This window comes from Priestia sp. TRN 1309, from assembly GCF_050846875.1.
Taxonomy (GTDB): Bacteria; Bacillota; Bacilli; order Bacillales; family Bacillaceae_H; genus Priestia; species Priestia zanthoxyli.
Map to the genome: position 1 here is coordinate 1,242,230 of NZ_JBOZGM010000001.1, position 54,592 is coordinate 1,296,821.

Genomic DNA, 54,592 nt, shown 5'->3' on the forward strand with positions numbered 1-54,592 from the left:
GATTTGGCTTAGTATTTGAATGGATTCCAATGGCAATCGTTGGATTAGCAGGTATTTTTGCTTGTATGCTTGCTCGTTCATTTGATTATGATCCGGGCTTCTATGTAAAAGTAGATGAAATCAAGAAGGTTGAAGGAATTACAGGGGGTGACAAATAATGGCAGGACATTTAGATAAATCATTGCCGTTAGAATACCAAGAAGAACAAAGTCGCCTAAATATCCTTGGATTCTGGATTTTCTTAGGTGCCGAGATCGCGTTGTTCTCTACGCTGTTCGTAACGTACTTAACGTACCATACACGTACAGCGGGTGGCCCTACTGCAGAAGAACTGTTCGTTGTTAAAGATTTTATGATCGAAACGCTGTTACTACTATTCAGTAGTTTCACGATGGGAATTGCCATCTTTAAAATGCGTAATAATGATTTAAAAGGACTTTTAGTTTGGTTTGTTATTACACTTGTTCTTGGTGGAGGATTCCTTTTCTACGAAATTCGTGAGTTTTACATGTACGCAGTTCACGAAGGTGCAACAATGCAAACAAGTGCCTTCTTATCAGGGTTCTTTACACTACTTGGAACGCACGGTCTTCACGTAACAGTCGGTGTATTCTGGGCAATCAGTATTATTATTCAATTAGTAAGACGAGGATTAACACCAGTTACTGCTCGTAAAGTATTTATTATCGGTTTATACTGGCATTTCCTTGATGTTGTATGGATCTTCATCTTCACGCTTGTATACTTGAACGGATTGGTGGGATAAGACATGGAAAATAAACAAGGCCAAAAAGCAGGTTTTCCGCTTAGTCATGTATTTGGGCTTATCCTTTCACTAGCCTTAACATTCGCAGCGCTTGGTTTAGTAGTGCTAGCTGATCTATCAAGAAGCATTACGATGACTCTTATCATGATCCTAGCGTTATTACAAGCAGCAATGCAGCTAGTAATGTTCATGCACATGACTGAAAGTGAAAATGGTAAAGTACAGGTTGCAAATATTCTTTACAGTTTCTTTATTGCACTTTGTATCGTTGTTGGTACACTGTGGATTCTTGCAGCTCACTTTAACCATTAAAAATAAAACCACTTACTTCGGTAAGTGGTTTATTTTTTTTCATTCAGTTTATATTTCAACGTTTGATATTCTCCCGTAGCCACTTTTTTTACTACTTTTCCTTTATCATCTCTATAAACATTTACTTGTTCGTATACTTCAATTCGGTATCCGCCTCTTTTTTCTGTTTTAACATGAACTTCTTTGACCGACATATTTAATTGTTCCGCAGCGTCTTCATCAGCAGAAGTTTCAACAGCTCCTCCATCAAGTGAAAGGTGAGATAAGCTGTCAAACGACTGCTGGGAATTGTTATCAACATAGCTTGTCACGACTAAAATGCCGGCAAAAAACAATACTAAAAAAAGCGTCCGGACTTTTATCTTCATCTTAAAACACCCCCGTAAACTGACAAACAAGCACGACTGCACCTAATATCCAAACGTAAATCGCAAACGTTTTTAACGAATGATGCTTTAAATAATTGATCATCCATTTTACCGCTACATAACCGAATAAAGCAGATGAAAGGGTAGCGACGAATAAAAAGAAAACGGAGAGCTGCTCGACTTCACCTGTGACTACATCTTTTAACTGAAGTAACACTGCTCCGCAAATGGCCGGAGTCGACAATAAAAAGGAAAAATAAGCGGCTGTTTCACGGTCTAATTTTCGCATTAACGCAGCTACCATCGTTAAGCCAGACCTGGATACAGCAGGGAATATCGCAGCTGCTTGAAACGAGCCGATAAAAAAAGCATCTCCGTATGAAATATGATCCATTTTTTTATAGCTATTTTTTACGGAATCACCAAACCATAACAGCAGTCCCGTCGCAAGAAATTCCCAGCCGATCGTTAAGCCTGATTTAGAAATGCTGTCAAAATAGTCTTTAAACAAAAGACCAATCGCAACTGCAGGGATCGTTCCTATCACTAAAAGCCCTGTAAGCTTGCTAAACGGATGCCGAATAATATGCCATAGCTCACGCTTATAAAAGACAAACACAGCAAGCAGAGTGCCCATGTGCAGCATCGTATCTAAATACAATCCTGCATCGTCTAAGCCAAATAAGTGGCGCCCTAAATACAAATGCCCCGTGCTGCTTATCGGTAAAAACTCTGTAAGCCCCTGAATGATTCCCAAAATAAATGCTTCAAACCACGACATCTTATCACCTCATACAGCGTGTCCTTATTAGTAGTGTATAGAGGAAGTTCTGAGAACATGACAAAAACATGGAAGTATAGGCATTCATTTAGTGAAATAAATACGTAAAAATAGGTCATAGTATAAGAAGAGACGACCATTCTTATCTCCATCTCATCCACTATGGAAAGAGGTGCTTAAAATGATACGAAAATGGGTTGCTGTATGCGTCGTATTCGCTGCTTTTATTTTTCCACAAGCAGTAAGTGCTGAACAGCCAAAAGTAGAGGTGTTTCAAATTGAAACGGGCAGAGTCGTTCGTTCAACGCCCAAACCTCCAAATGTTCAAAAAGAAGCCGAAAAAAGTATTGCGTCCATTACTGGTTTATATAAAAAGGCAAGTCCGCTTCCTAAAAAAGGCTATCTTGTTAAAGTACCTCTTGATCCAGCCGTGAAAATTGAAAATAGTGCGGTCAACACGCTGGCAAGTGAAGTTATTTTTGTTCTTGAACCGAACCAAAAACCAATCATGATGGTATTTGACAATGAAAATAGAACCTATTTTTTTGAATTTACTCATGATTTAACTCTTCTCAGAAAAGCATTACAGCTATAAGTCATCGAAATGATGGCTTTTTTTTACATAGACAGTTGACAGTTTATTATGATAAATGTAATATATTTAGAAAAGTCAGAAATAATAAGGGGGAGAATTATGTGATAGCTCTACGACCGTTCTCCAAAAAAGACTTTAAACAGCTAATGGATTGGATTCCCTCCGAGTCATTTATGGTGCAATGGAGCGGCTCTAGCTTTTCTTTTCCGCTTACTCCTAGACAGTTAAAACACTACATTCGATATGCAAATGAAGATGGTGCCTCTACCTATGCTTTTTCTGTCATAGATGACAATGAACAGCTTATTGGGCATATTTCCCTGGCTCATATTGATTATTATCATAAAACAGGAAGAATTGGCCGAGTGCTGCTTGGTGAAAAGTATAGAGGAAAAGGGTTTTGCGCGCACATGTTTGAAAAAGTGTTAGCTTTCGGTTTTGAAGAACTGGGCCTTCACCGAATTTCGCTCGGCGTCTTTGATTTTAACGAGCGGGCGATTCAGTCTTATGAACGAATTGGCTTTACACGCGAAGGCCTTCTTCGAGATGTCCGGCTTGTAGATGGACAGTACTGGAGCTTAATTGAAATGAGTATGCTAGAAAGTGAATGGGCACAGCGTGATGTGCATCAAAAATCAAGCTAACATCTACTAGTGAAAAGCCAGCTTCCCAACAAGCGGGCTTTTTTGACGTGTGCTTAAATTTCCTCAAGAAGGTATAAATTTTCATTCATTAAGGCATATAGAGAGTAAGTGATGTGTAAAGGAGGCCGTATGAATGAAAAAATACAAAGTAGGCGTCTTAGCGGCATGTATGTTGCTTTTAGGAACCGCTGGGTTTGGAATTGTCTATCAGCATCAAACATCTGCTAAAGAGCAGCCTCATTCGTTTAATGTACTCGTTATGGGCGTAGATGAAAGGCCAGGCGATACGGGCCGCTCAGATGTATTAATGGTGGTCAATTTAGATAAAAGCCATAATAAAGCAAAGGTTATGCCGATCCCTAGAGATACGCGCGTGCACATTGATGGAAAAGGGACGGATGAGAAAATTAACCATGCTTATCGATACGGAGGCATTCCTTTAACCGTGCGCACGGTTGAGAATTTTTTAAATATTGACGTTGACTACTATGTGAAAGTAAATATGGAGGGGTTCAAAGATGTAGTCGATGAACTTGGCGGCGTGAACGTGAATAACCCGTTTCCTTTTGTCTTTGATTCATTTATCTTTCCTGAAGGAGAAAATGCGTTGAACGGTGAAAAAGCTCTTGCCTATGTACGGATGAGACATGAAGACCCAAAAGGTGATTTAGGAAGAAACAATCGCCAGCGTCAAGTGGTGGAAGCTCTATTAGATAAAGGAATGAACATGTCAACGGTGAAAAATATCCCAAGTCTTCTCACGCTCGCAAAAAAGCATATCCAAACGAATATTGATGTCAGCGATGCATTTACGATGTATAACGTCATTAAGAATGGACGGCCTGATTTCGAAACGGTAACGGTAAAAGGAGAAGGACAAATGGTAGATGGTACATGGTATTATGTTGTAAAACCATCTGAAAAAAAGCAGCTGAGCGCTATGTTTCAACAAACCCATTAATAAAAAAGAGGGCTGAATTTTTTCAGCCCTCTTTTTATTCACCAATTTCTTCTTGACGCTGCAAGCAGGAAATTTGTTTTTTCTCTGGATGGACACCAAATGTATAGCCCCACGTTTGCAATTTATCTAGAATGATTTCGTCTTTTTTAAAGCCAAAGATCATCACTACATCTTGGTTTTCATCTAAAAGCAAATACTTTTCATCTTTGCGCCACATCGTTAAGTTTGACGCATAGAAAAGATTCCAGCCGTTATTCATGCGATGGCCGGTTGCTTGGTTTTTATAGTTGACAATCATATTTCTTCCTCCATTAGTGAATCTTTCTAAAAGTAAAACTTCAAAGAATATTATAAACGTTCTCTTCCTAGAAATCTATTATTTATCCTATTGAGGGGACCTCGCCGTGATGTTTATAAAATACATGTGATAAAAGATTTAGTATATAAGGATATATCTGTATAAAACAACAGTCAATAAGTAAGAAAACGGAGAAAAAAAAGGGTCTAAAAGCGTATATAATTGAAAAAAATATAAGTTATCTAGCTTTAAAGACTTAAAAACACGCTTTTCAGACCATGGACATGCTTTTTCGAATTTCTACCTACAAGAAAGAAGGCAGAGGTGCGAAATGTGTAGGTGAATCTAAATGAATTTACGGTAAACATGGAGCCCCAAAACGTGGTACACGCTAGAAAAGGGGGAAATTCAACGATGTCCAAAAAAGCGCTATGGATTAAAAATGCTTCGCAAGTTGTAACGGCCAAAGAAAATAAAGGTCCTTTAGCTGGAAAAGAAATGAGAAACTTGACGGTGATTGAAAATGGCTCAGTCTGGATAGAAGGAGATCAAATTGTGACCGTAGGTACAACAAAAGAGCTAGAACAAAAATATGAAAGGGAAAGGAATGACGCAACCATTATTGATGCTTCTCATAAAATTGTGACTCCGGGTCTGATTGATCCTCATACACACGCTGTGTACGCTGGCTCTCGTGAAGAAGAATTTTATAGGCGATTTGAAAGACCAACTTCTTACTTGGATTTATTAGAAGAAGGTGGAGGTATTCACTCCACTGTCGTTCAAACACAGGAAGAATATGCGTACCGGATTTATCAGCAGAGCTATGAGCGTCTTACGTCTTTTCTAGCTCACGGAGTCACGACTGTAGAAGTCAAAAGCGGGTACGGCTTAGAACTAGAAACAGAACTGAAGCAGCTGCAAATCGCTAAAATGCTGAATGATACACACCCAGTTGATGTCATAAGCACCTTCTTAGGAGCACACGTCGTACCTTTAGCATATAAAAGAGATACGCAGAAATACGTCAATTTACTTATTCACGAAATGATTCCTCAAATTTCTTCTTATAAGCTCGCAGCATTTAATGATGCTGTATGTCTTCCAAATGCTTTTTCATTCCAACAATGTCAAGAAATACTCGAAGCCGGGAAAAGCCATGGCATGCTTCCTAAAATACATGCCGACCCCTTTGAATACTGCAGAGGAGCAGAGCTCGCAGCAGAGGTAGGAGCGATATCAGCAGATTATCTTTTGTATGCTTCTGATGAAGGGTTAAAGAAACTGGCTGAAAAACGGATCGTAGCCACACTTTTACCGGGGAATTCCTTATTTGTTGGAATGAAATGGCCAGATGCTAGAAAAATGATCGATTTAGGCGTTCCGGTTACTCTTTCTACAGACTGCAATCCAGGTTCATCTCCAACGACTTCACAGCAATTTGTGATGAACCTGGCATGTATGAATATGAACATGAGTCCTGAAGAAGTGCTTGTAGCCACAACTATTAACGCAGCTCACGCTATTAATCAAGGAGATAAGATTGGGAGTATTGAAGCCGGAAAACAAGCTGACTTAGCGATTTTTAATGTCTCTAGTTATCGAACCCTTCAATATCAGTATGGTTTGAATCATATTGATAGCGTAGTGAAAAAAGGAGAAGTAGTTGTAGAAAACGGTAAAGTTTTGTAAAACAAGTTTATAGAAAAAGAGAAAAGGGTAAAGAATAGAGAATTTGTCACACATGCAAAGGCAGGGAATTTAGATATGATTACAAAACAAAATGTTATTCCATTACTAAAAGAAGCTTGCCCATCTTTTGAGCCAAGCGAAGAAATCAACTTCAACGATAAAGAAGAGCTGCAGCATGAATTAAGCCGAGTAGCGGGTCATTTGATCTCTCTTGAATATAACGGCCAGCTCGAACGTGAACCGGATGTGTTTGAAGCGATTGAACAGCTGTATATAGAAGGTGAATCTGATGTGAAAGAAGCTGTTACAACGGGACTCTTTCAAGCAATGCATGAAATGATTATAGATCAGCAAATTAGTCCAGAAGAAATTGGAATGCTATTAAAACCTCACTCACTGAAGTGGTGGAAAACGATTGACCACTTTAGCGAAAATAGTGCGGAACAGTAAGGAAAAAGAACGTCATGGAAACATGATGTCCGTGACGTTCTTTTCTTTTACTGTTCTTTTTTCAGCTGGCGCTCTAAAATAAAAGGACCAAACGGAATAACCGACATAAGAAATGCAAATAAAGAGCGGCCGATTGACCATTTATGAGCGAATTTTACATGAACGACTGCAAGAGCATACAGCACAAAAAGTGCACCGTGTGCTGCGCCTACAACTGATACAGCTTCGGGTATGCCTGCTGCATATTTTAGCGGCATAGCAATGCCCAGCAGCAGTAAAAATGAAATTCCTTCTAAAATTCCTACTAAGCGCAGGCGACCGATTGGTGATGTAAGAACCATGTTTTCTCCTCCCGTAACGACGGAATAAATTTCTGTATCGATGACAAAAATGTACCATAGCAAGCTCTTCATATACAAGCATCATTTGTATCTGTCACAAAAAAGTCGAAAACGCTTTAATTTGCGCTATAGAAGTGTTGTGTTTAAAAAACTGACATACTCTTGTGATGCAATGTATAAAGAAGCACACTACGTGTTGACAAGTTATTTTAATTATTTTATATGTATAGTATCGAAAACGTATGAGAGGATTTTTATCATGACAAACCGAAAACAGCAGCGGGAGAAAATTTTAGATGCTGCTTTTGAAGTGTTCGGATCCAAAGGTTACTATGAAGCAAAAATGATTGATATTGCTAAACTAGCGGGTGTATCTAAAGGAACGCTTTACTTGTACTTTTCGTCTAAAGAGTCGCTTTATATCGCTGTTAATAATCGTTCGTTTGATGAGTTTTTGTATCATGCAAAGCGAAGAACAGATAAATGCCAAACGTTTCACGAAAAGCTCTATTCAGTTGCGAAACATCACCTGCTCTTTTTTTACGAAACTAAAAAATATCCGGACTCTTTTTGGCAAGCCCCTCACCAAATGCCAGAAATGATGGGTCGTCTTCATCAATTTTTTGAGGATTATCACGGGCTTGTTGCTAAATTGATTGAAGATCAAAAAATAAAAAACGCTTTTTTACACTCAAAAGCGTTTTGCAGCATGTTAAATGGGTATAGGATGGATATCGTTTCCGATGATGATATAACAGAAGAAGATATCATGAACTATGCGGAGTTCATTGTGAACTTATACATTGAAGGTTGCTATTTTGAGACCCAAAAATGACTCGTCGGTACTGGTTGATAATGGAGGGATATGATGAATAACAGCAGCACAGTAATTAATTTTTCATATTTTCAAGAACAAACCGTTACCAAGGTAAACACAGACAACACCCTGCCGTTTTCTCTTGGATTTAGTAAAGGCGGACTTGTGGCAGAATGTCCATGGAGACTAAAAAACAAACGCAGCATCTTGCTTGGTCAAGCAGACTGGAAATCGCTACATTCCGCTGAGCAGCGTCAGCAAGTCGAAGCGCTGCTGCTTGGCCAGCGCATTCTCTCTATACAGTGGTATGAAGATATCGGTATACTTCGAATTGCGTTTTCTAACGGGTATGCGCTAGATATGTTTCATGACAGCTCGTTTTTTGAAGGCTGGGATTTATATGGTCAAGACGGCTTTTCCTTTATCTCGCTTCCAGGGGGAGCGTGCGACCATCAAATTTCAGTTTGTATAGACAGTTCATCAGCACATGAAAGGAGGTGAGTTTTTTTTACGAAAAACTGACCCATGGGTACTCTAAAATTGTTTAAAAAAATAAAACGGGTCTGCAGCTATTAAAGGATGAAGGCTTCTCAAATAACTTAGTTACGTAACGGAGGAAAAAGATGAATTTTTTGACGAGATTTAGTTTAAAAAATGCGGTAGCTGTGTTTATCGTTTCATTTTTACTTATTTTAGCGGGGCTATATTCATTTTCAAAACTAAAAATTGATTTACTGCCGAATATCGAATTTCCGCAGCTGTCCATTGAAGCAACGTATCCTGGGGCTTCTCCTGATGACGTAAATGAAAGTGTCACGTCGAAAATCGAAGACCAAGTAAAAGGAATTGAAGGCGTTAAAAGCGTACAAAGCGTATCATATGAAAACGTCGGTATTATTAATTTAGAATTCCCGTTTAATACGGATTTAGATAAAGTTGAACAACAAATTAACTCGTCGATAAAAGAATTAGATTTGCCAGAGTCATCAAATGTAGACGTAAACCGTTTTTCATTTGGTTCCTTCCCTATTTTCAACATTTCACTGTTTGCAAAAGATGATGCAAATCTTGAAAAAGTATTAAACGATGAAGTGATTCCTGAATTGAATAAAATTCAAGGTATTAACTCCGTCTCAGTTGGCGGTGTGAAAGAGGACCTTTTACAAATTACGGTCGATAAAGAAAAAGCAGCTCAAGCTGGTTTAACGCTTGATGGGATGAAAGAACAAATTAATCAAAAAGCCGTTTCCTTCCCAGCAGGAACATTAAACGGAAAAGAGCTTCAAATTCCAGTGCGAGTAGAAGAAAAAGTTGCCACGATCGATGCATTAAAGAAAATCCAGCTGAAATCCACGATGAACCCTGAAGCACAGCCTGTGAAACTTGGCGATATTGCCAAAGTCGAAGCCGTAACAGAACAAGGCGAATATACACGCTATGACGGCAAAGATGCGCTGTCGATGGCCATCACAAAAAAGCAAGACGCTAATACGGTTGAAGTGGCCAACGAAACGATGAAGATTTTGAAAAAATATGACGATCAGTTAGACTACGCAATTGGCTTTGACTCAGCTGATGGCATTGAAAAGTCTGTTGAAACATTAGTACGCGAAGGATTGCTCGGGGCATTATTTGCGTCACTCGCCGTGCTGATTTTCTTGCGTAACTTCCGTGCGACAATCATTGCGATTATATCGATTCCATTATCGCTGTTAGTATCAGCTATTTTCTTAAACCAGCTTGATATTTCGCTTAATATTATGACACTAGGTGGAATGGCTGTAGCCGTTGGGCGCGTAGTAGATGACAGTATTGTTGTGATTGAGAACATTTTCAGACGCGTTCGCCGTTCAGAAGAAGGCATGAGCAATGAGCTTGTCGAATCGTCCACAAAAGAGATTTTAAAAGCGATTACCTCGTCTACGATTACAACGGTTGTCGTATTCTTGCCAATCGGCTTTGTAGGAGGAATTACAGGAGAGTTCTTCTTGCCGTTTGCCTTAACAGTTGTTTTTTCACTGTTAGCATCTCTTCTTGTAGCGATTACAATCGTGCCGATTCTCGCAAAGTTTGCATTTAAAAAAGTACCGCCTGAAGAAAAAGAAGGAAAGCTGCAGCGCGGGTATGCAAAAGCAATTGCATGGTCGCTTAATCATAAAATCAAAATTTTGATTTTATCCTTTATTTTACTGTTTGGATCATTTGCGCTTGTTCCTTCACTTGGCTTTACGTTTATTCCAAATGAAGAACAAAAAATGCTTCAAGCCAACGTTCAATTACCGGCATCTACGTCCCTTGAAAAAACAAACGATGTATCCTTAAAAATTGAAAAGATGTTTGCGGACCAAAACGAAATTTCAGACGTGACAACGGAAGTTGGATCACGTGACTTTTCAACAGGTGTAAAACGTCCGAACCAAGTTGGCTATTTCTTGAATGTAAAAGAAGGCGTGAATGTCGATACGTTTATTGATAAAGTTCAAAAGAAAATGGAAAGCATCACGAAAGAAGAATCACCGAAAGCAACAGTTAATGTGCAAGAAGCATCAACAGGAGGGCCGCCTACAAATAATAACGTGACGGTTGATTTATATTCTTCTAATTTAGATGACTTGCAAAAGGCAGCTAAGCAAGTGGAAAACCACTTAAACAAAGACAAACGTCTTAAATATGTAACAAATAACTTCTCAGATAAGCAAAAGCAGCTTGTAGTAGAAGTAGATCCTGATAAAGCCGCAGAGTACGGGGTATCTGGATTTCAGCTGCTCGGTACAATCTCTGATCAAACCAAACCGGTATCGGTTGGAGACTTAAAATTGGATAATACAAAACGAGCGGTTCAGCTTTCGTACGATAAAGACCTTGCCTCAGTAAAAGAAATTAAAGACCTGCAAGTGTTTACAGAGAGAGGGCCTGTGTTAGTAAAAGATATCGCTGACGTTCGTACAATTGATACGTTCACTTCTATTCAAAAGCTCGACGGTAAAGTATTTGCGCGAGTAGAAGCAGACATCAAAGGCGATGATGTTCAAGCTGTGACCAAAGATGTTGTAGATGGAGTGAAAAAGCTAGACTTGCCGAAAGATGTGAGCTTGGATGGAGGAGGCGGAAGCGACGAGACAGTAGAAGTCTTCCAATCTCTAGGTCTAGCCATTTTAACAGCAATCGGCCTTGTGTATTTAACAATGCTCGTTACGTTTGGAAAAGCGCGTATTCCATTTATCATTTTATCGTCACTCATTTTTGTGCCAATCGGTTCGTTAGTTGGTCTTGTCATTGCAAAAGAACCGCTGTCTGTCAGCGTCATGATTGGATTCTTAATGCTGATTGGAATCGTTACAACAAACGCGATTGTGCTTGTAGATCGAATTACCCAAAATCGTGAACAAAAAGGCATGACAATCCGCGAAGCCCTTATTGAAGCTGGGAAAACGCGATTGCGTCCAATTTTAATGACGGCGTTTGCTACCATTGCTGCTTTAATCCCGCTGGCGCTTACTACGTCAAGCGGAACGCTGATTTCAAAAGGCTTAGCCATCACGGTAATTGGAGGACTTACGTCATCTACTCTTCTTACTTTAATTATTATTCCAGTTGTATACGAACTCTTCTTCGCAAGGCAAGTAAAAAGAGAAAAACAGCTGGAAAAAGAAACGACATAAGAACTATTTTCTAATAGAGGAAAATATGACCATAGACTATATGTTATAATAAAAGTACGTTTTAACCCCTTATATTATAGAAAAAGAAGCGGCGCTTTCGAGCGCCGCTTCTTTTTTATGTAAAATCATTATTTACAAAAAATGATTAAATGTCTTGTATGGAGGGAAAGAGTGTTAACAGGAAGCTTTACTATATCATCGTAGAGTTATCTAAAAACCATACAAAGTACAGGAGTGTCGTTTTCGTGAGTTCAACAAAGAAAGTTGTATTTATCAGTTCCATTATTTTAAATGTCCTTTTCATAGGTGTTTTTGCTTTTTATGCAACAAGCAGCAGCGCGATGAAAAATCCGCTGTCATCTAAGGGTTCGTCTAAGCAAAGCTATAGAGACAATCCTTATTACATTGAACGGACTACTTTGTTCAAGCAATTAAGTATTCCTAAAGAGTCCATCGTATTTCTCGGTGATAGCATTACCCAGCGCTCTGAGTGGAGCGAACTTTTTCATAATAAGCAGATTGTCAATCGAGGCGTAGCCGATGATACAACTGAAGGGGTATTGCATCGTTTAAAAAGCATTACAGATGCTAAACCAAAAAAGATTTTCTTAATGATTGGCATTAACGATTTAAATGAGCAAAAATCTGTAAAAAAAACCAAAGCCAATTACGCTGAAATTCTTGAGCGTATTCATAAAGAATCACCGGATACAAAAGTCTATATTCAAAGTGTACTGCCCGTCAACAATAAAAAATGCGGCGACGCAGTGGACAATAAAGATGTTATCGCATTAAACAACTATTTAGAGCGTCTCGCTAAGAAACATAATGATTCTTACATTGACCTGTATTCGAAAGTATCCAAAAACAATCAGTTAAAAAGTAGTTTCACGGTGGATGGTCTTCATTTAAAAGGCCAAGGCTATGCTGTTTGGAAACAAGAAGTTCAGTCATACGTTAATGAATAAAAAAGAGGTTGAGACGTAGCGTAACGAAACAGATGAAACTACATTCACCATAACAAAAAAACGAACCACTGATTAAACATGCTGATCAGTGGTTCGTTTTTCATTTGAGCTAAAATATTTTTGTTTCAGCTTTTTTTAGATAAGCTCTGGTAAATGTTTTTTAGCATCGTATTCGACAAGAGCATCATCGTTTTTAATACGCTGTAAATAATCAGGATTTGAAATTAGCGGGCGGCCAATAGCAGCTACGTCGATCCAGCCGGCTTGAAGCGCTTTTTCAGCTGATTCAGGCGTTAAATCACCCACGCCGATAATTGGTCCATCCCAGTACTTACGCGTGATTTCATAAAGGTTTTGGCCGTTTTGGACATCTTCGTAAAAATCAAGCATAGACGGGTGAATAATCTCAATGCCTGTTTCTTTAAAAGCTTCTGTATACGTTTGAATGGCTTTTTCGGTATCATCCCAGCGATAGTCTGGTTTATCAAGCTTATGAGGAGAGAAGCGAATCACAACGCGTTCTTTTCCGATAGCGTCAATAACAGCAGAAATCACTTCTTTCATAAACGTTAATCGCTGTGCAAGGTCGCCTCCGTATTCATCCGTGCGTTTGTTAGACCAGTCTGAATTAAATTGATCAATTAAATAGCCGTGAGCACCGTGAATTTCAACGCCGTCAAAGCCTGCTTCAATGGCATTTTTAGCTGCTTGAGCGTACTGTCCTACAACTTCTTTAATATCTTCTTTTGACATTTCTTCAGGCTCTTCGTACGGCTTGCGGAAACGAGGCACTTGACCTTGTGCTGCAATAGCAGAAGGTGCCTGAGGTTTATGTCCATTGATTAACTCAGGATGACTCAAGCGGCCAACGTGCCAAATTTGAGCAATAATCGTGCCGCCTTCTTCATGAACAGCTTCTGTTACAGGCTTCCATGAATCAATTTGTTCCTGTGTATAGATACCGGGAACGCCAGGATTTCCTTTTGCGCGTTCGCTGATAACAATTCCTTCACTAATAATTAAGCCAATACCATCCTTTGCGCGGCGGCGGTAGTAGTCTACAACGTCTTGACCGACTACGCCTGTCTCTGGATCAGCAAAGCATCGTGTCATCGGTGCCATTGCTGTACGAGTGTGTAAATCAAATGCTTCAATGTTTGTTGGTTGGAATAATTTTTCAAATTTACTCATTTTATATTCAGCTCCTTAAGAGGAAAGTATAGCTGCGAACGTTTTTGCAGCGGGTTCAGTTTATTGTAACAGGGGATTTGTTTTATCTTCAAACATTTCGACTTCCGAAAAATGATCACAAAAAAAGCCGGCTGTTTTGACAGCCAGCTTTTACAATATTAATGCTGTTTGTTAGGAAGTTTTTTCTCCGGGTGGCCAGTAGCTTGACCCTGCTTATTTTTACGCTGCTTTTCTTGATTGTCGTTCAGCTTTTGAACAAATTGATTTGTGTTTTCCATTATCCATACCTCCTTTATGAGCTTTCCCTGTTACTATAACCCATTGCACTCAAAAACATGACGCCAATCCGCTAAAAGCAGCTCCGTATATACACCGGTATATAGAAATTAACAGGAAAATCGTGTATACTGTTGTAAAAATAACGTTAATGTTTCGTGAGTTTATAATTTCTTATTCATTCATGAACAAGAAAAGGTGTTACGCAATGAGTGATTTTTTTAGCGGGAAAGAAATGTCGTTTATTTTAATTTTGACATTCAGCGTGTACATATTTGTCTGGAATGTGCCCCTTCAGGCGACCAATGCCATGATGATTTACTTTATCCTGCTGTTTTTGTATACAGTCAGTAAGCTGCTTTTTTCTCCTCAGTTCCGACAATTTCCGCTTGTTAAGGTGCTATTGGCCATTTTATTTGTTCTTATGCTGGCTGAAATAATCGTTGCTTACAGCACTCATAGCATAAAGATTACAGATTTACATCATATTTTCGATTATTTCAGTCATATGGATTTGTATTCATAGTATGTACAGCCAAAAAATGATTTACGACGAAATCTTCTCTGAGTTCTGGCTGTGCTTTTTTATATTTTTTACACACTGCTTGCACAAGGAAAGAGAAAGAGTACGTTCTTTGACCAAAAGATCAGGGGAATGCCAAATTTCTTTGAATAGCTCTGTTAAGATGCTTTCGCAAGCATGTGGATCTTTTACTGCTGAATAGACAAGACGATACAAAAGCGTTTCATATCGATTGTAAAGCTGATGAAGTGCTTCTTTCTTTCGGTTTTTTATCTCTTGAATGAGTAAAAGATCATTGTTCATAAACGAGCCCCTTCGAAAATCAATTATAGTTCATTGTACCCTTGTTAAAATGAGCATAAACACCTAAAAAGGAGAGGCTTATGAGCTATGTAGTATCAAAAAAACAAGGCAAAATACTCAACGAGATATCAAAGAAGAGAACTTGGGGAAGTGAGAGACAACCTGCACGCTTTGCTCGTTACGTATCCAAATGAGCTGATAAACTTATTGTAGCTGGATGTGCATTGATTTTCCTTACAGTCGTCAGTTTACTAATCATCGGCATATATACAGTTTGTACATGGCTGTTTTTATAAAGAAAAGGTGCACATCAGTGCACCTTTTCTTTATGAATGTTGCTTCACTACGTAATTGACAATTTGTTTGGCTGCAGCGGCAGGGCCAGATGCCTGCTGGAAACTTGCGTTGATTTCTTTAATTCCTTTTTTATAGGAATCGTCGCGGACAACTTCGTCAACGGCACTTCTTAAAAGAGAGGCATTTACCGTTTCTTTTGCTAAGCGATAACCAGCGTTTAGTTCCACGAGCCTTTGAGCAACGATCGGCTGATCTTTGCCATGAGGTAAAACGACTAACGGTACGTTAAAATGAATAGCTTCGTTTACGCTGTTCATGCCTCCGTGCGTGATAAAAACGTCCGCTTCTTTTAACACGTCAAGCTGAGGAACATAGGGCAAAATAATAAAATGCTCTGGCGCTTTTTTAATTCTTTTAAAATCGGCCCGGTCTCCTGCTGCAATCACAACTTTTCCATCAAAATCGCTAAATGCGTCGATGCAAAGGTTGAAAAAGCCTTCTACGTCATGAAGTACCGTTCCCATTGAAATATAAAGAACTTTTTCGTCTTTCAGCTTTTCTAACGGAAAATCATGAGAGCGGTGACGCTTTGGAAAGCTTGGCCCAATAAATAAACACGAGTCATCAAAATGTTCATGAAGCGGCTGGAAAAAGCGGCTTGTGTACACGACCGTTAATTCGCCTTCATTGTTCATAAATTGAAGCAGATTTTTAGGCTCTATGCCAAACTGATTTTTAAGCAGGCTGAGCCCGTACTGAGCTTGTTCATCCGGCTGAAATGGAACGTCTGAATCAGGATGAAGAGGCATCATTGCTAAGCGGTCTTTCGGCATTAAAAAAGAAGCAGATGATACAATGCCAGGGATCCGCAAATAATCACGCACTAATTCGCCTGCTCCAAACTTGTCGTAAAACACAAAATCAAATTCAATTTTTTTTGATAATATATGAACAAGCTTCAGCGTATCTAAAGACGTTTGGATGTGGATGTTTAAAAAAGCGTTGATTCCTTGAGGAGTTTCAGGCTTGATGGATACACCGCTTAATAAGTCTGGGTGAATGTGTACGATAGCCCCGGCGTTTTCAAGGCGCTCTTTAAAACGCTCGGCCGTAATGTAATGAACTGTATCACCTCGGTCTGAAAAAGCTTTTACCATTCCAAGCGTTGGGTTTACGTGACCTTCAGCGGGAAAGTTGATCATTAAAATGTTTGCCATTTTTTCACTTCACTTTCGGTAAGATTTCTTCAAGCGTAATCAAATATAAGGAAGTTGACAACTAATTTGGTTAGCGCATTTATTTTTTGAAGCCCTGCCTTTGTGTATAAAATGTGAAAAAATATAACTTTTTTCCTAAAAAATAACATAATTAAACTGAGTTTATGATAGAATTTTGAGAGCACTAGAGAGAAAGAATCATTTTTGGAGGTTGCTATTTTGAGTACGTTATCAACAAATTCAGAACCGGTTTTAAAGCCTAAAAAGAAAAAAGAGTTTACTTACTTCACATTGCTTCTATTTATCGTGTTGGGCTTTGGACTGCAAATCCTAGCCGGAATTGGAGTAGCTATTTACGATGAAGTTATGGGTTCAAATATGACAGGAATTTTATTAGAAGGCCCATATGCTCTGCTTGTAGACGCGGCATTTTTTCTAGGGGTTGCGGTGCTTTATAGACCTGTGCGCAGATTTTTAAAACCTATGTGGAACGTCTCGGTATTAAAAGAAGGGAAAACGTATGTATATATTGTGGTAGGCTTTTTAATTGTAGCCGCGGTGCAGTACGTGATGCTTTCATTTTTAAACGTAGAAAGCGCAGATCAGCAGCAAAAAGATTTAAATCAAGGCAGTTTTAATCAAACGCTGCTTTCAAGCTGGATATTTTTTATAAGTGTAGCAGTTATCACGCCTATTAAAGAAGAACTGCTTTATAGAGGTGTTTTATGTGGTTTCTTAACCAAACGCCATCACGTGCTTGTGGGCATTTTCGTTTCCGCTCTTGTATTCGGTCTTTTACATATTGGCTTTCCGATTACAGCTACCGTCATGGGACTTGTTTTCGCCATTATTTATTATCGAACAAAATCTATTTTCCCATCTATGATTTTACATATGCTGTGGAATGGATTAGTGAGTATAACCGTGTTCTTTTAAAAGAGGGTAAAACAAAGTAGTTTCGTTGAGGGAAAATCCGAACAATTCATCGTTCGGATTTTTTTATTGGTAGGATGAATCTAAGTTCCATGCATGTAGCTTCCTTCTAGCTGTTGATTGGATGGATTTCGTTATGTCTCAATTTCTTTTTATTTCGATAAAGACGCCGAATGCTTTACGCGAATTTTCCCAACTATTAATAACCCAAGAGGGTAAAATAGTCCAAATAACAGACTGTACGGAATCCACGTATCTCTGTCCCACGTTTGTTCATAGGGAATGCTTGGATACACGATAAGTGAAAATGTAACGGCAATAATGCCTAGCGGAAGAGTTAAAATTCGATAGTTTTTTAATTCAAGAATTTGAGCGAGTCCGGAAACGGTCGCATAATAGTAGAGAGACGTTTTGAAATAAAGAGATAAAAACCACATAATGGCCATGATTACTTCAATATTTTTCAGAAAATCGGCAACTTCGATACGCCTTGCAAGCTCATAGCTTGGATATAAAGCGATACGTGTATACGTATTTCCAAGTACAAGAATGCCAAGTAATAAAATAATAATCATAATGCCTCCGCCGATTAAGCTTCCTGTAAAAAAAGCGCGGTTTCGCTGATCAGGTTCCCCTACGTGAGCAGGGAAAACGGTCAGCAATACAATAAAAGTGAGAGACGTAATACTTGTAAAGACCAGAATAGATCTAATAATAGGCTTAACGCCTACCTCTAACAAAGGCTGCAAATTCTCATAATGAATTTGAGGGAAGATCGAAAAAACTAAGATTAAAAACGGAATAACAAACCAAGGAAAGAGAATTTCAGCACAGCGGGCAATCGTTTCAATGCCAAGACGAACGCCGACAATCACAATTCCCATAAACAAAATATGAACAGCAAGCATAGGCGTTTGAATAATAATGCGAGTTGTTAGAAATGAGCCCACGTAAAACAAAACTTGACTGCAAAAAAGAAGAGTAGAAGCGACAAATAAAAGAGAGACAAACTTTCCTAGCCACTTGCCTAAAATGGCTTCGTTTAGTTCTACAAGGGTTTTATTCGGATAAAGGCTAGAAAGTTTGATATACATCCATACAAGAAAAACGCCTACACCTACGCCTAAAATGGCTGGAATCCATGCCTCTTGTTTAGAATCAGCCGTTAAGCTTCCAGGTACGACTAAAATAGTGTCGCCTAAACTATAAAAAATTACGAGTATTCGAAACTGTGCTGCGGATAATTTTATCTGACTATGCACGTTGTTCACTTCCTTTTACTTCAACAGACTGAACAAAAAATCACTAAAAGGTTTTAATAAAAAAGCAATGCCGTCTCCAGGGTTAGGGATTTCCACACCGCCATATTTTAAACTAACAATTAAAATACTTACTGTGAACAAACTCCAAAAAATTCGCTTTTCTCTTTGACTGTTCACTTTTTTTAAATAAGGTATTTCCACTAAACAAACAGCTGCACAAAGTAAAAAAATCCCTAAAAATATAAGCATGTATCAACCTCAATTAGTAACCCTTCAAAAATAATGAAGGGATGTTAAAGACGCCTGTGTTTCAAAAATAGTATCACCCAAAATGGCTTCATTTATGAAAAGTAAGACTAAAGGCAGTGCAAAACCGTGTTATAATGACCAAGTTGAGCGTTATAATAGAGAAAAAACAGCATGATTACAAACAAGTAGATACATAACAAGGTAAGGATGGGAGAGAGATAGATGGCAGACGAATTCAAAAAAATGCTAGATGACAAAGAAAAGGTACAGCTTACGATCGCCGCCGTTGTCATGCTCGGAGGCCTGGTCGTTTTGTTAAAAAGCGTTGCAACGGGTCAGGCAATGGGCCAAAAATGGCTAGAAAGTAAAGGGAATGTAGACACAGATCTGTATGTTGAAACGGTAAAAAGCTACATACACCTGTATCAAATTGTGGGTGGCGTCATGTTTGGAGGAGGCCTTCTCACGTTACTGCGTGCTAAGCTAAAGAAATAAAGCGGCAGCAAAATAAAAGATCATAGTCCAAAAGAAGTGTCATATCTTTTTAATAACTTAAAAAATAGTGAAAAGGAGTTATGTATGAATAATGAAGAAAATACACCGGCTTATCATCTGTTTATGATGATAGGAGCGCTTGCTATGCTGATTTTTGGTGTTGTCGGTTTCTTTATTCAGTATCCTGCTACGTTAAGTTTTGTGATGTGCATTGGCGGAAGCATCATATTTTTGCTGCATTTATTTGAATATATGAAACCTAAAAATGAACTATAGCATCTTCAAACGAGGAAATCTAGAAGCAAAGGAAGATGAGAAATGCAGAAACATCGTACGTACGAAACACTAGTTGATCTTTATCAAAAAAGCGCAAAAATTCATTATGAAATCGATTATCGAGATAAAAAATCTGTAAAAAAAGGAAACCGAGCTGCAGAAGATATGAAAAAAATTGCGCAGCTCATTCATTTATACTATCCAGGCATGCTCTTTGAATTTTCAACACTGCTGACGAATCCTACTTATCGAATTGACCTATGGGCTGCACATCATATTTTAGAAATTATGAGCTATTCACCAATGCTTGAGGACAACGCGCTTTCCGTCATTGAACGCTACGCCGACGAAAATGATTTTACGGCTTTAGGAAATCGCATGTGGTTAGGTCAGTGGAGAGAAAAACAGCGCTAAAACCCATATAGGCAAACAAGAATAACTAAAAGGAAGATAGATATATGAGTTTACGTACATTAAAGAATGGTATAGGCGTCACCATTCGAGAAGCAGAATCAAAAGACGCAGAGAAAATGATTGCTTTTTACAATCGAGTGGGAGGAGAAAGTGATTTTCTTTCATTTGGAGAAGGGGAGTTTCTTAGACCAGTTTCAGAGTATGAAGTGTTTTTAGCTTCTGTAAAACAAGAGCAAAACTCTCTTATAGTCGTGACTGAAAAAGAAGAGAAAATCATTAGTATTGCATCCATCACCTCGTCTCAAAACCCGCGTAATAAGCATGTGGGTACCCTTGGTATCGTGGTAGAGAATGCTTATAGCGGGCTAGGGCTAGGAAGACAGCTAATGATTGAGCTGATTGAATGGGCACGTATGAATAAACAAACAAAAAAAATCGAACTTGTAACGCGAGAAGATAATCAAAGAGCTATTTCTTTATACAAACAGCTAGGGTTTCAAACAGAAGGATTAAAAGAAAAAGACACCTATATAAATGGCGTCTACTACAATACAATGCTTATGGGTCTTCACTTATAAAAAGAGGCTGAGACAAAAGTATGTTAAGTGAATGAAAATCCGAACGATTCATCGTTCGGATTTTTCCATTGTGGTGATGAACGTAGGCTTCATATAATTGATGTAGTTATATCTCACTCTCTTTTGATTTATTGTTTTTTAGCATCAGCAAATGTACTCATCGCCTCGTTCATGAATTTCGCTAATCCTTTTCCGTAGCGATCGATGTTGGTTGTAAACCGCTCATCTTGTACATACATCTCTCCAAGACCTTTAAAGGCTTCTAACGAATACGTTCCAAAGTTCTCATTTAAAAATTGATACCATTGCTCAATGGCTTTTTGAGCTTCTGTAGAGGATGGTGACAGATCACGCAGAGAAGCTAAGTGAGTGTAGATACTTTCCCATTCGTTTGACATGCGCTGCTGTTCTTCATGTGAAAAGCTTTGTACTTTTTCATTCGCTTCATCTACGCGCTGATTTCCCCAGCGCTTCCGGGCTTCTTCTTCGTATGGGTTATGCGAAAAATCCAGCCCTTTAAACCGCTCTTTTTCGTTCATTTCAATCGCTCCTTTTTCATATTGAATCGTTTTATTAATGGTTGCAATTATTTGATCGAGCCGACTGCGTTTTTCAATCAGCATGTTTTTTTGCAGTATCAACGCTTCTGTGCGATTAAATGTTGGGTCTGTTATAATCTCGTGAATTTGTTTTAAAGGGAAGCCAAGTTCTTTAAAAAATAATATTTGCTGAAGCATATCAAGATTGGCCGGTGAATAAAGCCGGTAGCCGGATTCACTGACAGCATCAGGTTTTAATAGCCCGATTTCATCATAGTGATGCAGCGTGCGGACGCTGATTCCTACTAAGTCAGCCACTTCTTTTACTTTTCTGTTCATTCTTTCATCTCCCTTCTGAAATCTACTATAAAATATAACGCAGCGTAAGGGTCAATACTAAAAAAGAAATAATTGACTTTTAGTTTATATGCATTTATAGTTAATTAGCATTAACTATTTATAATATGAAATAAATAAGCAAGCCTGGAGGAATAGATGTGACAAAAAGCAATCAGTATCTTGGGGAGATTCGTTCATCGCTTCAAGTGCTATTTGAAAAAATGCAGCCCGAAATGATGGAGAGCCTAAATGAGCATGAGATGACTCCTACGCAATTATTTGTTCTTTCTTATTTAAAGAAAGTAGGGAGCAGTAAGGTTTCTCAAATTGCAGAGCTAATGGATGTAAAACCGAGCGCCGTGACTCTTTTAGTGGATCGTCTTGAACAGCACAATTTTGTGGTAAGAGAACACAATAAAGAAGACAGAAGAGTTGTTGACATTACCTTAACGGAGTTTGGGCATCGCAAACTTGAAGACGTGCTAAATGGTCGAAAAGCCATTATGGACCGCTACCTTTTGCATCTAACAGAAGAAGAGCTTTCCATGATGGCTTCTATTACGAAAAAGCTTGCAACATCAGCTGCTTCTTATAAAGATAAGCAGCAGTAACAAAAAAGAGGAGAGACACACGATGGAAAATCAAAAAAATTCAAAGCGCACGCTTTTATTAATTGGGTTAATTATTGCGATGTTCTTTTCTGCACTTGATGGAACCATTGTCGGAACAGCTATGCCAAGAATCGTAGGAGATCTTGGTGGTTTAAGCATGATGACATGGCTGACAACAGCCTATTTATTAACGTCAACAACGGTTGTTCCGATTGCAGGAAAGCTCGCTGATTTAGTAGGACGCAGAGTAATTTATGTTACAGGACTTATTATTTTTATGGTGGCTTCTGCTTTATGCGGGATGGCAAATAATATGACAGAGCTTATTTTATTCCGTGCATTACAAGGAATTGGCGGCGGCGTTATGATGCCGATGGCAATGATTGTAATCGGCGATTTATTTACAGGAAAAGCACGAGCAAAGTTTCAAGGAGTATTCGGAGGAATTTACGGTCTTGCTTCTGTCATCGGTCCGCAAATTGGCGGATGGATTGTTGATTCACTGAACTGGAAATGGGTGTTTTACATTAACTTGCCGGTAGGGATACTCGCTACCGTTTTTATTGCGCTCGGACTTCAAGGAAAAAAACATACAGGACCTGTTAAATTCGATGTAGCTGGTATGTTCACAATGGTTATCGGAGTAGTAAGCTTGCTTCTTGCCCTGAGTTTTGGAGGAAAAGACTACGACTGGAACTCTTGGCAGATTATTAGTTTGTTTGCACTTGCTATTGCTGGGATTATAAGCTTTATTATTGTGGAAACCAAAGCTAAAGAACCAATTCTTCCGATGTATTTATTTAAGAACCGAACGTTTACGCTTTTAAACATCATTGGCTTTTTTATGAGCATTGGCATGTTCGGAGCTATTACATTTGTTCCGTTCTTTATGCAAGGAATCGTTGGAGTAAGTGCCTCAGAATCAGGTACCATTATGACACCGATGATGATTTCAATGATTGTAACGAGTATTATTGGAGGTCAGCTTGTTTATAAAGTTGGTATCAAGCCTCAAATCGTTACGGGTATGCTCATTATGGCAGGAGGGTTCTTCTTGTTAACAACATTAGACCTTCATACTAGCAAGCTTGTTGCCACTTCTTATATGGCCATAATCGGTTTAGGAATGGGGCTTGTGATGCCAATTTTAACGCTTGCTCTTCAAGAAAGCTTTTCAAAAGAAGAGCTCGGTGTTGTTACATCATCAAGTCAATTTTTCCGTTCAATTGGAGGAACGTTCGGTATTACCATTTTAGGAGCGATAATGAACGCCAAATCAGGTACGCTTCTTACTGACAAACTCGTTCCATATTTAAACTCATTGCCTGCTCAAGCAAGCGCTTTTGCCGACGGGTTCAAAAAAGCGATTGATACGAATCCTGAAAGTGTGCTGCAGATGCTGTTTAGTCCTGAGGCGCTAAAGAGTATTCCAGCTGCGCTTTCAGACAGCATTGTGCCTATTTTGAAGACCTCGCTAATGAGCGCATTGCACAGCGTCTTTTTCATGGGCTTAGCTTTTATTATTTTAGGAGCGGTATGCACATTGTTCTTAAGACAGATCAAGCTTTCAAATAAAAAAGCCGAAGAAAAACCAGAAGAAGGCATTGCTGAAGTAGAGCCATCACATTAAAAAAAGCGCACAAATTTGTGCGCTTTTTTTCTATATTATTAGCTAGTTGTTTCATTAGGCTTGCGAAGAAAAGGGGATTGTTTAGACGTGTCATACGAAATTTGATCAAGCAAATACGATAAATATAAGTTCAGTTCAAACCGATCTTCCGACACAAAATCTGTAAGCGCTTGCTTATTATCTTTCCACATAGTAATTCCTCCTTAATTTTACATACTAATGAATGGATTTAATATCAGAAAGCAAAAGGGAAACAACGGCTTCATTTTCGTCTTTTACGGATAGAATTTGCTGATGGAGATTTAAGTTGTGCACGCGGCCTTTGCACGTTTGCAACGTTCCATCTTTATAGTAAGAAACAGTTATCGTCCCACTTTTCGTTAATTCTCGTAAAAACATTCAAGAAGCCTCCTTAAAAAAGATTACCTGATTTAAAAGCCAGTCCTTTCATTTGAGATGAGCAAAAGGGAACGGTATGTACTGCAGGCTTCCCTTTATATTCTTCAATGTGTATGAATAGATCGAATAAAAGGTTGCTAGCTTACCTATAAACTGTCCTAAATTTCAGAATATACTGTCTTTTACGTATAGTGTTTTTTAAAAGGATTAATGTTACATTTATTATGTAACATTCTGATGAGAAAGAAAACCTTTTCTACAAAACTTCTCTAAAAATTACAAAATATTCATATTCGTGTGAAGGATGTAGAATGAGCAGATATGGAAGTAACTGCATTTACAAAAAGACGTAACGACAGCTTCAATTATTAATGATCTTAATACTAGCTATCAATTATATGTATTTTACTAATTTATTCTTCTCCGATAAAATGCAGGTAGACGAATTTGATAAGAATTTTCTAATGATTTATATAATTAAATTTGATATAATCTATAGGAATAATAATGTATGAAGGGAAACATCATTGATTAATTAGACACAGGTATTACATGTTGTTGAAGATGATTCGTAAAAGCATACATATTTAAATTATATATTTTTGTGAGGTGGACAGTGTTGCAACTTAAGGTAGTAAACAGCCCTTTTAATCAAGAACAAGCAGATTTGCTTAATCGCCTTCTGCCGACATTAACAGAAGCACAAAAAATGTGGTTGAGTGGTTATTTAACAGCATCTCAATCTACGTCTGCCGAAGGAACGCCAGACGTTTCTACAGCAGCGCCTGCTCAAGCGGAGCAGACGATTTCAAAAGACGTAACGATTCTTTACGGATCACAGACAGGAAATGCTCAAGGACTTGCTGAAAATACAGGCAAAACGCTTGAAGCAAAAGGTTTTAATGTAACTGTATCTTCTATGAATGATTTCAAACCAAATAATTTAAAGAAACTTGAAAATTTATTAATTGTTGTAAGTACACATGGGGAAGGAGAGCCGCCTGATAACGCGCTATCTTTCCACGAATTTCTTCACGGCCGTCGAGCGCCAAAGCTTGAGAATTTCCGTTTTTCTGTCTTGTCGCTTGGAGACAGCTCATACGAATTTTTCTGTCAAACAGGGAAAGAATTTGATGTGCGCTTAGCAGAACTTGGCGGTGAAAGACTGTATCCGCGCGTTGACTGTGATTTAGATTTTGAAGAGCCCGCAAATAAATGGCTTAAAGGTGTTATTGACGGATTAAGCGAAGCGAAAGGACACAGCGCTTCGGCAGCTGTTCCGGCGGAAGCTCCTGCAGGAACTTCGCCGTACTCAAGAACAAATCCTTTTAAAGCAGAAGTGCTTGAGAACTTAAACTTGAACGGCCGCGGATCAAATAAAGAAACGCGACACTTAGAACTATCTCTAGAAGGTTCAGGGTTGACGTATGAACCAGGAGACAGTTTAGGTATTTATCCTGAAAATGATCCTGAGCTTGTTGATCTTCTTCTTAACGAATTCAAGTGGGATGCAAGTGAAAGTGTAACGGTTAATAAAGAAGGAGAAACGCGTCCTCTTAGAGAAGCGCTACTCTCTAATTTTGAAATTACCGTGTTAACAAAACCGCTTTTAAAGCAAGCAGCTGAGCTCACTGGAAACGATAAGTTAAAAGCGCTTGTAGAAAATCGCGAGGAATTAAAAGCATACACACAAGGCCGTGATGTGATTGACTTAGTTCGTGACTTCGGCCCATGGAACGTATCAGCACAAGAGTTTGTAGCCATTTTACGTAAAATGCCAGCGCGCCTTTACTCGATTGCAAGCAGCTTATCAGCAAACCCTGATGAAGTTCATCTAACAATCGGAGCGGTACGCTACGAAGCGCACGGACGCGAGCGTAAAGGTGTTTGTTCAGTCCTATGTTCAGAACGTTTGCAGCCAGGTGATACGATTCCTGTATACCTTCAAAGCAATAAAAACTTTAAGCTTCCTCAAAACCAAGAAACGCCGATTATTATGGTGGGACCTGGTACAGGTGTGGCTCCGTTCCGCTCATTTATGCAAGAGCGTGAAGAAACAGGAGCAAAAGGTAAGTCATGGATGTTCTTTGGAGATCAGCACTTTGTAACAGACTTCCTTTACCAAACAGAGTGGCAAAAGTGGTTAAAAGACGGCGTGCTAACGAAAATGGACGTGGCGTTTTCACGCGATACTGAAGAAAAAGTATACGTACAAAACCGTATGCGTGAACATAGTAAAGAATTATTCCAGTGGTTAGAAGAAGGCGCATCTTTTTATGTGTGCGGAGATAAAACAAATATGGCACGCGACGTGCACAACACGCTAGTTGAAATTGTTGAAACAGAAGGCAAGATGAGCCGCGAAGAGGCGGAAGCTTACCTTGCTGAAATGAAGAAACAAAAACGTTATCAGCGTGATGTATACTGAGGATTGAAAGGAGATTTTCAACATGGTAAACAAAATTTTAAAAGCGCCCGAAGGTCCTCCAAGTGACGTTGAGCGCATAAAAGATGAAAGTAATTATTTACGCGGTACATTAGGAGAAACAATGCTAGACCGCATCAGCTCAGGTATTTCTGAAGACGATAATCGTTTGATGAAGTTCCACGGAAGCTACTTACAAGATGATCGAGATCTTCGTAATGAACGTCAAAAACAAAAGCTAGAGCCAGCTTACCAATTCATGCTTCGCGTTCGTACGCCAGGCGGTGTTTCAACACCAGAACAGTGGCTAGTGATGGATGATTTAGCACAAAAATACGGAAATGGAACGTTAAAGCTGACAACTCGTCAGGCGTTCCAAATGCACGGAATTTTAAAGTGGAACATGAAGAAAACGATTCAAGAAATTCATGCTTCTTTATTAGACACAATTGCAGCTTGCGGAGATGTAAACCGTAACGTAATGTGCAATCCGAATCCATATCAGTCAGAAGTGCACGCTGAAGTATTTGAATGGTCAAAAAAATTAAGTGATTATTTATTGCCTCGTACAAGAGCGTACCACGAACTTTGGCTAGATGAAGAGAAAGTAATTAGCACACCGGAAGTGGAAGAAGAAGTGGAACCAATGTATGGTCCGCTCTATTTGCCAAGAAAGTTCAAAATTGGCATAGCTGTGCCACCTTCTAACGATATTGACGTGTATTCACAAGACCTTGGCTTTATTGCCATTTTAGAAGACGAGAAACTTGTTGGATTTAACGTAGCAATCGGTGGCGGTATGGGTATGACTCACGGAGATAAAGCCACGTATCCTCAGCTTGCAAAAGTGATTGGATTCTGTCGACCTGATCAAATTCTAGAAGTAGCGGAAAAAGTCATTACGATTCAACGTGATTATGGAAACCGCTCTGTGCGTAAAAACGCACGTTTTAAATACACGGTTGATCGTCTTGGATTAGAAACGGTAAAAGAAGAGCTTGAAAACCGTCTGGGCTGGAGCTTAGACGAAGCAAAATCTTATCACTTTGATCATAACGGAGACCGCTACGGCTGGGAAAAAGGTGTGAAAGGAAAATGGCACTTTACTCTTTTTGTTCAAGGTGGACGTATTGCTGACTTTGAAGACTATAAGCTTATGACGGGTCTTCGTGAAATTGCAAAAGTTCATAGCGGTGATTTCCGTTTAACGGCCAATCAAAATTTAATTATCGCGAACGTATCCACTCAAAAGAAAAAGCAAATTAGTGACTTGATTGAACAGTATGGATTAACAGACGGCAAGCATTATTCGGCTCTTCGCCGCAACTCATTAGCTTGCGTATCGCTGCCGACTTGCGGGCTTGCGATGGCAGAAGCTGAGCGTTATCTTCCAGTTCTTCTTGAGAAAATTGAAGCAATTGTAGATGAAAACGGTCTTCGTGATAAAGAAATCACGATTCGTATGACGGGCTGTCCTAACGGCTGTGCACGTCCTGCTTTAGGTGAAATTGCTTTTATTGGTAAAGCTCCGGGTAAATACAATATGTACCTTGGAGCAGCATTTGACGGCAGCCGTTTAAGCAAAATGTACCGTGAAAATATCAGTGAAGAAGAAATTTTAAATGAACTGCGCGTCTTACTTCCTCGCTATGCAAAAGAAAGAGAAGAAGGCGAGCACTTTGGTGACTTTGTCATCCGCGCTGGAGTAATTGAAGCTGTAACAGACGGCACGAATTTCCACGCATAATACGTATGAAGGGACTTTTCTAACTTACAGAAAAGTCCCTTTTTCTATTTTAATATTCTCTAACAAATACAGCTACTCCAAATACCCCTAATCTTTCAGCAGTAATTTGTTCAAAGCCGTTGTCAAGTAAACAATGAGCTGCAGTGCGGTAGCGCTTGCCTTGAGCTAATGAGCCTCCGCAAGGATTTGCGCGGCCAATTACCGTTGCTTCTACGATGGTACGAGGAGCTTGTCTATCCAATGGATTTCGCTCCCAAAGAATTGTCACCACATCCGGAGGACGCGGAATAGATACATTACCTGTGTGTTCATGCATAGCCATCACCTCCTTACCCTATAGTAAATGTAAAAAACGCCAAACTGCTTGTACACATGCTGATTTTTATTAAAAAAGGCGTTCAACTATGCCTAACTTAACTAATTTCATAGCAATAAGGTGATGAATAGAAACGGCTGGTAGAAAAAAAGAATGCTATAATGTAAAAGAAAGGAATTTTTATCAAGGAGGGAGAAACATGCACCAAAAACGAGTAGCGGTTATTACAGGGGGAGCAAGCGGAATTGGCAAAGAAACTGCCTTAAAGTTTGCGCAAAAAGGAGACGCGGTGGTCATTGCTGATTATGATGCAAGAAAAGGAAAAGAGCTTCTTCAAAAAATTGAAGAAGCTGGAGGCCACGCTTTATTTGTACAAACGGACGTCACCAAGTTTGAAGAAGTGGACGCACTGATTGAGGAAACGGTGAACAAATTTGGACGAATTGATGTGATGTTTAACAATGCAGGGATTGGACGCCCTACATCTATTTTAGATCAAGACCTAGAAGAATATCACCGTATTATTAATGTGAATCAGCACGGCGTTACATATGGGATTATGGCAGCAGGCAGGAAAATGAGAGAGTTAGGTATTAAAGGCGTCATTATTAATACGGCATCTATTTTTAGCTTCTTAGCTTCACCCGGTACCTATGCTTATCACGCAACAAAAGGAGCTGTTGTGATGATGACAAAGTCAGCTGCGCTAGATCTCGCTAAATACGGTATTCGCGTCGTCGCCGTTGCGCCAGGGTTTGTTGATACGCCTATTATTCAAGGCTATAAAGACAACGGTATGATTGAAGGAATGAAAGCGAAAACGATGAGCAGAGAGCTCACTACACCAAAACAAATTGCAGATATGGTTTATTTGCTTTCTTTAGAAGAAGCGGGAGCTGTAAACGGCAGCGTCATCATGGCTGATGATGGGTATGCGGCATTTAAATAAAATAAAAAAAGGATTCTTTTTAAGAAAAGAATCCTTTTTTTATTATGTAGGAGGCAGGGAGCTATAAACAAACGTATCGTGAGCTTTTCCGTTTTGATACATATAGTTTTTTAACACTCCTTCTTGTTGAAACCCGAGTTTTTCAAGCACGTGCTGAGATGCCTTGTTTTCAAGAAACACAACAGCTCCAATTCGCCCTAACTGAAGGATATCAAATCCATAAGCCATAACAGCCGAAGCTGCTTCCGAAGCATAGCCGTGCCCCCAGTACTTAGGGTGTAGCTCATAGCCAATTTCCGCCCGCTTATGCTTTTGGTTCCACTGATTCAATCCAACTGTCCCGATTAGTTCCCCCGTATCGAGCCGTTCGATTCCCCAGCGCAAACCTTTTTGATTTCTGTAGTTTTCAGCAAAAATATCAATCAGCACCAAAGCTTCTTGGAAAGTTGTGAATTTTTCTTGCCCGTAATATTTGATAACTTCTTCCTGAGAGAAGCAGTCGAAAATAGTATCTGCATCCGCTTCTGTTATTTCACGCAGTGTAGTGCGAGGTGTACGAAGAATAGGAAACATACGTTTCTCCTTTCTATTTTATATAGAAAGATTTCGTCAGCTCAGAGAAAATACCTTTTATTTTTCTGTTATAAATTAAGTAGAAATATGAGCTAAACGACTAAGAAAAACATAAGAACAGCTTCTAAATAACGCAAACATTTGTTACGTACTAGCACTAAAAACAGTATACTAAAAAAACAAATAGGACTAGCTGCACGTTTAGCAGCTAGCTTTCCCATTTGCAAGAACCTATTTTTTCGTTAACTGATTGCGATCTTCAATTTGAGGAGGCTCTTCAAGCCATCCGTTTTGAATCATAATTTTTCCACCTTCTTTTGCAAAAAAGTAAATGTCTTTAGCCAGCTGCAACATTTTGAGCGGCAAATCACTTCTTAAGCTAAAAGCACCCCCTAAAGCATTGCTTCCTAGGCCAAAGGTGCTTAGAAGACTGGTGTTGTACATCATTAATTTATCTGAAAAAGGAGAAACAGTTGAGCTTGTTGCTTTTCCGGCATGGGTAGCAGGAGGCTCTATATAGCTATGACGTAAAATATCTCCGAGTTCTGTTTCAATTTTTTTTGATAGCTTCATCCCGCTGACAAAATGCTGCTGTGCCTCTTTGTTGCCAGCTGCTTGAGCAAAGCCAATCATCAGCTGCATTCCGACAAGGTTTGTATCAACGGCATGTTGAATAAGCGACACTTCAATTGTATTAAGAGATCTTTTTTCACTAAGCCAACTTAGCCCACCGATATAATTTTGTTCGTGGACAAACCGAACTTCTTTTGGCATCGAAACGTAAGGAGGCTTTGCAATGACGCCGGTTTCTAATAATATCTGAGTGGATTGATTGTATATGTTCTGCGATTCTGATGTTGCATTTACAAAAAAACTCCGTATATCTTCCCGGTAGGACATCGTTGAATGCAAAGCAAATAGGCCTGTTTCAATCTGAGACATTAAGCGTACGTACATGATTTCAAACATGGAGTCGAACAGTTTCGGCACTCCTAGGTTTACATCATGTTTAGTAAATCCTAAAGGAATAACCGCACCTTCGTTCTCTAAAATTTCTTTGATTTGCTCTGTAATATTTAATGAGCGGCTATAATACAGCTCAAAAAGCTCTTTATGATCTTCTTTACCTTCAAGACAATATTCTAAAAACCTCGAAATCATCGTTTTTTCTTGATAAGTCATCCATAAGTTAGCGAGCTCCGAGGACGTGAGCGGCGGAAGTTTTGATGTGCTCATTGTACACATTCCTCCTGAAAATAGTGATATGTAAATATGTATAGCTTCCTTAGTATTTCTTTTATTTATAGGAATATTCTTCTTTTTACTTTACTGAAAAAGATTCATTAGCTGTTATTATAGTAAGATAGTTGAAGGAAATAAAACTTACCAACAAGTCAGTTGTATGATAACTGATATGAATAAAACTAAGTTTTTCTATTACTTTAAATAATTTGACAATTGGTGTTATTCTTACTATTATGGAAACATAAGTTTTACATATATTTCTAGAGTTCAGCAACACATTCTAGCAGCACTATAAGTAAGGAGCTTACGATGAAGCACATTGTCCAAGCAACAGATCATCCTAGAACGAAAGAGACGTTAAAAGAAGATTTACGCAGGTTAGGCATCACACAAGGGATGACTATCATGGTTCATTCTTCACTATCTTCATTAGGGTGGGTAAACGGAGGTTCAGTAGCCGTTGTTCAAGCTTTAATGGAGACAGTGACAGAGGAAGGAACGATCGTTATGCCGTCACAGTCGGTCGATCTTTCGGATCCATCAGAATGGGGCAATCCGGCTGTGCCAAAAGAGTGGTGGGAAAATATTCGGGAAACGATGCCTGCATATGATCCAGCCCACACGCCAACAAGCGGGATGGGACAAATCGTGGAAACTTTTCGAACATATCCTGGCGTAAGAAGAAGCAGCCATCCAATGTATTCATTCGCCGCTTGGGGAAAGGACAGCGAAGACATCTTAAGAGATCATCCCCTTGAATTTAGTTTAGGCGAAAATTCTCCTCTTGAAAGGCTTTACAAAAAACATGCCTTTGTTTTATTATTAGGTGTCGGGTTTGGGAATAATACTTCTTTTCATCTAGCAGAATATCGGATTCCATATCGAAATGTGATTCAAAAAGGATCTCCAGTTATAGATTCAGGAAAGCGAGTATGGAAGACGTATAAAGAATTAGAGTTTCGAGAAGGGCTGTTTGAAGAGATAGGTGAAGCGTTTATTGAAGCAAAAGGAATAAAAGCTGAAAAAATTGGTTCAGCACGTGCATACTTCTTTTCAATGCCTAAAGCCGTCGATTTTGCTGAAACGTATTTGAAAGCGCTATAGTGAACGGTTGTATATTTTCTAAGTTGTCTGTATATCAGACAACTTGAAGTGAGACAAACAAGAGTTGCCGACACGTCTAGACTTTATATTAACAAAGCGCAGCAGTGGTTTAAGCAAGATAGTTTACTTTTTATGTTTCTTGTTTCATAATGGCACTTGTCTGTGAATTTATTCAGTCAGGTTGTCTTACAATTATGGAGATAAAAAGCAAGTGTTAAATAAATTCATTAAAAAATTTAAATGTATAGAAAAAAAGGAGAGAATACAATTATGTCACTACGTGATCAAGCACTACATATGCATCAAGAAAAACAAGGTAAGTTAGAAGTTAAATCAAAAGTTGAAGTTCAAAACGCTCAAGATTTAAGCTTAGCTTACTCTCCGGGAGTAGCAGAACCTTGTAAAGAAATTCATGAACATCCAGAAACGGTGTATGATTACACAATGAAAGGAAACATGGTCGGCGTTGTGACAAATGGTACTGCTGTTCTTGGTCTTGGAAACATCGGACCTGCGGCTTCACTTCCCGTTATGGAAGGAAAAGCAATTTTATTTAAAAGCTTTGCAGGCGTAGATGCATTCCCAATTGCACTTGATACAACAGATACAGATAAAATTGTTGAAACTGTGAAATTAATGGCTCATACATTCGGAGGCATTAACTTAGAAGATATCGCAGCTCCACAGTGCTTTGAAATTGAAGAGCGCCTGAAAAAAGAAGTAGATATTCCTGTGTTCCATGATGATCAGCACGGTACAGCAATCGTAACGGTAGCAGGACTTGTAAATGCATTAAAAATTGTAAACAAATCAATGGAAGACTTAAAAATCGTCTTAAACGGAGCAGGAGCTGCCGGCATTGCTATTACAAAACTTCTTTATTCTTACGGCGTACGTGACATGATCATGTGTGATACAAGAGGTGCTATTTATGAAGGCCGCCCTCAAGGTATGAACAAAGTGAAAGCTGAAGTGGCTTCTTATACAAATGTAAACAAAGAAAGCGGTACGCTAAGCGATGTAATTAAAGGCGCAGATGTATTTATCGGCGTATCTGCAGCAGATGCATTATCTCAAGAGATGGTTAAATCAATGAATGAAGATGCAATTATCTTTGCGATGGCAAATCCTAATCCCGAAATCAAGCCAGACGCTGCAAAAGAAGCAGGAGCGGCTGTTATTGGAACAGGTCGTTCAGACTTCCCTAACCAAGTAAATAACGTTCTTGCATTCCCTGGAATTTTCCGCGGTGCGTTAGACGTTCGCGCTACTCATATTAACGAAGAAATGAAAAAAGCTGCTGTTGAAGCAATTGCAGCCCTTATTACAGAAGAAGAGCTAAACGCAGATTACGTGATCCCTGGACCATTTGATCCTCGCGTAGCGCCAGCTGTAGCAGAGTCTGTAGCAAAAGCAGCAATGGATTCAGGCGTTGCCCGTATTACAATTGATCCAGCACGTGTAAAAACACATACAGAACAATTAACAAAAATCGAAAACTAATATAATAACAGATAGAAAATCCCTTTGAAACGCTGTTTCAAAGGGATTTTAGGTTAAAGACCTGCTGTAACCCCAGTGAAATCTAAACGTAACACCATTTCATCTCCTATATGATGTACAATAAAGAGAAAAGAACCCAGGTTTTGTATCATAAAGGGAGGAACCAAGATGTACACCGTATTTTCAACATTTAATGTACCGGATGAAAAAGCTGAAGAAGTGATTGGAATTTATAAAAATCGTTCAAAATCAGTCGACGAGGCTCCAGGATTTGTAGACTTTCTACTTCTTCAAAACGATAAGCGAGCAGGGGAGCTCACCGTTCAGCTTACATTTGATACGAAAGAGAATTATTTAAGCTGGGTACGAAGCGAAGATTTCAAGCGTATTCATGATTTAGAGAAAAAGTACCCTGATCAAGAACTGGCAGCCGTCATCCCAAAAGTTTCTCAGTACAAAGTGGTGGCACGATGAGTTCACTTCCCGTTAATAAGATCGTCGAAAGAGTAACGGAGAAAATCTACGAGTTAGAACCTTCTTTGCTCGAAAAATTCGGAGAGCGCGGCAAAGAAAGATGCCATGAAGATAATCATTATCATATGAAGTATCTCGAGACAACATATAAGTTAGACAATCTACAAATTTTTACGGACTATGCCTTATGGTTAAACAATTTACTCACAAGCCGAGGCATGAAAACACAGCATATTATTGATAATTTTAATTTTATACAAGAAGCGCTGTTTGAACTAGATAATTACGGTGATAAACAAGTACAGGCGTATGTGACTTACTTAGAAGAAGCGAATCATATATTGAAGCAACAGCAGCTTTAAAAAGAAGCTAGGACCAAAGTGTTTTAGTTGAAAGAAAATCCGAACGCGTTTGATTCTTGATAAAGAATTCAACCCGTTCGGATTTTTTCATTGGTAGGGTGAACGTAGGTTTCCTGGATGTCGTTATGTTTCATTTTTTGTTTTACGTATGTATAAAGGTGGAAATAAAAAAGAAAAAGGAGAATACATATGCAAAAACAGCTAACAAAAGGAATCCTGTCCTTAGTCACTCTCTGTATGATTGGAAGTGGGGCAGCCTGTTCAGGTGAACCAGCTAACAAGATAAAATCAGACAATCATAAAGCAGAGGAAAAAGCAATTGAAGACCGTCAAGAATTGACAAAACTACAGCAGTATTCCAATGACCCAGACATTAAAAAGGGGAAAGAAGAAGATTTTGATTTGATCGGTACGTTAAAAAAAGACGCTGAAAAAGAAATGACGCTGAATATTGATGATCAACTTGTTAAAGTACCAAAGAGCTCTGGGATGGAAGTGGAAGGCTCACAGCTAAAAAATATGCTTAATAAAGAAGTAGAAGCTGAGATTGACGCAGCTACACAAGAAGCAATTAGTATTGAATTAACTCCAAAAGCAAAAGCAGATAAAGATGGCGTGTACGAACAAGATGGAAACGAACGTAAAGTTGTGGGTATTTTTATAGAAGAAAGTAACAAAAATCTAACGGTAAAAGTTCCAAACGGCAAAAAAACGTATCAAAAAAGCACTGACTTTGAAAAAGAAGAAAAAGGCAGTTTAAAAGAAAAGACGGTATACCTTGAAATCAACTCAGCTAACGAAGTAGAAAGTATAGAAAAAGAAGACCGTGAATAAATAAAGCTACAGTTCTTCTTTCCCTCCTTGCTCTCTTGACTTTTTGAACTGTGTCACTTAACGTTACAGTAGAGAAAGAAAAAAGGTGGTTTATGGAAGATGAACAGTGAATTTACCATTGCCGTGCACAGCTTAGTGTTCCTAGCAAATTTACCAGATCACCGGGCAAGCAGTGAATCGATTGCTTATAACATCTGTACCAATCCTGCACGGGTTCGGAAAACAATGAGTACACTCAGAAAAAACAACTTGGTTCGGACAAAAGAAGGGCTAGGCGGCGGTTATACTTTAGGCTGCAGCCCTGCTGAAATAAGTCTTGGGCTGATTTACCGAGTTATATCGACAGGAACGTTGAAGCCTCACTGGTGCAGCGGCGACCCTGACGCTGACTGTATTGTGAAATCAAACATTCAAACAGTGATGGACGACATTTTCACGGAAAGTGAGCAAAGCGTAATCAGGCATCTAGATCAAATTACGATCGAAGACGTGCTGAAAAAAGTTAGAACTGCTCACTAAGAAGCACCTTGCTTATGCAAGGTGCTTTTGTTATGACTCTTTAGAAGCTGCTGTTTCATTCACTGCTGCTTTTAAGTCGTCATTTACTTTTCTTCCATTCTCTAAATACTCTGTTTTGAAGCCGCTTTTTAAAGCCCATGTGTAGAAGAGAAGAGAAACAACAACAATAATTCCCATATCCCATCCATATTTAATAACATTAAGGCCTCCAAACTTTTCGCTTCCAAGCCATGAGATAGTCATCATACAAAGTAAGTATACAACCATCCATACGCCGCCTTTGAAGTTCTGTCGAAAGCCTTTCCATTTAGCCTTTGCTTGATAATAAAAATAAATAGGAAGGCCGATTAAAATAATAAACAAAACTTGTCCAGTTAGCGGCCAGCGCGCCCAATATAAGGTTAAAGAAGCAAAAATAAAACCAAGCGGCGCAATGATGCTTAATCCTTTTAAGCGAAGGGGACGATATAAATCGCTGCCAGTTCGTCTTAGCGTCATAACCGTAACAGGACCTGTAATGTAAGAGATAAGCGTAGCAACCGAAATAATTTCAGCAAGCACGCCCCAGCCCCGAAATAAAAACAAAAAGATAAGAGCAACAGCTAAGTTAAAAAACATAGCCTGACGCGGAACACCATAAATCGGATGAAGGCGTCCTAGAACACTTGGCAAATATTTATTTTGTTCCATACCATAAATCATTCGAGCAGTAGTAGCTGTATACGTAATACCCGTTCCAGATGGTGAAACAAACGCATCTGCATACAGGACAATGACAAGCCAGTTAATGTTAAGCGCAATGGCTAAATCTGCAAACGGAGAGTTAAAGTTTAAATGACTCCATCCCTTCGCAATATCAGAAGGATTTACTGCCCCGATAAATGCAATTTGTAGAAGCAAATAAATGACTGTAGCAACTAAAATTGAGCCTACTACCGCAATCGGAATAGAGCGGCCCGGATTTTTCGCTTCTCCCGCCATATTAATAGGGCTTTGAAAACCGTTAAAAGCAAACACAATCCCAGACGTAGCAACTGCTGTAAGCACGCTAGCCCAGCCGTTTGGTGCGATGCTGCTTCCAGAAGTGAAGTTCTCGCCGTGAAAGCCTACAAACAAAAGTGCTCCGATTGTAAGTCCTGGTATAACAATTTTAAAAATAGTAATTAACGAGTTGGCTTTGGAAAATAGTCCAACTGTCCAATAATTCAGTAAAAAGTAAATAATCAATAGCACAGTAGCGATAGCTAACCCTTCGCCAGTTAACGTTCCTTTTTCTACGAGGTGGCTTGTCCACTGTGCCCACTTCCAAGGCCACGAACTCATATACTGTACAGAAGCTACTGCTTCGACTGGAATAACGGATACAATCGCAATCCAGTTTGCCCAAGCAGCAATAAAACCAATAAACGAGCCGTGTGAGTACTGCGTATACTTGACCATCCCGCCGGCTTCGGGAAACATGGATCCTAATTCACTGTAAGAAAGTGCAATAAATAAAATAACGACCATTCCAATGACCCATGATAAAATAGCAGCCGGCCCTGCAATTTGAGCTGCTCGCCACGCTCCAAATAACCAGCCGGAACCAATAATTGATCCAAGTCCCGTCATGGTTAACGCGAATGTTCCCATTCTTCGATGTAAATTGTTCATCTGACTAACACCTTTCATGTAAAATAAGTCTTTCGTTTAAACGTTGTTGCTTTATTATTATTATTCTGAAATCTTTAGCTGTCAACTTTTGTCGTTACATGCAGTTCTTAATACCTATTGATTTCCAGTTATGCAGGACAGCTATCCTCAACCTTTCTGTCATAGCAATTAAAGCGCTTTACTTTCTTTTTCATCCTACAAGAAACCCTACAGAAATAGATAAAAACCGACAAAAAGTTATCAAGTTCGTATCTTATGCACTAGCAATATGAAAAAATTAGGGGATAAGTGGTAGTTATATTCCCTAAAATTGTGAAGAGAAAACACACTTCATAATAAAGCCCCTTTTGAATAGCGGAATAAATACCTTCAAAAGGAGTAAGAATTGGCTTTTTGAGCCTTTATCTTTCTTGATGTTTATACTCGAGTAATTTTACGACGTTTTCTACATCATTTTCAGCAGAAAGGTCGTTGATATTCACTTTGTAAATAAGCGTATCCGTTGCAAAGAATTCATCTTCTCCCTCAGGTTTTACTTTCAAGTTTAAGATTTTTACCCGCACAATATGAGTGAACTTACCGCCTTTACCTGGCTGTATTTCACCCATTTGTATTCCGATATCATCTTTTTTAATCGGGCGAACTTTTACTTTTTTATGCTGTTTACCGTACACCTTCTCATAATGAGAAGTAATATCTTGATGTACCCAAGGTTCAAGAGATTGATAAATAAAATCTTTTACAACAGGCTGACTTACGTGTGATTCTATATTTTCTTCTGGTATATTTTCTTCTGCGGAAATGGAAAGCGTAAAACAAAAAAAGACAAATGCTGCTAAAAACAAAAATTTTCCCACGAAAAAACCCACCTTACCTGTTCGTTTATGTAGCTGATTTTCTAGATCTGCATCTTTATCTTTTGAACAAAGGCATGAAGGTATGCACAGTTTTTTGTGAAATTCACCTGATTAAAAATCAATTTCGTTTAAATAAAATATGTTCTAAATAATTGATTGAAAATTCAAACGAGGCTTACGTACAAAAATAGCCAAGTGCGCCTTTACATAGGGACACTTGGCTATTTTCATGAATATTTTATGCTGCTGTTTTCTTATTGCCTTTGAAAATAAAATAAAGAGCTAATAACATAAATGCTACACCAATCCAGCGGGATAGATCAAAGGGTACTTCTTTGCTTCCAAACCAGCCAAAATGGTCGATAATCATACTTGCAAATAACTGACCGATAACAGTTGAAATATTAGCTGCTGTTACGCCAATTTTAGGAACGGCTAAAACGGTTAGAAACAAATAAGATGCTCCGAATAAAGCGCAAGTAAGCTGCCATTTAGGGACATCAAAAACAGAGAGAATGTTTCCTTGTCCAAAGAAGACCACGACAATCGTTAAAATCATGGCACCTGTTGCAAAGGTTAAAAAAGCTGTTTCAAACGTACCTGTTTTTTTACTTAAAGTACCGTTAATAGAAGACTGAGCGCTTAGCGTTAATCCTCCTATTAAGGTAAGTATCACCATCAATAAACTCATTGTAAAACCCTCCTAGAAAATAAGTACAAGCGCAATTCCCATACATACAATAGCCATTACGCGTTCTTTGTTAATTTTAATTTTGCTGCTGCCAAGCCAACCAAAATGCTCAATGATCATGCTTGTAATCATTTGGCCCACAATAACCGCAACCATTGAAACGCCAATTCCGATAAAGGGGATACTAATCACTAGAATCGTTAAATAAACCGTACCTAATAATCCACCGGTTAAATTCCACTTAGGCGCTTTTAAGACGTAAGGTAAATCTCCCTTTCCAGCAAATAAAGTGGTCAGACCTAAAATGAGCGTTCCCATGATAAAAATATAATAACTGCTTTCAAGTTTTCCAACTGTTTTTCCGAGTTCTCCGGCAATGGCGCCTTCCATACTTAAAGCAGCGCCGCCTAAAACCGCAACTAAATAAACCAACAACTTCACGTTTATCACTCCAATATTTCTTTATATTTATATATCTAGAAAAATAGATATAATGAGTGAAAAAAACTCGTTAAAGTTTTTTTCGTAAGAATGAAGAAAGCTCTTGAAGCGTCTCTTCGTTTCGGCGATAGTATGTCCATTGACCGTGCCGAATTGACTCTAACAAACCTGCTTTTTGCATCATGGAAAGATAGCTGGATACTGTTGACTGAGACAGCTGAGCTTTTTCTTGAATATCTCCCACGCAAACACCGCCTCTGCTGCTGACCTCCTTAGGCAAATGTGCTTGTTTGTCTTTAAAATGCTTTTCAGGTTCTTTTAACCACTCTAATATATTTAATCGAGTTTCATTAGATAATGCTTTAAAGATATCAATAGGTTTCATACTTATTATTTTATTCGTCACAGCTCAGATGTCAAATGTTCAAGTTTGCATTTTATAGCTAAATAACTAGCAATGGGTTGAATTATAACAGCTGTGAACAAAAAGTCAACTTATAATAGGACATAAAGAAGAACGTTTTACCCAGCTATTTTTCTACTTATATAAGTAGAAAGCATCTTATTTTTGTGAGTAGAACAGATGACATATTCCTTATTTTTCAAGGAATAGTTTAGTAAAATAGAAAAAAGTGAATAACAAAAGAAGCTAGTCTATTTACTCAGGGGGAGGGCTGCATATGCAAGGGAAAACAAAACAAGTGCGCTTTCGTAATATGGTCGCGTATGGATTTGGGGATTTGTTTGGCGGAGGATCCTTTTTTATTATCGGCACATTGTTTATGGTGTTTTTAACGGATGTAGTCGGGCTTTCTCCTGTAGAAGCAGGAACGATTGTAGCTCTTGGAAAAGTGTGGGATGCTTTGTTAGATCCAACCATTGGGTACATATCTGATCATCTTCAGACAAAAAAAGGACGAAGAAGAGTCTTTTTTCTTTTTGGAATCATTCCAGTTGCCATCACGTTCAATATGCTGTGGATTCCTATTGAAGGCTCACATATGTTTAAATACACCTATTTTATTTTAGCCTATCTTTTATTTAACACGGCGTTTGGTATGGTGATGGTTCCTTACAACACGCTAGCAGCAGAAATGACGACAGATTATAGTATTCGTTCGAAAATGACGGGAATACGCATGGGCTTTTCACAAGGGGCTTCATTTTTAGGTGCTTTTTTCCCGAAACGAATCATTGATGCGTTTCCAGGTGGACAAGGATATTTAATCATGGGCATTATCTTTGGTCTTCTTTTTGCTCTTCCATGGATTTTTGTTTACAAAGGAACATGGGATAGTGGAGAAGTAGTGGAACGAAAAAAGAAAAACGGATTTTGGCTAGAATTTAAGCAGCTGTTTATCAGTTTTGGAAGTGCCTTTAAAAACAAGTCGTTTAACGTGTATCTTGCCATGTATTTAGCATCTTACATTGCCATGGATGTATTTAATGCTCTTTTCTTTTATTTTATTGCCTATTACATGCTGCGCGAAGCGATTTATGCAGATACCCTGAGCTTTGTGCAAATTACACAAGTGCTATTTATTCCTCTTGTTACGTACATAGCCATTAAGTTAGGAAATAAATTAACCTATAACTTCAGCATGGTCATTTGGGGAACGGGCATTATTTTATTCAGTTTCCTAACAACAGATAGCTCGTTAGTTCTTATTTACTTAGCGGCATTTTTTTTAGGAAGCGGTCATTCGGGAGCGATCATGATTCCATGGAATGTACTGCCGTTTGTATCAGATGTAGATGAGATGATTACGACAAAAAGACGAGAAGGCGTGTATGCAGGGCTGATGTCATTTATTCGAAAATCGTCTCAGGCGCTTGCGATTTTTCTTGTTGGTATTGCCTTAAAGAATATTGGCTATGTACCAAATGCCGAGCAGTCAGCGTCTACGCTAGCCGGCTTACAAAAGCTGTTCATGATTGTACCTGCTATTTTGATTCTCATGGGAATTATAGCAACCATATGGTTTAAAATAAGTCCGAAAAATCACAAAATTTTATTAGCTGAAATTGAAAGAAGAAAAAAGGGGGGCCCGGCGACCGCCGTTACTCCTGAAGCGAAAGCGGTTTGTGAAAGTTTAACGGGCTATAAATACGAACAGCTTTGGAAAGACGTAACCATTTCAAAAGAAATTCGAGATAAAACGGTTGTTTAGCCTTTAGATTCACGAAAAAAAGTAAAATTTTTAGCGCGGGGATTCGCTAATTATATCCAATAAGAAACTTCCTCTGACGTATTGCCTTTTAACAACAATAGAAATTCTCCTGCCTATCGACTCATTTTTTAGGTGAATTTTAGAAAGGAAGAATTTCTTGCCATCAAAGATGTGCAATTTGGCACGTCTTGATAGGGTGGATTGTACAATTTATAATGAAACTATAAACTAACCACAGGCGCTTTCAAGGCGCAGGTATAAATTAGAAAAAAGGAAGGTACAGTTTATGCCAATTCGATATGTTTGTCCACAATGCCAAGGAGCCGGTAAGAAATTTGGATTGATAAAGTGCAAAGTGTGCAACGGCGAAGGAAACATCATCATGTCTTCTAATGAGCCAGATCCAACTAAAAATAAAAAATTAAAATCATCTTCTAAACAAGATAAAGCAATGTAGGCTATTGCTAATAAAGGTATGTATGAACCCCGCTTTTCTACAAAAAAGCGGGGTTTTCTGCTAGACAGACGAACGCTTTTCTTATGATACAATAAAATAATAGATAGGGAACCGAAAGAAGGGGGAAATAGATGGAATACACCGCAAAACAATTTACGCCGCAGTTAGAAAAGCATATACATAAGGTTGAAAGGTCTATGCAAGAACTTCTTAAATCCATATATGAACAATATAAAGAAGCTTTTGAAAAAAAGGGGATGGAGATCTCTGTAGATGTGATCCGTGAAGGGGAAAATCCTTTTCACCCTGGTTATCACGCCACTATTCAAGTGGGTATTTTAGAAAAAGATGAGTTTTTAGATGGTCTTTTTATTCCTATCTGGCACTGTGTACGCACATTTTTGGGCATTCGTTCTTCGAAGAAGCTCCCAGGTAGCAAGATAACCGGAGAGCTGATGGAAGAAACAGAAGAGGAAATAACAAAAGAAGTAGTAGCCTATTTAGCCATGCAGCTAGAAGATTAGAAGCAACCTGCTTCTAATCTTCTTTAAATTGAAGAAGGTGCAGTTTCTTTTTCAATTTGTCTTTTAGCACGAATAAAGGCCGCCAGCTGCTGAATTTCTTCTTGAGATAGTTCCGCACCGTCGACCGTAATTCTATGAGTCTGAGGCGATGTTAATTCGATGGGTGCATCTGAAGGAGAATGAGGTTCCTTTTCCTTACCTAGCAAGTAGTCTGTTGATGTATCAAATAGTTCTGCGATTGTAACGAGTGCTTCAAGAGAAGGACGACGATAGCCAGATTCGTATCCTGCGTAGGTGCTTTTAGCAATTTCAAGCTGGTCAGCTGTATATTGAAGAGACCATTTTTTTTCTTTCCTGAGTTGAGCTAATCTGCTTAACATTCATGACGCTCCTTTGTAGGTGTAGTATGTAAAAAACCGAGGCATTCAGCTCGCGCGCAGATCTTTGGAATCAAACCGTGAGCTAATTTACATTTTTATTCATTATATCATTGCCGTAGAGAAAAGTGTACGCGAAACGAATAATTTTTCTCTTGATTTATTGAATTTGGGTTACTATAATTACAGGTGAAGTACGCGAAATGAATATAATTTATTTGATAGATTGTCAGGTTTTTTTACAGAAATTAAGCAAAGGGGATGTCGGTTTTGAAAAAACTATTATTGTTATCAACTGGCGGAACGGTCGCTTCACTTGAAGGTGAAAATGGACTTGTTCCTGGAATGGAGCCAGATCAATTACTAAGCTACATACCTGATTTAAATGAACATTGTCAAATTGACAGCAAATCTCTTATGAATCTTGATAGTACAAATATGCAGCCTGAATGTTGGATAGAGATGGCAAAAGCGATTGAAGAGCATTATAATGAATACGATGGTTTTGTTATTACCCATGGAACAGATACAATGGCCTACACATCGGCAGCTCTTTCTTACATGCTTCAGCATTCTAAAAAACCAATTGCGATTACAGGATCTCAAATTCCTATTTCATTTAGTAAAACGGACGCGAAGCGCAATATTGCAGATGCGATTCGCTTTGCATGTGAGGAAACAGGCGGAGTCTATGTAGTCTTTGACGGTCGTGTGATTCAAGGCACAAGAGCAATTAAGCTTCGTACAAAAAGTTATGATGCATTTGAAAGCATTAACTATCCATACGTGGCGTCTATCCATGATAATACGGTGGAATATACAAAATCGGTTGGCTCTAGTAAAGAAGAGTTGACGCTTAATACATCTCTTTGTACGGATGTGGCAGTTGTCAAACTGTTTCCCGGAATTAAGCCTGAATTTTTCGATGGATTAAAAGATGTATATCAAGGCGTTGTTGTTGAAAGCTATGGAAGTGGAGGAATTCCATTTCAAGTTCGCAATATTTTAGCCAAGCTTGTTGAATTGACAAATCACGGTGTATCCGTTGTCATTACTACTCAGTGCCTTGAAGAAGGAGAAGACATGGGCATTTATGAAGTAGGCCGAATGATTAATCATGACAGCGTCGTTCGCTCAAAAAACATGAACACAGAAGCCATTGTTCCTAAATTAATGTGGGTGCTCGGACAAACCAAAGACCCTCACCAAGTGAAAAAGATGATGGAAACGTCGATTGCAGAAGATATTAATTAAAAAAGAAAGCAGGTACAGCTATGAAACAAGAAACAGCAGGATATCGTACAGAAGCTGATTTTCTAGGAGAAAAACAAATTCCAGCAGACGTATACTACGGTGTACAAACCGCACGTGCCGTAGAAAATTTCCCGATTACGGGTTATAAAGTACATGAAGAAATGATTAAAGCGCTTGCTATCGTAAAAAAAGCGGCAGCGCTTGCAAATATGGATACAAAGCGCTTATATGAAGGTATTGGAAATGCGATTGTGCAAGCAGCTGATGAAATCTTAGCAGGTCAGTGGCATGAATACTTTATTGTGGATCCTATTCAAGGCGGAGCAGGAACGTCAATGAATATGAATGCTAATGAAGTGATTGCAAACCGTGCCCTTGAAATTATGGGAGACAATAAAGGCGAATACGGTAAATTAAGTCCTAACAGCCATGTGAATATGTCTCAGTCAACAAATGATGTATTTCCAACGGCTATCCATATTTCAACGCTGAACTTATTAAATAAACTTCTTGTTACAATGAATGATATGCATGATGTATTTAAACGAAAAGCCCAAGAATTTGATCATGTGATTAAAATGGGCCGTACGCATCTTCAAGATGCTGTACCCGTTCGTCTTGGTCAAGAGTTTGAAGCATACAGCCGCGTGTTAGCGCGCGACATTAAGCGTATTAGCGCGACGCGTGACCACTTGCATGAAGTAAATATGGGAGCGACAGCTGTTGGAACAGGCTTAAATGCAGATCCTCGCTATATTGAAAATGTAGTCAAACACTTAGCCGATATCAGCGGTCTGCCGCTTGTACATGCAGAGCATTTAGTGGACGCTACTCAAAATACAGATGCTTATACAGAAGTATCTGCGGCGCTTAAAATCTGTATGACGAATATGTCTAAAATTGCCAATGACCTGCGTTTAATGGCATCAGGTCCTCGTGCAGGCCTAGGTGAAATTAGCCTTCCTGCTCGTCAGCCTGGTTCTTCAATCATGCCAGGAAAAGTAAATCCGGTTATGGCTGAATTAATCAATCAAATTGCGTTTCAAGTAATGGGAAATGACCAAACGATCTCTCTTGCTTCAGAAGCAGGCCAGATGGAGCTTAACGTCATGGAACCTGTGCTTGTATTTAATTTACTTCAATCAATCAGCATCATGAACAACGGTTTCAGAAGCTTTACAGATCACTGTCTAGCAGGAATTGAAGCAAACGAAACGCGGATGAAAGAATATGTAGAAAAAAGCGTAGGGATTATTACAGCTGTTAACCCTCACTTAGGCTATGAAGTCGTATCGCGTATTGCGCGTGAAGCGATTTTAACAGGAAAACCAATTCGTGAGCTTTGCCTTCAATACGATGTGTTAACAGAAGAGGAATTAGATCTCATTTTAAATCCATTTGAAATGACGAACCCTGGTATTGCAGGAAGTTCATTATTTGATCGTCAATAAAGAGAACGGCTTCCATAAGGAGGCCGTTTTTTTTTTATAAAGACATTTGCTGAATGACGCGGCGCATTTTCTGAGCTGTTGCAGCCAAGACGTCATCATTTTCAGCATATTCGGGAATTTGCGTATAAAAATCTCCGAAACACTCCTCTTTATATCTCGGAACGATGTGCATGTGAAAATGAGTTAACTCGTTAAACATACCCCCGTTTTGAGAGAGAGTAACTCCGTCTGGAATAAAAAGCGTCTTAACTGCTTTTGTCATTAGCTTCGCTGCATTCATCACGGCTAGTATGTGTTCAGTATCAAATTCGTCGATTTCCACTATATGTGCTTTAGGAAGAATTAAGAGGTGTCCTTCGTTAAACGGCTTGTGGTCTAGCAGGCATGTCACAAACGAATCTTCAAATATCATATGCGATTTTTCTTGGTTATTTGCTAATCGACACCCTAAGCAATCTATACTTGGATTCCCGATCATATGTTCTCTCCTTTTTTAAGATAACTAAAGTGTAGCACGAGAAGTGTCAGGAGGAATAGATTGAAATATACACAGTTGTTTTTTCGCTTAGTAAAGAGAGCCCGGGTATATGACCTGGGCTCTTTGGTTCGTTCTTTTTATTTATAGGCTTTGCTTCTTTATCTGAAATTTACCATGGTTTTAATTGTAAAATAAATATCTTTACAGTATAATGACAGTGTAACAGTTAACTGTAACTGAAAAGGGGGGATTGTTTGAAAACATATACAGGCAAGCAAATTACGGAATTATTAAACAATGAAGGTGCGGACTTGAACCTGCGTACGGTGCGGTATTACACGCAAATAGAAATTGTTCCTCCGCTGGAGCTAGTGGGAAATAAGCGCGTCTATACAGATCAGCATGTTCATTACTTTCGAGCCGCTTTAACATTATCAAAAGCAGGGGAGTCACTAGCTTCCATTCAAGAAACGCTGCGTTCAATGAGTGTGGAAGAAGTGAAAAGTATAGGTGCGCAGCTCCCTCTTTACCAAAGCAAACAAATTCAAAATCAAGAAATGCATCAAGTCAATGAAGATGTGTTTGTCGCTATGAATCGGAATTTATCAGAAGACGTACGGCAAAAAGTAATTGAGTCTGTTACTCAGATTTTAAAGGATCATTCATCGCATGATTAAATTAGCCATAGCAAAATCAGTAATGGAAAAAGAAGAAGGAATGAACCACCTATGTATTACATTTGAACGATCGCAAATAAAAGTTAAAAACATCACGATTGATATTCAGCTGCCCCAAGGTTTGTTCAAAACAAGAAACTTAAATGGGTACTGTGAAAACCCACAAGGACAAATCGAAGTAAAACATATTGACGATGAACCTTTATTAATAGAGCTCTACACGGAAGAGACCGTTTTATATCCACAGGCAGAGATTGCAGTTGCGGTGACTTACCGCGATGAACACTTGCATATACAGCAAGAAAGACATTCTCTAATGATTAAATTTACCGATGAAGATTTGATAGGGGATTCATTTTTAAATCAAGAAGTCAGTGCAAAAGTGAAAAAATTTGCTCGTATTAATTCAGTGGAAAGAGGCGGTCACATGAACTTAACTCCCTATGTAGTAGAACAAACAAGTAAAGGAGAGCGTGCCTATGACATTTATTCAAGGCTGTTGCTCGACCGAGTGATTATGCTCACAGGTGAAGTTACGGATGAGGTGGCTACTAGCATTATCGCTCAGCTTTTATTTTTAGATGCAGAAAACCCAGAAAAAGATATTAGCATTTATATTAATTCACCGGGAGGGTCCATTACAGCGGGCATGGCTATTTTTGATACGATGCAGCTTATAAGTGCAGATGTAAGTACATTGTGTATAGGGCTAGCAGCATCTATGGGTTCAGTTTTACTAGCGGGCGGTCAAAAAGGGAAACGTTTTGCTCTTCCTAACAGCGAAGTGATGATTCATCAGCCGCTAGGAGGAGCAAAAGGACAAGCAGCTGAAATTGAAATTCGAGCGAAGCGTATTTTGCGCTTAAAAGACCACCTAAATGAACTTCTGTCTGAACGAACAGGACAATCGCTGTCAACGATTAATAAAGACACTGATCGAGATACATTCTTTACAGCGGATGAAGCAAAAGAATATGGCTTGATTGATCAAATTTTAGTTCATCAATAAGGAGGATACCATGTGGAAAAGTCAAATCGTTATTCAGTAGAATATGAATGGGGAAACGTGATTTATTACCAAGAAGTAGAAGCAATGACGATACACGAAGCAAAAGAATACGTTCAACATACAAAAGTAAACGCCGCTATTCGCGCTGTTCATGTCATAGAAGATGTCGAATCGTAACGAAAAACTGGATCCTTTCGGGGATTCAGTTTTTTTGAGCAAATGAAGCAGGGATTTATAGGAAGAAAAGAGAATGCAAAAAGAGATTTAAAAACGAGCAGCTGGTAGCATCATTCAGCAAGAACATCTCATTTCAATTACAAAAAGAAAGGTAGATGTAAATGAAAAAAGTATGGTCTGGATTAGTAGTTCTCATTGCTATTTGTTGGGTGATCACAGGATGTCAGCAAAGCAGTGCTTCAAGCGGTACTGTTGAACAAAAGCTCGTAATCGAAAAATACATAGCCGATAATCAATATGGCCATGCGGTTAAAATGAAAGACCAAAATCAAGTGCAGAAAGTGCAGCAGTGGTTAAAAGATGTATCCTGGAGAGAAGAAAAAGCTGAAATGATTCGAAAACCTAACTACATTCTTCACTTTGAACCGGTAGAAACCAAAAAGGATATAAAGGTACAATCTTATCGGATGTGGGTCAACTTAGACAACGAAACCGTTGAATTAGCTACAGATACACACTACGCACAGTTAAAGGGCAAACAAGCAAGGTCATTTATTGAACTAGTAGAACCGAAATAGGAAGCAGCTATAAAACAATGTCTAATGAAAGCTAAAACTGCATTTGTTCATATTGAAGCTATCTTCACTGATATGCTTGATGACCTCGAAGGGACAGAGGTGCTCATTACTAACGCGCTTGATATGAGGGTGTAGAAATATTAAATGTAAGAGGTGACAAACAGCAATTATTAAATGTAGCCATAAAGAATTACACTTACAGGTAGGTCCATTATTAAAACATTTTGCTATAAGAAGTAAGGGAAAAAGAGAAATCAAGACGCTGATTTCTCTTTTTTATTTAGGCGTGTCGATGATTATTATTTCCGCGCATTTTGCGTAAAACAAAACTCACAATTAAAACTAAAATAACAGCACCAATAATTGCAGGAACAATTGCGAATCCGCCGATCTCTGGACCGAAATCTCCAAAAATTAGAGAGCCTAACCATGCTCCAATGAACCCAGCGATGATGTTTCCGATAATTCCACCTGGAACATCTCGTCCTGTTAACACACCGGCGAGCCACCCGATAAGTCCTCCAACAATAAGCGTCCAAATAAATGACATATACCTAACCTCCTTTTTATAGGGAATTCCTTTTCAGTCTTTCCTAAAACACATTTTGTCATGCGACATGCTTGCTGCAAACCCTTTTACATTTTTTCATCTATTTATCATATATGCTAAGATAGCCCAACATTAAATTGAAGAGTTATGTATGAGAATTCACCGTGAATGTAACGATAAAATAAAGGAGAGAAGTTCAGCTTATGTACGTTTTAGATTCAATTTAGCTCATTCTATTCGTAAAAAGGGACATCCGGTTCACTTTTTAAAGCTTTTTCCCCTAGTTTTACTTTTTTTAACGGTATTTGTGATATCATTTTAAATAAACAAATTCTTAACGGGAGAACAATATGGAGTCATTATTATTAGATAAAAAGCTTAAACACATTACGAATTTAATTCTAGAAAAAAAAGAAGAGTTCTCGAAACAAAAACAAGATGAAGACAAAGATATTCAACAACAGTTAGAACCGTGGCGCGTTCATTTAATTAAAATATACGCTGATTCTGTATCAACAAATGATACAAAAAACTTTGAAGTGCTTGAGGAATGGGGAAGAGAAGTAGCGAATTTACTCGTTACCCTTCAGCTTCCGTTAGATGTAGCATTAGAAGAAATTAGCTATTACCGAAATATTATCGGAGAAATTATTAAAGAAGAAGCAAAAGCTGAAACGTTTACGTTTGATGCCTTCTATCAAGTTATTTCTCGTTTCAACGTAGTAGTGGATAAGGCCGTGCACTGGGTTAGTAAATCATATATGACCGACTTTGCAAACAAAATCCAATCCGCTCGCTATGCAATTGATGAACTTTCAATTCCTGTAGTACGCATTACGAAAGAAATTGGCGTGATTCCTCTTGTTGGCGATTTAGATACAAATCGGGCTCAAATTTTAATGGAAAATGCCCTTCAGCACGGCAGCGAGTACAAGCTAAATTGGTTGATTATTGATTTATATGCGGTTCCAATTATTGATACAATGGTAGCGGACCAAATTTTTAAAGTAATCGGTGCTTTAAGATTATTAGGAATTCAAGTGGTTTTAAGCGGTATCCGTGCTGAAATTGCTCAGACGATGGTGAACTTAGGGTTAGATTTGGCTGATATTACGACTTTCAGTAGCCTTCACCAAGCAGTGGAATATGTTAATCAAGCGGACTAATATAAAACAAAAGCCCATGATATGGTTACATATTCATGGGCTTTTATTGGTAGAAGAAAATTTGAAGTTTATTTAACAAAGCATCTAATGATTGACTAACTTGAAGTGTGTTAGGACTTGTCATTCCTTCACGGACAGCCGTTTGAATCATCAACGTTCGTGTCTGTTCGATTTCTTCTATTAGTATTTGGTACATGGATTTGTCTTTTTGATGGGTTGAAAGCAGCATGTTAATTCCTCTTTTTTTATAGTGATTATGGTTAAATTAACATTAATAGGTTTATTTTTCAATATTATGAAATTAAAAATAGTAAATCTTAAGAATTTTCCATATAAAAAAAGAACCTCTTTTTCAACAGAGGTTCTTTTTCTAATATAATAATTTATTATGCATGTTTATGACTACCACGCATTTTTCTCATAATGAAACTTACGATTAATACTAAAATGATTGATCCGATAATGGCAGGAATAATAGCAAATCCACCTACAACTGGTCCGAAGCTTCCAAAGATAGCTGAACCTAACCAAGAACCTATAAAACCAGCAATAATGTTACCAATAATACCTCCTGGAACGTCTCTTCCCGTAATTAATCCGGCAAGCCACCCAATAATACCACCTACAATAAGCGCCCATAAAAATGACATAAATATCATCCTCCTTTTTAATGATGTATTGCTTATATAGGTTAGTACCCCACTTAAAAGAAAACTATTCATAGAATAACAAAAAAAATAAAAAAACTTGGAAAAGGACTTAAGAACTGGGATAGAGTCATAGAAAATAGACTAACTAGTATATAATAGAAAAAGGAACATAGTTTAGAAGAGAAAGGAGACATGAAGTGAAAATAAAAAATCAAAGCGATATAGTAGAACAGCACTTGATTCAGCACTGGATGTATTTTCAGCATACGAAGAAATCTGTGAAGGTGGATACACCAGAAATGAAATGGATTTCTGCATCTCCTTATAATCGCGGCATATATGCAGGAACCCGTCATATTGAGACTGCGTTAGGGATGTGCTCTTCGGAAGGGGAAGAACCTCTATGGATTGTTGGTCCATCTTCATATGATAACCTTGGTCCAGTTCTTCATAAAAATGGATTTGTTCCTTATGAAAAATGGATCGGAATGATTCAGCACATTCAAGAAAAAGAATACGTACACACAGGAGTAGAAGGGTTTCAATGTAAGCGAGTGCACACAGAAGCTGAATTGAAAGAATGGATAACGGTATACATAGACGGCTATCAAAAACCAAAAGAATATCAAGCTGACTTTCTTGAAAGGTTTAGGGAGCTTATGCAGCACACTGACCAATATCACTTATATTTGGGTCTTTATCACAACCGGCCAGCTGTAGCTGGGTCTCTCTTTTTTTATGACGGTACAGTGGGTTTGTACTGTATCACTACAGCTAGACATATGAGGAGAAAAGGCCTGGCTATCGCCTATTTGAAGGAAGTTCTTACTGAAGCAAAAAAACAGGCAGATACGTGTATTTTGCATGCTACAAGTGCAGGAAAGCCAGCCTATGAAAAACTTGGTTTTACAGCGGTTAACGAATTTGATGTATACAGATGGAGAAATAGAGATGGAAAATAATGTGCTGAAGCTTGTGAAACAAGAGACAAAATTCGACAAAATTTTAAAAAAGTGTAGCTTCCACTTCGTTTTTGGTGTATCCTAGGAAAAAGCAGCAGCATGAGCTAGTGTTGTACATAGAACACAGATAAAAGGAGTCATTATGAAACATTTTTTTAAAACGAGCACGTTTTGGATAGGTTTAGTTGTCGGAATCGCGCTCACATTTGGGGGATATTTTACTGTTACTAGTATTTATGATTATTATTTAGGACGAGAACAGCTGAAAGTATTGACTGCCTCTCAGAAAAACCTTCAAACTGCTTTTAAAGAGTATAATCAGCTTATGGCCGAAAAAAAAACCAAAAAGCAATTTATCAATGAACTCGATGATATTTCAAATACGATAAACTATGAATATAATGAATTAGCTTCCCTTGATCCTACGATGAAAACGATGTATAAGCATACGGGCGTCATCGATGATATGGAACTGATGATTGATAATATCGATAGCATTTATGAATTAACGATGAATGATCACAAAGACGCAACAAAACCGCTTCAAACCTACGTATCTGATTTAATGGAATATGTAGAAAAAGATATGAAAAAAGAAATAAGCATGCTAAGTAAATAGAAAAAAACAGCTGTCTAAACAAATGGGCAGCTGTTTTTTTGTTGATTATAAAAGGAATCTTTTGGTTGCAGGCGAAAGAGTATACTATGCACCCACTCACTTACGTGCACCACGTTCACAAAAAAGGGAGGACATAGTATGAAAAAAGTGGTGGTTATCCTATTTAGTTTATTTTCATTAACCGCATGTCAGGTTCCTACAGCTGAAACGCTTGAAGATCCTTATCCACCCGCTATAAAAATAATAGCCGAAGGCAAAGAAGCCATCATCAAGCCTTTATTTTTTTGCTGGACCGAATGTGAAGCTGATTTTGGCGAACGAAAAAATTTTAGACAAATTGTTATGAAAGATAGTATTCCCGTCTCTCAAGATGGTCAAGTGTCCATTGAAATAGATGGTAAAGAACCTAATGCGCTTTATTACAAACAAATTCGCAATCAGTCTATTTATGAAAACATAGTAGAAAAAAAAGACATAAAAAAAACATCTGCTATTACAGTAGATTCTGCCTCTCACAGTAACAGTGATCGGTATATACTCGTAGCGGACTGGAAAGATAACAACGGTGAAAAGTTAATCGGGCGCGTCTACTATACTCCAGTAAAATTTGAAACGCCATAGATATGGCTCTCTATGCTGTAATAGAGAGCCATATGTTTAACTAATAGAATTAAGCGCCTGTGCAAGAGAAGAAGTAGTCTTGACCTGTTCAAATGAAAGCCCTAAGCGAATTGCAGTTTGAGAAATTTCCGGTCGAATTCCAGATAAAATTGTTTGCACCCCGATTAAACGAAGAGCTTTTACCAAATTAAAAATCTCTTGTGCCATCATCGTGTCAATCGTAGCTACACCGAGCAGGTCAATACATAAATGTTCAACGTCTTTTTCCGAGCATTGCTGAAGCGTGTTTTCTAAAATAAACTGACTTTTAACCGTTCCAATATCTCCCACAAGAGGCAGAAGTGCAACTTTGTTTTGAAGCATGATCACAGGAGAACTTAATTCATTAATTAACTCTTTCTGAGCGTTCAGCTGTTCTTGCGTATTTTTATGATATTCTTGAATAAAGATATAAATAGATAGATCAAACGCTTTAACAATAATGTCATACCACATAAATATCTTATCCACGCTTACCTCTTCTGAATGCAAAGAGATAAACTTCTTTAAGTAATTAACGACAATTTTTTGTGAATTAAAGTATTCTCGAATAACAAAGTGAAGAGGCGTACTTAAATGCTTTGGATCACGCGCAAGTTCGACGGACCACTGCTGGAAATCGGAAAAAAAATATTCCTCATCTTTTATAAATACGTCAAATAAATGCTGGAAATAATCTTGATTTTGCTGCTTCAGTTCTTTCACAATTACTGGATTTTTACTTGAATACACGGAGAACTCGTTTTCATCGTCGAGCTGATTGTACCAGTCTTCAGTTAATTGAAGAGAATGTTCTTTTAAAAAATGATATAGGTCCTGATTTCTATGCATGAAGACTCTCCTTACATATGTATAGTCTAGTTATTTTATAAATAAAGGCATAAAAGCATCCCCTGATCTAGAGTGAGGATGCTTATAAATAAATCCATTATGAAGCGCATTTATTTTCCTA

General features: G+C 38.4%; 68 protein-coding genes and 1 pseudogene (1 of these 69 only partly in view). 42 read left to right on the top strand and 27 right to left on the bottom strand.

Annotation, left to right across the window (positions count from 1 at the left end; genetic code table 11):
* The 3 genes in view from qoxB to qoxD are tightly spaced (at most 3 nt apart) and all read left to right on the top strand, a layout consistent with a single transcriptional unit that may run on beyond the window.
* Positions 1–158, top strand: the end of a protein-coding gene (gene qoxB, locus ACRPLQ_RS06860) for a cytochrome aa3 quinol oxidase subunit I (protein ID WP_013083896.1). It extends 1,786 nt beyond the left edge of the window; the window shows 158 of its 1,944 coding nt (coding positions 1,787–1,944); its start codon lies off the left edge, out of view; it ends in the stop codon at positions 156–158.
* On the top strand, positions 158–766 hold the full coding sequence (qoxC, locus tag ACRPLQ_RS06865; RefSeq protein WP_013057825.1) for a cytochrome aa3 quinol oxidase subunit III: 609 nt from the start codon (positions 158–160) through the stop codon (positions 764–766). Before qoxB ends, qoxC begins: the two co-directional genes overlap by 1 nt.
* A 3-nt stretch (positions 767–769) precedes the next feature.
* The gene (qoxD, locus tag ACRPLQ_RS06870; protein ID WP_013057824.1) at positions 770–1,078 is read left to right on the top strand and encodes a cytochrome aa3 quinol oxidase subunit IV; all 309 of its coding nucleotides are present in this window, start codon (positions 770–772) and stop codon (positions 1,076–1,078) included.
* A gap of 29 nt (positions 1,079–1,107) precedes the next feature.
* On the opposite strand, the gene ACRPLQ_RS06875 is transcribed toward qoxD, so the two are convergent.
* Together ACRPLQ_RS06875 and ACRPLQ_RS06880 are read right to left on the bottom strand one after the other, a co-directional pair.
* Complete coding sequence (locus tag ACRPLQ_RS06875; RefSeq protein ID WP_028414424.1) at positions 1,108–1,446, bottom strand: hypothetical protein; 339 nt, start codon at positions 1,444–1,446, stop codon at positions 1,108–1,110.
* Between the two features lies 1 nt (position 1,447).
* Positions 1,448–2,227: an undecaprenyl-diphosphate phosphatase gene (locus ACRPLQ_RS06880; protein ID WP_432235827.1), complete on the bottom strand. Its 780-nt coding sequence runs from the start codon at positions 2,225–2,227 to the stop codon at positions 1,448–1,450.
* Positions 2,228–2,408: 181 nt separating this feature from the next.
* On the opposite strand from ACRPLQ_RS06880, the gene ACRPLQ_RS06885 reads away from it, so the two are divergent.
* The 3 genes from ACRPLQ_RS06885 (at position 2,409) to ACRPLQ_RS06895 (ending at position 4,427) form a co-directional block, all read left to right on the top strand.
* Positions 2,409–2,822 carry a hypothetical protein gene (locus tag ACRPLQ_RS06885; protein WP_033580565.1) on the top strand — a complete coding sequence of 138 codons (414 nt, stop codon included), beginning with the start codon at positions 2,409–2,411 and terminating at the stop codon, positions 2,820–2,822.
* Between the two features lie 101 nt (positions 2,823–2,923).
* The gene (locus ACRPLQ_RS06890) at positions 2,924–3,466 is read left to right on the top strand and encodes a GNAT family N-acetyltransferase (protein WP_028414422.1); all 543 of its coding nucleotides are present in this window, start codon (positions 2,924–2,926) and stop codon (positions 3,464–3,466) included.
* Positions 3,467–3,599: 133 nt separating this feature from the next.
* On the top strand, positions 3,600–4,427 hold the full coding sequence (locus tag ACRPLQ_RS06895; RefSeq protein ID WP_028414421.1) for an LCP family protein: 828 nt from the start codon (positions 3,600–3,602) through the stop codon (positions 4,425–4,427).
* Between the two features lie 34 nt (positions 4,428–4,461).
* Here the strand turns inward: ACRPLQ_RS06895 and ACRPLQ_RS06900 are convergent, their stop codons facing one another.
* A complete protein-coding gene (locus ACRPLQ_RS06900; RefSeq protein ID WP_013057818.1) occupies positions 4,462–4,725 on the bottom strand; it encodes a hypothetical protein in 264 nt (87 codons plus the stop codon).
* A 414-nt stretch (positions 4,726–5,139) separates the two neighbouring features.
* Here ACRPLQ_RS06900 and hutI point away from each other — a divergent pair, with 414 nt between their 5' ends.
* Together hutI and ACRPLQ_RS06910 are read left to right on the top strand one after the other, a co-directional pair.
* The gene (hutI, locus tag ACRPLQ_RS06905; RefSeq protein WP_028414420.1) at positions 5,140–6,417 is read left to right on the top strand and encodes an imidazolonepropionase; all 1,278 of its coding nucleotides are present in this window, start codon (positions 5,140–5,142) and stop codon (positions 6,415–6,417) included.
* A 75-nt stretch (positions 6,418–6,492) separates the two neighbouring features.
* On the top strand, positions 6,493–6,867 hold the full coding sequence (locus ACRPLQ_RS06910; protein WP_028414419.1) for a DUF7674 family protein: 375 nt from the start codon (positions 6,493–6,495) through the stop codon (positions 6,865–6,867).
* Between the two features lie 47 nt (positions 6,868–6,914).
* On the opposite strand, the gene ACRPLQ_RS06915 is transcribed toward ACRPLQ_RS06910, so the two are convergent.
* Positions 6,915–7,208, bottom strand: coding sequence for a DUF3817 domain-containing protein (locus ACRPLQ_RS06915; protein WP_013083888.1), 294 nt, complete (start codon positions 7,206–7,208; stop codon positions 6,915–6,917).
* 259 nt (positions 7,209–7,467) lie between these two features.
* Here ACRPLQ_RS06915 and ACRPLQ_RS06920 point away from each other — a divergent pair, with 259 nt between their 5' ends.
* From ACRPLQ_RS06920 to ACRPLQ_RS06935, 4 genes are all read left to right on the top strand, one after another.
* Complete coding sequence (locus ACRPLQ_RS06920; RefSeq protein ID WP_432235828.1) at positions 7,468–8,043, top strand: TetR/AcrR family transcriptional regulator; 576 nt, start codon at positions 7,468–7,470, stop codon at positions 8,041–8,043.
* Between the two features lie 33 nt (positions 8,044–8,076).
* On the top strand, positions 8,077–8,526 hold the full coding sequence (locus ACRPLQ_RS06925; protein ID WP_028414417.1) for a DUF6188 family protein: 450 nt from the start codon (positions 8,077–8,079) through the stop codon (positions 8,524–8,526).
* A gap of 122 nt (positions 8,527–8,648) precedes the next feature.
* Complete coding sequence (locus ACRPLQ_RS06930) at positions 8,649–11,687, top strand: efflux RND transporter permease subunit (protein ID WP_028414416.1); 3,039 nt, start codon at positions 8,649–8,651, stop codon at positions 11,685–11,687.
* Positions 11,688–11,932: 245 nt separating this feature from the next.
* A complete protein-coding gene (locus ACRPLQ_RS06935; RefSeq protein ID WP_028414415.1) occupies positions 11,933–12,655 on the top strand; it encodes a GDSL-type esterase/lipase family protein in 723 nt (240 codons plus the stop codon).
* 135 nt (positions 12,656–12,790) lie between these two features.
* On the opposite strand, the pseudogene ACRPLQ_RS06940 reads toward ACRPLQ_RS06935, so the two are convergent.
* Both ACRPLQ_RS06940 and ACRPLQ_RS06945 read right to left on the bottom strand, forming a co-directional pair.
* A pseudogene (locus ACRPLQ_RS06940) lies at positions 12,791–13,831 on the bottom strand (alkene reductase); the annotation flags it as partial.
* A gap of 173 nt (positions 13,832–14,004) precedes the next feature.
* On the bottom strand, positions 14,005–14,124 hold the full coding sequence (locus ACRPLQ_RS06945; RefSeq protein WP_080754499.1) for a DUF4023 domain-containing protein: 120 nt from the start codon (positions 14,122–14,124) through the stop codon (positions 14,005–14,007).
* A 206-nt stretch (positions 14,125–14,330) separates the two neighbouring features.
* Here ACRPLQ_RS06945 and ACRPLQ_RS06950 point away from each other — a divergent pair, with 206 nt between their 5' ends.
* Positions 14,331–14,648: a hypothetical protein gene (locus tag ACRPLQ_RS06950; protein ID WP_028414413.1), complete on the top strand. Its 318-nt coding sequence runs from the start codon at positions 14,331–14,333 to the stop codon at positions 14,646–14,648.
* A 21-nt stretch (positions 14,649–14,669) separates the two neighbouring features.
* On the opposite strand, the gene ACRPLQ_RS06955 is transcribed toward ACRPLQ_RS06950, so the two are convergent.
* On the bottom strand, positions 14,670–14,948 hold the full coding sequence (locus ACRPLQ_RS06955) for an RNA polymerase sigma factor (RefSeq protein ID WP_028414412.1): 279 nt from the start codon (positions 14,946–14,948) through the stop codon (positions 14,670–14,672).
* Between the two features lie 326 nt (positions 14,949–15,274).
* Positions 15,275–16,462, bottom strand: coding sequence for a macrolide family glycosyltransferase (locus ACRPLQ_RS06960; RefSeq protein WP_165636517.1), 1,188 nt, complete (start codon positions 16,460–16,462; stop codon positions 15,275–15,277).
* A 219-nt stretch (positions 16,463–16,681) separates the two neighbouring features.
* Here ACRPLQ_RS06960 and ACRPLQ_RS06965 point away from each other — a divergent pair, with 219 nt between their 5' ends.
* Positions 16,682–17,398 carry a CPBP family intramembrane glutamic endopeptidase gene (locus ACRPLQ_RS06965; RefSeq protein WP_028414410.1) on the top strand — a complete coding sequence of 239 codons (717 nt, stop codon included), beginning with the start codon at positions 16,682–16,684 and terminating at the stop codon, positions 17,396–17,398.
* A gap of 149 nt (positions 17,399–17,547) precedes the next feature.
* On the opposite strand, the gene ACRPLQ_RS06970 is transcribed toward ACRPLQ_RS06965, so the two are convergent.
* Both ACRPLQ_RS06970 and ACRPLQ_RS06975 read right to left on the bottom strand, forming a co-directional pair.
* Positions 17,548–18,657: a GerAB/ArcD/ProY family transporter gene (locus ACRPLQ_RS06970; RefSeq protein ID WP_028414409.1), complete on the bottom strand. Its 1,110-nt coding sequence runs from the start codon at positions 18,655–18,657 to the stop codon at positions 17,548–17,550.
* Between the two features lie 15 nt (positions 18,658–18,672).
* The gene (locus tag ACRPLQ_RS06975; protein ID WP_028414408.1) at positions 18,673–18,906 is read right to left on the bottom strand and encodes a hypothetical protein; all 234 of its coding nucleotides are present in this window, start codon (positions 18,904–18,906) and stop codon (positions 18,673–18,675) included.
* 222 nt (positions 18,907–19,128) lie between these two features.
* On the opposite strand from ACRPLQ_RS06975, the gene ACRPLQ_RS06980 reads away from it, so the two are divergent.
* The 4 genes from ACRPLQ_RS06980 to ACRPLQ_RS06995 all read left to right on the top strand — a co-directional run bounded on the left by ACRPLQ_RS06980 (position 19,129) and on the right by ACRPLQ_RS06995 (position 20,669).
* Positions 19,129–19,401 (top strand): hypothetical protein, encoded by a 273-nt coding sequence (locus ACRPLQ_RS06980; RefSeq protein WP_432235829.1) that lies wholly within the window; start codon positions 19,129–19,131, stop codon positions 19,399–19,401.
* A gap of 84 nt (positions 19,402–19,485) precedes the next feature.
* Complete coding sequence (locus tag ACRPLQ_RS06985) at positions 19,486–19,677, top strand: hypothetical protein (protein WP_014459359.1); 192 nt, start codon at positions 19,486–19,488, stop codon at positions 19,675–19,677.
* A 42-nt stretch (positions 19,678–19,719) separates the two neighbouring features.
* The gene (locus tag ACRPLQ_RS06990; protein ID WP_013083874.1) at positions 19,720–20,091 is read left to right on the top strand and encodes a hypothetical protein; all 372 of its coding nucleotides are present in this window, start codon (positions 19,720–19,722) and stop codon (positions 20,089–20,091) included.
* Between the two features lie 44 nt (positions 20,092–20,135).
* Entirely contained in the window at positions 20,136–20,669 is a 534-nt protein-coding gene (locus tag ACRPLQ_RS06995) for a GNAT family N-acetyltransferase (RefSeq protein ID WP_048018958.1), read from the top strand.
* Between the two features lie 128 nt (positions 20,670–20,797).
* On the opposite strand, the gene ACRPLQ_RS07000 is transcribed toward ACRPLQ_RS06995, so the two are convergent.
* Positions 20,798–21,547 (bottom strand): MerR family transcriptional regulator, encoded by a 750-nt coding sequence (locus tag ACRPLQ_RS07000; RefSeq protein WP_432235830.1) that lies wholly within the window; start codon positions 21,545–21,547, stop codon positions 20,798–20,800.
* Between the two features lie 158 nt (positions 21,548–21,705).
* On the opposite strand from ACRPLQ_RS07000, the gene ACRPLQ_RS07005 reads away from it, so the two are divergent.
* Entirely contained in the window at positions 21,706–22,158 is a 453-nt protein-coding gene (locus ACRPLQ_RS07005; protein WP_013057798.1) for a MarR family winged helix-turn-helix transcriptional regulator, read from the top strand.
* A 22-nt stretch (positions 22,159–22,180) separates the two neighbouring features.
* Positions 22,181–23,788, top strand: coding sequence for an MDR family MFS transporter (locus ACRPLQ_RS07010; protein ID WP_028414403.1), 1,608 nt, complete (start codon positions 22,181–22,183; stop codon positions 23,786–23,788).
* Positions 23,789–23,826: 38 nt separating this feature from the next.
* Here the strand turns inward: ACRPLQ_RS07010 and ACRPLQ_RS07015 are convergent, their stop codons facing one another.
* Entirely contained in the window at positions 23,827–23,979 is a 153-nt protein-coding gene (locus ACRPLQ_RS07015) for a hypothetical protein (protein ID WP_168760996.1), read from the bottom strand.
* A gap of 25 nt (positions 23,980–24,004) precedes the next feature.
* Complete coding sequence (locus tag ACRPLQ_RS07020) at positions 24,005–24,187, bottom strand: YolD-like family protein (RefSeq protein ID WP_013083869.1); 183 nt, start codon at positions 24,185–24,187, stop codon at positions 24,005–24,007.
* Between the two features lie 619 nt (positions 24,188–24,806).
* Between ACRPLQ_RS07020 and ACRPLQ_RS07025 the strand changes: the two genes are divergently transcribed.
* Positions 24,807–26,615: an assimilatory sulfite reductase (NADPH) flavoprotein subunit gene (locus tag ACRPLQ_RS07025; protein ID WP_063247325.1), complete on the top strand. Its 1,809-nt coding sequence runs from the start codon at positions 24,807–24,809 to the stop codon at positions 26,613–26,615.
* A 22-nt stretch (positions 26,616–26,637) separates the two neighbouring features.
* Positions 26,638–28,359 (top strand): assimilatory sulfite reductase (NADPH) hemoprotein subunit, encoded by a 1,722-nt coding sequence (gene cysI, locus ACRPLQ_RS07030; RefSeq protein WP_432235831.1) that lies wholly within the window; start codon positions 26,638–26,640, stop codon positions 28,357–28,359.
* 49 nt (positions 28,360–28,408) lie between these two features.
* Here cysI and ACRPLQ_RS07035 read toward each other — a convergent pair whose 3' ends face one another.
* Positions 28,409–28,675 (bottom strand): hypothetical protein, encoded by a 267-nt coding sequence (locus tag ACRPLQ_RS07035; protein WP_029714425.1) that lies wholly within the window; start codon positions 28,673–28,675, stop codon positions 28,409–28,411.
* A gap of 199 nt (positions 28,676–28,874) precedes the next feature.
* On the opposite strand from ACRPLQ_RS07035, the gene ACRPLQ_RS07040 reads away from it, so the two are divergent.
* Complete coding sequence (locus ACRPLQ_RS07040; RefSeq protein ID WP_221814714.1) at positions 28,875–29,624, top strand: SDR family NAD(P)-dependent oxidoreductase; 750 nt, start codon at positions 28,875–28,877, stop codon at positions 29,622–29,624.
* A 42-nt stretch (positions 29,625–29,666) separates the two neighbouring features.
* Here the strand turns inward: ACRPLQ_RS07040 and ACRPLQ_RS07045 are convergent, their stop codons facing one another.
* Both ACRPLQ_RS07045 and ACRPLQ_RS07050 read right to left on the bottom strand, forming a co-directional pair.
* Positions 29,667–30,197 (bottom strand): GNAT family N-acetyltransferase, encoded by a 531-nt coding sequence (locus ACRPLQ_RS07045; protein ID WP_432235832.1) that lies wholly within the window; start codon positions 30,195–30,197, stop codon positions 29,667–29,669.
* 231 nt (positions 30,198–30,428) lie between these two features.
* Entirely contained in the window at positions 30,429–31,433 is a 1,005-nt protein-coding gene (locus ACRPLQ_RS07050; RefSeq protein WP_034270240.1) for a DUF3231 family protein, read from the bottom strand.
* A gap of 318 nt (positions 31,434–31,751) precedes the next feature.
* On the opposite strand from ACRPLQ_RS07050, the gene ACRPLQ_RS07055 reads away from it, so the two are divergent.
* From ACRPLQ_RS07055 to ACRPLQ_RS07080, 6 genes are all read left to right on the top strand, one after another.
* The gene (locus ACRPLQ_RS07055; RefSeq protein ID WP_430080210.1) at positions 31,752–32,546 is read left to right on the top strand and encodes an aminoglycoside N(3)-acetyltransferase; all 795 of its coding nucleotides are present in this window, start codon (positions 31,752–31,754) and stop codon (positions 32,544–32,546) included.
* A gap of 270 nt (positions 32,547–32,816) precedes the next feature.
* On the top strand, positions 32,817–34,049 hold the full coding sequence (locus ACRPLQ_RS07060) for an NAD(P)-dependent malic enzyme (RefSeq protein WP_014459372.1): 1,233 nt from the start codon (positions 32,817–32,819) through the stop codon (positions 34,047–34,049).
* Between the two features lie 168 nt (positions 34,050–34,217).
* The gene (locus ACRPLQ_RS07065; protein WP_013057785.1) at positions 34,218–34,523 is read left to right on the top strand and encodes an antibiotic biosynthesis monooxygenase family protein; all 306 of its coding nucleotides are present in this window, start codon (positions 34,218–34,220) and stop codon (positions 34,521–34,523) included.
* Positions 34,520–34,885 carry a hypothetical protein gene (locus tag ACRPLQ_RS07070; protein ID WP_025751140.1) on the top strand — a complete coding sequence of 122 codons (366 nt, stop codon included), beginning with the start codon at positions 34,520–34,522 and terminating at the stop codon, positions 34,883–34,885. The genes ACRPLQ_RS07065 and ACRPLQ_RS07070 overlap by 4 nt, the downstream gene beginning before the upstream one ends.
* Positions 34,886–35,074: 189 nt before the next feature.
* Positions 35,075–35,719: a hypothetical protein gene (locus tag ACRPLQ_RS07075; RefSeq protein ID WP_165636523.1), complete on the top strand. Its 645-nt coding sequence runs from the start codon at positions 35,075–35,077 to the stop codon at positions 35,717–35,719.
* Positions 35,720–35,818: 99 nt separating this feature from the next.
* A complete protein-coding gene (locus tag ACRPLQ_RS07080; protein WP_028414393.1) occupies positions 35,819–36,238 on the top strand; it encodes an Rrf2 family transcriptional regulator in 420 nt (139 codons plus the stop codon).
* 30 nt (positions 36,239–36,268) lie between these two features.
* On the opposite strand, the gene ACRPLQ_RS07085 is transcribed toward ACRPLQ_RS07080, so the two are convergent.
* The 5 genes from ACRPLQ_RS07085 to ACRPLQ_RS07105 all read right to left on the bottom strand — a co-directional run bounded on the left by ACRPLQ_RS07085 (position 36,269) and on the right by ACRPLQ_RS07105 (position 40,265).
* The gene (locus tag ACRPLQ_RS07085) at positions 36,269–37,891 is read right to left on the bottom strand and encodes an APC family permease (RefSeq protein ID WP_154973725.1); all 1,623 of its coding nucleotides are present in this window, start codon (positions 37,889–37,891) and stop codon (positions 36,269–36,271) included.
* A gap of 401 nt (positions 37,892–38,292) precedes the next feature.
* A complete protein-coding gene (locus ACRPLQ_RS07090; RefSeq protein WP_028414391.1) occupies positions 38,293–38,748 on the bottom strand; it encodes a hypothetical protein in 456 nt (151 codons plus the stop codon).
* 238 nt (positions 38,749–38,986) lie between these two features.
* Positions 38,987–39,439, bottom strand: coding sequence for a DMT family transporter (locus ACRPLQ_RS07095; protein ID WP_013057779.1), 453 nt, complete (start codon positions 39,437–39,439; stop codon positions 38,987–38,989).
* 12 nt (positions 39,440–39,451) lie between these two features.
* On the bottom strand, positions 39,452–39,880 hold the full coding sequence (locus tag ACRPLQ_RS07100; protein ID WP_028409192.1) for a DMT family transporter: 429 nt from the start codon (positions 39,878–39,880) through the stop codon (positions 39,452–39,454).
* Positions 39,881–39,950: 70 nt separating this feature from the next.
* On the bottom strand, positions 39,951–40,265 hold the full coding sequence (locus tag ACRPLQ_RS07105; RefSeq protein ID WP_013083854.1) for an ArsR/SmtB family transcription factor: 315 nt from the start codon (positions 40,263–40,265) through the stop codon (positions 39,951–39,953).
* A gap of 295 nt (positions 40,266–40,560) precedes the next feature.
* Between ACRPLQ_RS07105 and ACRPLQ_RS07110 the strand changes: the two genes are divergently transcribed.
* The 3 genes from ACRPLQ_RS07110 (at position 40,561) to ACRPLQ_RS07120 (ending at position 43,032) form a co-directional block, all read left to right on the top strand.
* Complete coding sequence (locus ACRPLQ_RS07110; protein ID WP_432235833.1) at positions 40,561–42,051, top strand: MFS transporter; 1,491 nt, start codon at positions 40,561–40,563, stop codon at positions 42,049–42,051.
* Positions 42,052–42,337: 286 nt separating this feature from the next.
* The gene (locus ACRPLQ_RS07115; protein ID WP_013083852.1) at positions 42,338–42,508 is read left to right on the top strand and encodes a hypothetical protein; all 171 of its coding nucleotides are present in this window, start codon (positions 42,338–42,340) and stop codon (positions 42,506–42,508) included.
* 131 nt (positions 42,509–42,639) lie between these two features.
* Positions 42,640–43,032: a hypothetical protein gene (locus ACRPLQ_RS07120; protein ID WP_430080204.1), complete on the top strand. Its 393-nt coding sequence runs from the start codon at positions 42,640–42,642 to the stop codon at positions 43,030–43,032.
* A 23-nt stretch (positions 43,033–43,055) separates the two neighbouring features.
* On the opposite strand, the gene ACRPLQ_RS07125 is transcribed toward ACRPLQ_RS07120, so the two are convergent.
* Positions 43,056–43,412 (bottom strand): helix-turn-helix domain-containing protein, encoded by a 357-nt coding sequence (locus tag ACRPLQ_RS07125; RefSeq protein WP_432235834.1) that lies wholly within the window; start codon positions 43,410–43,412, stop codon positions 43,056–43,058.
* A gap of 267 nt (positions 43,413–43,679) precedes the next feature.
* Here ACRPLQ_RS07125 and ACRPLQ_RS07130 point away from each other — a divergent pair, with 267 nt between their 5' ends.
* Together ACRPLQ_RS07130 and aspA are read left to right on the top strand one after the other, a co-directional pair.
* A complete protein-coding gene (locus ACRPLQ_RS07130) occupies positions 43,680–44,663 on the top strand; it encodes an asparaginase (protein ID WP_432235835.1) in 984 nt (327 codons plus the stop codon).
* A gap of 20 nt (positions 44,664–44,683) precedes the next feature.
* Positions 44,684–46,114 carry an aspartate ammonia-lyase gene (aspA, locus tag ACRPLQ_RS07135; protein WP_014459383.1) on the top strand — a complete coding sequence of 477 codons (1,431 nt, stop codon included), beginning with the start codon at positions 44,684–44,686 and terminating at the stop codon, positions 46,112–46,114.
* A gap of 34 nt (positions 46,115–46,148) precedes the next feature.
* Here the strand turns inward: aspA and ACRPLQ_RS07140 are convergent, their stop codons facing one another.
* Positions 46,149–46,592 carry an HIT family protein gene (locus ACRPLQ_RS07140; protein WP_432235836.1) on the bottom strand — a complete coding sequence of 148 codons (444 nt, stop codon included), beginning with the start codon at positions 46,590–46,592 and terminating at the stop codon, positions 46,149–46,151.
* 254 nt (positions 46,593–46,846) lie between these two features.
* Here ACRPLQ_RS07140 and ACRPLQ_RS07145 point away from each other — a divergent pair, with 254 nt between their 5' ends.
* The 4 genes from ACRPLQ_RS07145 (at position 46,847) to ACRPLQ_RS07160 (ending at position 49,033) form a co-directional block, all read left to right on the top strand.
* Positions 46,847–47,269 (top strand): MerR family transcriptional regulator, encoded by a 423-nt coding sequence (locus tag ACRPLQ_RS07145; protein WP_432235837.1) that lies wholly within the window; start codon positions 46,847–46,849, stop codon positions 47,267–47,269.
* Positions 47,270–47,696: 427 nt separating this feature from the next.
* Complete coding sequence (gene clpP, locus ACRPLQ_RS07150; RefSeq protein WP_033580634.1) at positions 47,697–48,278, top strand: ATP-dependent Clp endopeptidase proteolytic subunit ClpP; 582 nt, start codon at positions 47,697–47,699, stop codon at positions 48,276–48,278.
* A 12-nt stretch (positions 48,279–48,290) separates the two neighbouring features.
* Positions 48,291–48,455 carry a hypothetical protein gene (locus tag ACRPLQ_RS07155; RefSeq protein ID WP_165573521.1) on the top strand — a complete coding sequence of 55 codons (165 nt, stop codon included), beginning with the start codon at positions 48,291–48,293 and terminating at the stop codon, positions 48,453–48,455.
* Positions 48,456–48,616: 161 nt separating this feature from the next.
* Entirely contained in the window at positions 48,617–49,033 is a 417-nt protein-coding gene (locus tag ACRPLQ_RS07160) for a hypothetical protein (protein ID WP_028414382.1), read from the top strand.
* Between the two features lie 280 nt (positions 49,034–49,313).
* Here ACRPLQ_RS07160 and ACRPLQ_RS07165 read toward each other — a convergent pair whose 3' ends face one another.
* Positions 49,314–49,583: a GlsB/YeaQ/YmgE family stress response membrane protein gene (locus ACRPLQ_RS07165; protein WP_013083843.1), complete on the bottom strand. Its 270-nt coding sequence runs from the start codon at positions 49,581–49,583 to the stop codon at positions 49,314–49,316.
* Positions 49,584–49,933: 350 nt separating this feature from the next.
* Between ACRPLQ_RS07165 and ACRPLQ_RS07170 the strand changes: the two genes are divergently transcribed.
* Positions 49,934–50,749, top strand: a complete 816-nt coding sequence (locus tag ACRPLQ_RS07170) for an STAS domain-containing protein (RefSeq protein WP_098625890.1) — start codon at positions 49,934–49,936, stop codon at positions 50,747–50,749.
* 43 nt (positions 50,750–50,792) lie between these two features.
* Here ACRPLQ_RS07170 and ACRPLQ_RS07175 read toward each other — a convergent pair whose 3' ends face one another.
* Both ACRPLQ_RS07175 and ACRPLQ_RS07180 read right to left on the bottom strand, forming a co-directional pair.
* Positions 50,793–50,978, bottom strand: a complete 186-nt coding sequence (locus ACRPLQ_RS07175) for an aspartyl-phosphate phosphatase Spo0E family protein (protein WP_028414380.1) — start codon at positions 50,976–50,978, stop codon at positions 50,793–50,795.
* Positions 50,979–51,135: 157 nt separating this feature from the next.
* A complete protein-coding gene (locus ACRPLQ_RS07180) occupies positions 51,136–51,399 on the bottom strand; it encodes a GlsB/YeaQ/YmgE family stress response membrane protein (protein ID WP_013083841.1) in 264 nt (87 codons plus the stop codon).
* 197 nt (positions 51,400–51,596) lie between these two features.
* Here ACRPLQ_RS07180 and ACRPLQ_RS07185 point away from each other — a divergent pair, with 197 nt between their 5' ends.
* The 3 genes from ACRPLQ_RS07185 (at position 51,597) to ACRPLQ_RS07195 (ending at position 53,601) form a co-directional block, all read left to right on the top strand.
* Positions 51,597–52,361 (top strand): GNAT family N-acetyltransferase, encoded by a 765-nt coding sequence (locus ACRPLQ_RS07185; RefSeq protein ID WP_033580588.1) that lies wholly within the window; start codon positions 51,597–51,599, stop codon positions 52,359–52,361.
* 142 nt (positions 52,362–52,503) lie between these two features.
* Entirely contained in the window at positions 52,504–52,980 is a 477-nt protein-coding gene (locus ACRPLQ_RS07190; protein WP_014459392.1) for a hypothetical protein, read from the top strand.
* Between the two features lie 138 nt (positions 52,981–53,118).
* On the top strand, positions 53,119–53,601 hold the full coding sequence (locus ACRPLQ_RS07195) for a hypothetical protein (RefSeq protein ID WP_047750533.1): 483 nt from the start codon (positions 53,119–53,121) through the stop codon (positions 53,599–53,601).
* A 36-nt stretch (positions 53,602–53,637) separates the two neighbouring features.
* Here ACRPLQ_RS07195 and ACRPLQ_RS07200 read toward each other — a convergent pair whose 3' ends face one another.
* Entirely contained in the window at positions 53,638–54,471 is an 834-nt protein-coding gene (locus ACRPLQ_RS07200) for an STAS domain-containing protein (RefSeq protein ID WP_047750534.1), read from the bottom strand.
* Positions 54,472–54,592: the final 121 nt, after the last annotated feature.

Coding starts and splice junctions, on each gene's coding strand:
- ACRPLQ_RS06960 (WP_165636517.1), bottom strand. CDS start 16,462: ATGGCAAACATTTTAATGATCAACTTTCCCGCTGAAGGTCACGTAAAC.
- ACRPLQ_RS07010 (WP_028414403.1), top strand. CDS start 22,181: ATGGAAAATCAAAAAAATTCAAAGCGCACGCTTTTATTAATTGGGTTA.
- ACRPLQ_RS07080 (WP_028414393.1), top strand. CDS start 35,819: ATGAACAGTGAATTTACCATTGCCGTGCACAGCTTAGTGTTCCTAGCA.
- ACRPLQ_RS07095 (WP_013057779.1), bottom strand. CDS start 39,439: ATGAGTTTATTGATGGTGATACTTACCTTAATAGGAGGATTAACGCTA.
- ACRPLQ_RS07115 (WP_013083852.1), top strand. CDS start 42,338: ATGCCAATTCGATATGTTTGTCCACAATGCCAAGGAGCCGGTAAGAAA.
- ACRPLQ_RS07060 (WP_014459372.1), top strand. CDS start 32,817: ATGTCACTACGTGATCAAGCACTACATATGCATCAAGAAAAACAAGGT.
- ACRPLQ_RS06920 (WP_432235828.1), top strand. CDS start 7,468: ATGACAAACCGAAAACAGCAGCGGGAGAAAATTTTAGATGCTGCTTTT.
- qoxD (WP_013057824.1), top strand. CDS start 770: ATGGAAAATAAACAAGGCCAAAAAGCAGGTTTTCCGCTTAGTCATGTA.
- ACRPLQ_RS07165 (WP_013083843.1), bottom strand. CDS start 49,583: ATGTCATTTATTTGGACGCTTATTGTTGGAGGACTTATCGGGTGGCTC.
- ACRPLQ_RS07140 (WP_432235836.1), bottom strand. CDS start 46,592: ATGATCGGGAATCCAAGTATAGATTGCTTAGGGTGTCGATTAGCAAAT.
- aspA (WP_014459383.1), top strand. CDS start 44,684: ATGAAACAAGAAACAGCAGGATATCGTACAGAAGCTGATTTTCTAGGA.
- ACRPLQ_RS07170 (WP_098625890.1), top strand. CDS start 49,934: ATGGAGTCATTATTATTAGATAAAAAGCTTAAACACATTACGAATTTA.
- ACRPLQ_RS06950 (WP_028414413.1), top strand. CDS start 14,331: ATGAGTGATTTTTTTAGCGGGAAAGAAATGTCGTTTATTTTAATTTTG.
- ACRPLQ_RS07000 (WP_432235830.1), bottom strand. CDS start 21,547: ATGAACAGAAAAGTAAAAGAAGTGGCTGACTTAGTAGGAATCAGCGTC.
- ACRPLQ_RS06975 (WP_028414408.1), bottom strand. CDS start 18,906: ATGCTTATATTTTTAGGGATTTTTTTACTTTGTGCAGCTGTTTGTTTA.
- ACRPLQ_RS07065 (WP_013057785.1), top strand. CDS start 34,218: ATGTACACCGTATTTTCAACATTTAATGTACCGGATGAAAAAGCTGAA.
- ACRPLQ_RS07015 (WP_168760996.1), bottom strand. CDS start 23,979: ATGTGGAAAGATAATAAGCAAGCGCTTACAGATTTTGTGTCGGAAGAT.
- ACRPLQ_RS06915 (WP_013083888.1), bottom strand. CDS start 7,208: ATGGTTCTTACATCACCAATCGGTCGCCTGCGCTTAGTAGGAATTTTA.
- ACRPLQ_RS06880 (WP_432235827.1), bottom strand. CDS start 2,227: ATGTCGTGGTTTGAAGCATTTATTTTGGGAATCATTCAGGGGCTTACA.
- ACRPLQ_RS06995 (WP_048018958.1), top strand. CDS start 20,136: ATGAGTTTACGTACATTAAAGAATGGTATAGGCGTCACCATTCGAGAA.
- ACRPLQ_RS06945 (WP_080754499.1), bottom strand. CDS start 14,124: ATGGAAAACACAAATCAATTTGTTCAAAAGCTGAACGACAATCAAGAA.
- ACRPLQ_RS06980 (WP_432235829.1), top strand. CDS start 19,129: ATGGCAGACGAATTCAAAAAAATGCTAGATGACAAAGAAAAGGTACAG.
- ACRPLQ_RS06910 (WP_028414419.1), top strand. CDS start 6,493: ATGATTACAAAACAAAATGTTATTCCATTACTAAAAGAAGCTTGCCCA.
- ACRPLQ_RS07045 (WP_432235832.1), bottom strand. CDS start 30,197: ATGTTTCCTATTCTTCGTACACCTCGCACTACACTGCGTGAAATAACA.
- cysI (WP_432235831.1), top strand. CDS start 26,638: ATGGTAAACAAAATTTTAAAAGCGCCCGAAGGTCCTCCAAGTGACGTT.
- ACRPLQ_RS07070 (WP_025751140.1), top strand. CDS start 34,520: ATGAGTTCACTTCCCGTTAATAAGATCGTCGAAAGAGTAACGGAGAAA.
- ACRPLQ_RS07105 (WP_013083854.1), bottom strand. CDS start 40,265: ATGAAACCTATTGATATCTTTAAAGCATTATCTAATGAAACTCGATTA.
- ACRPLQ_RS06985 (WP_014459359.1), top strand. CDS start 19,486: ATGAATAATGAAGAAAATACACCGGCTTATCATCTGTTTATGATGATA.
- qoxC (WP_013057825.1), top strand. CDS start 158: ATGGCAGGACATTTAGATAAATCATTGCCGTTAGAATACCAAGAAGAA.
- ACRPLQ_RS07040 (WP_221814714.1), top strand. CDS start 28,875: ATGCACCAAAAACGAGTAGCGGTTATTACAGGGGGAGCAAGCGGAATT.
- ACRPLQ_RS07085 (WP_154973725.1), bottom strand. CDS start 37,891: ATGAACAATTTACATCGAAGAATGGGAACATTCGCGTTAACCATGACG.
- ACRPLQ_RS07050 (WP_034270240.1), bottom strand. CDS start 31,433: ATGAGCACATCAAAACTTCCGCCGCTCACGTCCTCGGAGCTCGCTAAC.
- ACRPLQ_RS07175 (WP_028414380.1), bottom strand. CDS start 50,978: ATGCTGCTTTCAACCCATCAAAAAGACAAATCCATGTACCAAATACTA.
- ACRPLQ_RS06990 (WP_013083874.1), top strand. CDS start 19,720: ATGCAGAAACATCGTACGTACGAAACACTAGTTGATCTTTATCAAAAA.
- ACRPLQ_RS06930 (WP_028414416.1), top strand. CDS start 8,649: ATGAATTTTTTGACGAGATTTAGTTTAAAAAATGCGGTAGCTGTGTTT.
- ACRPLQ_RS06955 (WP_028414412.1), bottom strand. CDS start 14,948: ATGAACAATGATCTTTTACTCATTCAAGAGATAAAAAACCGAAAGAAA.
- ACRPLQ_RS07160 (WP_028414382.1), top strand. CDS start 48,617: ATGAAAAAAGTATGGTCTGGATTAGTAGTTCTCATTGCTATTTGTTGG.
- ACRPLQ_RS06925 (WP_028414417.1), top strand. CDS start 8,077: ATGAATAACAGCAGCACAGTAATTAATTTTTCATATTTTCAAGAACAA.
- ACRPLQ_RS07195 (WP_047750533.1), top strand. CDS start 53,119: ATGAAAAAAGTGGTGGTTATCCTATTTAGTTTATTTTCATTAACCGCA.
- ACRPLQ_RS06900 (WP_013057818.1), bottom strand. CDS start 4,725: ATGATTGTCAACTATAAAAACCAAGCAACCGGCCATCGCATGAATAAC.
- ACRPLQ_RS06885 (WP_033580565.1), top strand. CDS start 2,409: ATGATACGAAAATGGGTTGCTGTATGCGTCGTATTCGCTGCTTTTATT.
- ACRPLQ_RS06875 (WP_028414424.1), bottom strand. CDS start 1,446: ATGAAGATAAAAGTCCGGACGCTTTTTTTAGTATTGTTTTTTGCCGGC.
- ACRPLQ_RS07125 (WP_432235834.1), bottom strand. CDS start 43,412: ATGTTAAGCAGATTAGCTCAACTCAGGAAAGAAAAAAAATGGTCTCTT.
- ACRPLQ_RS07055 (WP_430080210.1), top strand. CDS start 31,752: ATGAAGCACATTGTCCAAGCAACAGATCATCCTAGAACGAAAGAGACG.
- ACRPLQ_RS07200 (WP_047750534.1), bottom strand. CDS start 54,471: ATGCATAGAAATCAGGACCTATATCATTTTTTAAAAGAACATTCTCTT.
- hutI (WP_028414420.1), top strand. CDS start 5,140: ATGTCCAAAAAAGCGCTATGGATTAAAAATGCTTCGCAAGTTGTAACG.
- ACRPLQ_RS07190 (WP_014459392.1), top strand. CDS start 52,504: ATGAAACATTTTTTTAAAACGAGCACGTTTTGGATAGGTTTAGTTGTC.
- ACRPLQ_RS07035 (WP_029714425.1), bottom strand. CDS start 28,675: ATGCATGAACACACAGGTAATGTATCTATTCCGCGTCCTCCGGATGTG.
- ACRPLQ_RS07020 (WP_013083869.1), bottom strand. CDS start 24,187: ATGTTTTTACGAGAATTAACGAAAAGTGGGACGATAACTGTTTCTTAC.
- ACRPLQ_RS07075 (WP_165636523.1), top strand. CDS start 35,075: ATGCAAAAACAGCTAACAAAAGGAATCCTGTCCTTAGTCACTCTCTGT.
- ACRPLQ_RS07180 (WP_013083841.1), bottom strand. CDS start 51,399: ATGTCATTTTTATGGGCGCTTATTGTAGGTGGTATTATTGGGTGGCTT.
- clpP (WP_033580634.1), top strand. CDS start 47,697: ATGAACTTAACTCCCTATGTAGTAGAACAAACAAGTAAAGGAGAGCGT.
- ACRPLQ_RS07110 (WP_432235833.1), top strand. CDS start 40,561: ATGCAAGGGAAAACAAAACAAGTGCGCTTTCGTAATATGGTCGCGTAT.
- ACRPLQ_RS06895 (WP_028414421.1), top strand. CDS start 3,600: ATGAAAAAATACAAAGTAGGCGTCTTAGCGGCATGTATGTTGCTTTTA.
- ACRPLQ_RS07120 (WP_430080204.1), top strand. CDS start 42,640: ATGGAATACACCGCAAAACAATTTACGCCGCAGTTAGAAAAGCATATA.